This is a genomic window from Bacteroides luti, from assembly GCF_900128905.1.
Lineage (GTDB): Bacteria > Bacteroidota > Bacteroidia > Bacteroidales > Bacteroidaceae > Bacteroides > Bacteroides luti.
The window spans coordinates 115,344-173,014 of the sequence record NZ_FQTV01000005.1 but is presented as its reverse complement, the minus strand read 5'-3'; the positions used below and the strand labels follow the sequence as shown (position 1 = coordinate 173,014).

The following is a 57,671-nucleotide window of genomic DNA, read 5'->3' as shown; positions in this document are numbered from 1 at the left end:
AAATACCTTTTGCGGGAACTTATGATGTTCAGTTTGGTGTAGAGACTCGTGGTGGTGTGGTATATGGCCAAAAAACAACTTTTAAAGTTGATAATATGTATGCAGGCTTCATTAGTAATGAGTTATGGACTTTAATTTCAGGTGGTGCAGGAAAAGAAAAAACCTGGTATCTTGATTTGGATGCAAATGGTGTAAGCAGATTTTTTAAAGGCCCTCTTTACTTTTATGGAACTGATGATAGCTGGACTACTGTTACTGACGGACAAAAGGTAGAAGGAGATTCCTGGAACTGGAGTCCTGACTATAAAGGTAATACATGGTTAATGAATGCTGCTGATTTTGGTTCAATGACATTTAGCCTGAAAGGTAGTGCATCTATTACTGTTAACCATAAAACTATAGCTAACCGTGGAACTGAGACAGGTAATTATATGCTTAATACAGATAATCATACTTTAACTGTTCAGGATGCTGCTATTCTGCATGATAGTAACCGTGATGGAGTTGTAATTAATTGGGGAGATATTAAAATTATGTCTTTAACAGAGAACACAATGCAATTGGCTGTTCTTCGTGATCCAGCTCTTTCCGGTGAAGGTGCTTGCTTGTTAGTTTACAACTTTATTTCTAAAGATTACTTTGATAGTTGGGTACCAGGTGAAGTGGTCGAACCAGAACCTACATTACCTAGCGGATGGCAAACCGATATATCACAGACTGTCAACAAATCTGTTAAGTGGGTACTATCTTCCGATACTCCTTTCAACTGGGCCAATCTTGATGGTTCTTTGATGAATACCGGATGGACATCTGCAGATAAGTATGATAGCTGGACAGGATTTAATGCTGCAGCGGCTAGTAATTACGCAGACTTCTCATTAACTCTTAATTCAGATGATAAGACTGCTACTTATGTTGCTCCTGACGGAACATTAACATCTGGTACTTATACATTGGATGAAAAAGGAACTTATACTTTTAATGGTTTCAAACCTAGCTTCGTTATTTGTAATGGTTCGATAACCCTTTCTACTACAGATGCTAACCAATGGCGTATCACAAAGATAGAGAAAGACGCTGCCGGTAATGTTTCCGGAATGTGGGTAGGTAAACGTGACGCTGTTAAGCCGGAATATATGGTTTATCATTTAATTCCTCAGGCAGGAGGCGCAGAAGTCGATCCATTGAAAGCATGGAAAAAAGCTCTTGTTGGAAAGACTTTTAAGCCTGACACAAATCAGTTTGTAGACTGGATTAACTTTGATTTATCAGGCGGATGGACAAGTGCTTCAACCTTTGGTACTGATTTTACTTCGAATGGTTGGATATGGAATGAAAAGACCAGTATCATTGCTAAAAGCGCTAGCATTAAATTTGAACTTGCCGGTTCTGATATTAAAGCTATCTTAACTCAGGATGTATATGATGCTGACGGAAATCTTACTACTGCCGGATATTCGGTAACTGGTAAGGTGACAATTAATCCTGATGTACCATCAATGACATTTGAATTCCCACTTGTTAATTATACAGGAAGTGCCGGAGCCTGGTTAAATACATCTAATGCTAAAGGTGCTTATTATACAACACCTCTTGGAGCTAACGAATGGCTCTTTATATCTCATGGAGGTTCTTCTCTTAGTACTATTGATACCGGTGGATTCTGGTTGGGTGCTATATCAAATGCGACTGCAGCTGGTGATACAAAAAATGAAATTTTAGGATTCCATTATGTTTTAGCAAATTAATAACTAACACTAAAAGAGGTTACCTTGAAATGTTAGGTAACCTCTTTTTAAAATATTAATTTATGAAGTCTTTTTCACTTTATATATTTATTTCTGTCTGTTGTTTACTGATTGTTGCTTGCAGCAATAAGAAGACACAGAAAGAACAGAAAAAAGAGCAATTTGAGAATGCTTTTAATTCTGTTGAAGAGCTTCAGGAAAAAGCTTCTGAAGATACAGCATTTGCCAAATCGAAGGAATATGCTACTCAGATGGAGAGAGCCTGTATTGAAATGGCTAAAAAGACATCTGATATGAACACTAACGAAAAGTTATTGCTGGAATTTGAAGTTGCACTGAAAGCTTTGAAACAAAGCACTGACAGAATTAAGGAAAATCCTCAGCTGGCTAACGATGCTTCGTTTATGGAAAAGACTAAAGCTAAGGTTGATAAAGTTCGTGAATATCAGCAAAATTTAAAAAAGGCTCAGCTGAGCTCTGTAGAAGAAAAGAAGTTCTACGAATTGTGTCATCAATAATAATCATTGATTGTTTAATCAATAAAGAATAGTGGTTAAATCAACTAATTACACTTTTTAGATTAGCTAACTTTATAACTCAGAATATGGTTTATTTAAAAAAATATTTTTCTCTTTGGTTAATTCTTCTTTTAACAGCTCTGTATTCATGTTCTAGCAGTGATCCAGAGGTTCAACCGGAATTAATAGTGGCAAAAGAAGAGCTTACACTTGCCAAAGGAAGTGGTACAACTATGCTTGCTATTAAAACGAATGTAAATTGGACAGCTACAAGTTCACAGTCGTGGTGCACATTGTCTCCTTCTTCGGGTGAAGCCGGTACTAAACAAATTACAGTTGCTGCTACAGAGAATACAACTAACGATACTCGTGAAGCTGTAATTACTGTTACTGCAGGTTCTCTTTCAAAACAGATAAAAGTAACGCAGGAATTAACTAATTTATTAGTGGTAAAGAAAAGTACATATGATGTTAGTGCCGATGGTGGTCAGATAACAGTAGAATTGCAAACTACGGCAGCTCATACAGTAACAATTAATCAGGATTGGATATCTCAGACAACTACCCGTACTGTAACCAATAAAACAGAAGTATTTACTATTGCAAACAATGCTTCTCTTTTTTCAAGAGTAGGTACAATAACTTTCACAATGGCGGGTTTAATAGAAACTGTTACTATTAATCAGGCGGCAAAAAATCTTTTTATTGCTGCCGATAAAACAGGAATGGAAAGCGATGCTTTTGTACTTGCAAAAAAAATATATTTGGGATGGAATTTAGGAAATACGCTTGAATGCACAAGTTCTACTACAACAGGATCTGTTATCAGTGGCGAAACAGATTGGGGTAATGCTAAAGCTTCTAAGGCTATGATAAATGCAGTGAAAGCTGCTGGTTTTAATGCCGTGAGAATACCTTGTGCATGGAACAGATATCTTGAAAATTCAACGAATTATAAAATTAAAGACTTTTGGTTGGCAAGGGTAAAAGAGGTTGTTGATTATTGTGTTTCCAATGATATGTACGCTATTATAAATATTCATTCGGATGGTGGCTGGCTGGATAATAATCCTACTCTCGCAAAACAAGAAGAGGTTACTAAGAAAGAAAAAGCAATATGGGAACAAATTGCTGTATATTTCAGAAATTATGATGAACATCTTCTTTTTGCCGGAACAAATGAAGTGAATATGGGCTCTAATGGTGGAACACCGACTCAGGATAATTACAATGTTCAGATGTCGTATAACCAGACTTTTGTAGATGCAGTACGTTCTACTGGTGGAAGGAACGCTTATCGTAACCTTCTTATTCAGGCATTTAGTACAGATATTAATCAGGCAGTCTCTAATTTAAAAGTTTCTACAGATAAAGTTCAAAATAGATTAATGGTTGAAGTTCATTATTATGATCCGTCACAATTTTGTATATTGGAGAGTGATGCAACCTGGGGCAAGTATTTTGTTTTTTGGGGAGCGGATTATCATCAATATGCAACAGGTGCATTGGCAGGAAGAGCTGCAACCTGGGGTGAAGAAGATCATGTAATATCTCAGTTTGCTAAAATGAAAACGAATTTTATAGATAAGGGTTATCCGGTTATTCTGGGTGAGTATTCTCCTACACGGCGTTTATCGCTTACGGGTGATGCGTTGACTCATCATTTAGATTCTCGTGCTTATTACATTAAATACGTAACAGAGCAGGCTAAAAACTATGGTATTGTTCCGTTTTACTGGGATAATGGCGGAACAGGCGATAAGGGATGCGGTATATTTAACCGTTCAACAACAGTTGCCGAAGATACAAAGGCACTTAATGGCCTTGTACAAGGAGCTGCTGCCGGGAAATATCCATTTTAGTTTTTAAATAAGATTTTATGTTTAATAAATAGAGGAAAGTGTTCCTTAATAGATTAGTTATTATTAGTTGATTAGTAGTGTGAAAGCTGACTTAGTTTTTTTCTGGACAGAACGAAACTAGGCAGCTTTCCCTTTTTATTTTGCGTTTCTCACTATTTCGAGCATCACTTTTTCTTCGTTTTCCCAGCAATATTCTTTAGAAAGTTCTTTTAACCGGACTTTATCTTCTGGCTTATTCTCCCATTCTTTTAGCATTTCAAAAATTACTTTTGCCAGATATTCCGATTCGTAATGAGAGATTAGTTTACCCGTTTGGTGTGTTTTAACAATGCGGGCAATTTCGGGAAAATTAGATGCAAGAACAGGTACGCCATATTTCATATAATCGAATATGCGATTGGGAAGGGAATAGTAATAACTTAACCCCATATTCTCTAAAAGAACAAAACCTAAGTCGGCTTTCTCGGTGTATTGACTAAGTTCTTCAAAAGGAAGCCGTCCGGTGAAAATAACTCTTTCTTCCAATTGTTTTTCCTTGGTCAGTGTTTTCATTTCCTGTAGGAAGTCTCCGTCACCGCAGATGCAAAGTATGCAATTATCAAGATAGGACATGGCATTAATAAGCCAGTCCACTCCACGACCTACGTTTATAGCACCCTGATAGAGCAGTAGTTTTTTTCCTTCGAGCGGAGGCAAAAGACTTATTCTTTTTCTTTCAGCACTATTTATAGATGATGGAGCAGTATCTTTATTGGGAATGTTACGAACAATCCCCATTGTGATTCCGTATTTCTGCTTATAATGCTCTGCAATAGATTGGCATACGGTATAGGAATTCTTTAGGTGAGGGAAGAAGATATCTTCAATCTTTTCCCAGACTCTTTTTACTCCTGGGCGGTTTGCCAGCTCAGGAACTTCAGGAAACAGCTCGTGTGCATCGAAAACCAACGGAACTCTGCATAGCTTAGCGGCAATAAAATTGGCGGGTAGGGCATCGGTATCGTTGCACAGCAGAATATTTTTGCGCTTAAAGAGTAATACAAACAGCAAACGCAGGTTATATTCCAGATAGAAGATGAATTTTTTCCTGAAAAACAGGTTGAAGCGGTAGGTCTGATAGGGGCGATCTAATGGTTTAAGCTCTTTTTTTATACAACCAATCAACAGTACATCATATCCGTTTCGTTGCAACGAAGCCGAAACCTTACCAACTCTCTGATCGGTAACCAGGTCGTTCGACACAGATATAAGGACTCTTTTGGCAATGTTCCTAGGCATGTTATTAGATTCTTGTACAAAAGATTGTTTTCTTTTGTACAGAACAATTCATTCTTCTGTACAAAAGAATGAATTGTTCTGTACAAGGATTTATTCATTATTCGCCAGGTTTTCAGAAAACAATTCCATTTGTTATGAAACCATGGCGAAGTTTATGCCAGCTTACTTTTTTGCGTGCGGATAGTCAATTGTATAATGCAATCCGCGGCTTTCTTTGCGTTCTATTGCCTGACGCATGATGAGATAACCAGTATTTACCATGTTTCTAAGCTCACATATTTCTTTAGATGCTTTTGAACGTTTAAACAGACTTTCTGTTTCTTCGTAAATAATATCCAGGCGGTCCCATGCACGTTTCAAACGGAGATCTGAACGAACAATTCCCACATAAGTACTCATAATCTGCCCCACTTCTTTGGCGCTTTGAGTAATAAGTACCATTTCTTCGGGAGAGCGGGTTCCTTCATCGTTCCATTCTGGAATATTTTCGTTATAAGTATATTGATCGATGGTGCTTAAACTGTGTTTTGCTGCTGCGTCGGCATAAACCACAGCTTCAATAAGTGAGTTCGATGCAAGGCGGTTACCACCATGCAAGCCTGTGCAGGAACATTCTCCAACGGCATAAAGTCTTTCTATTGAAGAGCAGGCATCAAGATCCACCTTTATACCACCGCAAAGATAGTGGGCTGCCGGAGCAACAGGTATATAATCTTTAGTAATGTCAATGCCCAGACTGAGACATTTCTCGTATATATTTGGGAAGTGCTTTTTAGTTTCTTCGGGATCTTTGTGAGTTACATCCAGATAAACATGCTCGTCGCCACGGTTTTTCATTTCGTTGTCTATAGCTCTTGCCACGATATCACGTGGAGCAAGCGAAAGACGTTCGTCATACTTCTGCATGAATTCTTTTCCGTCCATGGTTCTAAGTACACCTCCGTAACCTCTCATTGCCTCAGTAATAAGGAATGACGGGCGGTCTCCCGGATGATAAAGCGCTGTTGGGTGAAATTGTACGAATTCCATATCCTTAACCGTTCCTTTTGCACGGTAAACCATAGCAATTCCGTCTCCGGTTGCTACCAATGGATTAGTAGTAGTCTGGTAAACAGCTCCTACACCTCCGGTTGCCATCAAAGTAACTTTTGCCAGATAAGTATCAACCTTTCCGGTTTTCGGATCTAAAATATAAGCTCCGTAGCATTTAATATCAGGAGTCTGGCGGGTAACCGTAACTCCCAGGTGATGCTGCGTAAGAATTTCAATGGCGAAATGATTTTCAAAGATTGTGATGTTAGGATGTTGCTTTACAGCCTGGATAAGACTATCCTGAATTTCGGCTCCTGTATTGTCTTTGTGATGCAGAATACGGAATTCAGAGTGACCGCCTTCTTTGTGCAAGTCAAAATCTCCCTTTTCAGTTTTATCGAAATCTACTCCCCAGCTGATAAGTTCATTGATTTGAGCGGGAGCTTCTCTAACTACTTTTTCAACTGCCGCCCGGTCACTAATCCAATCGCCGGCAATCATCGTATCTTCAATATGTTTCTCGAAATTGTCTACTAGTGTGTTTGTAACGGAAGCAACTCCTCCCTGAGCGAAATAGGTGTTTGCTTCTTCTAAAGTGGTCTTGCAAATAAGTGCGACCTTTCCTTTATGTGCCACTTTCAGGGCAAAACTCATACCGGCAATACCTGAACCGATTACTAAGAAATCAAACTTCTTAATCATAATTGTATATGTTTAGAGAACACAAAGCTACGAAATAACTTTTTTAATTGTACTTTTCCCGCTCAATAATTAATAAAATTAGTAAATTGCGGCTCGGATAATTGACAATATATATAATGAGTATAGTTATGAATAAAGTATTTACAGCAAGGGTTATTTGGTATCATTATATCTATTTTGTACTTTTATCAGGATTAGCTATTTCCTTTTTTATGGATAATTTTCTTAGTTTAGGAGTACTGTTTATTTCGTGGCTCATCTATATGCTTGAAAAAACATTTCATACACAATATACAATAACTCCAGAACGAACTCTTATTATTTCTCAAGGCAAATTCTTTAAAAACAGAACTATAGCAATTGATGAAATTGAATCTATTGACGAATTTTATAAATTAAAGCTTGCTGGTATTTCCGTTACAGAATTTATATTGATAAAACACAAAAAAGAATACTATTCTCTGCTTCCTGCAAAGGAAAAGAAGGCGGAGTTATTTCAGTTACTGACAAATAAAGAATAAATTAACCATTACCGATCAACTACTATGAAATACGATGTTGCTATTATTGGAGGAGGTCCGGCAGGATATACAGCTGCCGAACTTGCCGGAAAGGAAGGATTGAACGTAGTCCTTTTTGAGAAACAAAACTTAGGTGGCGTATGCCTTAACGAAGGTTGTATTCCTACCAAGACATTACTGTATTCGGCTAAAGTTTACGATTATGCGCGTCATGCATCAAAGTATGGCGTAACTGTTCCTGAATCTTCTTTCGACTTGAGTAAGATTATCGCCCGGAAGTCTAAGGTGGTGCGTAAACTGGTGCTTGGAGTAAAATCAAAACTCACAACCAATAATGTTACAATTATAACCGGTGAAGCAAAAGTAATTAATAAAAGCACGGTTCAATGCAATGACGAGACTTACGAATGCAGTAATCTGATTCTTTGTACAGGTTCCGAAACATTTATTCCTCCTATTCCGGGAGTGGATCAGATAAACTTCTGGACTCACCGGGATGCCCTCGATAATAAAGAACTTCCCGCTTCTTTAGCTATCGTGGGTGGTGGTGTAATAGGAATGGAATTTGCATCTTTCTTCAATAGTCTGGGAGTAGAAGTTACTGTTATTGAGATGCTCGATGAGATTCTGGGTGGAATGGATAAAGAACTTTCTGCTTTACTTCGGGCTGATTATGCAAAGAAAGGGATTAAGTTCCTTATTAGTACAAAAGTGCTGGCATTTGAGAATGCAGGGAATGGGACAACTGTTATCTTTGAGAATCAGGAAGGCAAAGGAAGTATTACAGCCGAAAAGATTTTAATGAGTGTGGGTCGCCGACCTGTTACTGAAGGCTTCGGTTTGGATAATCTTCCCCTCGAAAGAACTGAACGCAGATGCATTAAAGTTGACGAATACATGCAATCTTCTGTAGAAAGTGTTTATGTTTGCGGTGATTTAACAGGATTTTCTCTTCTTGCTCACACAGCCGTTCGGGAAGCAGAAGTTGCTGTTCATCATATTCTTGGGAAACAAGATAAAATGAGTTATCGTGCAATTCCCGGTGTGGTTTATACCAATCCGGAAATAGCAGGAGTGGGACAAACAGAAGAGAGTCTGCAATCGGCAGGTATTGCATATAAATCTATTAAACTCCCAATGGCATTCTCCGGCAGATTTGTTGCCGAAAATGAAGGAGTAAACGGAATGTGCAAAATGCTGATTGGTGAAGACGGCACTGTTCTTGGTGTTCATGTTTATGGTAATCCTGCATCTGAGATTATAACTCTTGCAGTGATGGCTGTTGAATTGGGATTAAAAACGGAGGAATGGAAACGTTTTGTTTTTCCACATCCTACTGTTGGCGAAATATTTAAGGAGGCTTTATAATGAAACGTACTTTTTCCATATTGTTTTTTGTGTTCTTTTGTCAAGTACTAGTCTTTGCACAGCCCGAGCTGAAGGCAAAACTCGATAAACTTTTGGAAGAAGATTTTTTAAAAACGTCTGAAGTCGGTATTTCTGTTTACGATCTTACAGATGGCAAGTCCCTTTATACTTATCAGGAAAATAAACTTTATCGTCCGGCTTCCATTCAAAAACTGATTACGGCAATAACCGGACTTTCAGTTCTTGGTCCGGACCATTTCTTTTCTACAACGTTTTACCATACCGGTAAAATAAGAGATGGAGTTTTATATGGCGACCTTTATTTGGTAGGCGGACTTGATTCAGAGTTTATTGATCCCAGTATGAACGGGCTGCTGAGAATGCTAAGTCAGTCGGGGATAAAAGCAGTATCCGGTAAGTTTATTGCAGATGTTTCAATGACCGACTCTCTATACTGGGGTGCAGGCTGGTCGTGGGATGATGCACCCTATTCTTTTCAGCCCGAAATATCTCCTTTAATGCTTCAGAAAGGATATGTTGAGATCTTAGCTAAACCTGGGAAAAAGGGGGAACCTGCAGAGTTAGTCTGTACTCCGGCTTCCTCATATTATACAATTAAAAATCAAACGTTAAGTGACAATCCAGAAAAAGAAGAGCTTAATGCTTCTCGGAATTGGATGGAAAAGGAGAATAATATTCTGGTTACGGGAAATGTACAGTCCGCCAAACGTTTACGAATAACTGTATCTAACTCTGCCAATTTTTTTATGCATACCTTCATGGAAAGAGCAAAGGAGAAAGGAATTCAACTTCCCAACTATGTATATGGCGAACTTCCTAAGGATTCATCAGCGGTATTCTTTGCCCGACTTTCTCATCCCTTTAGTCTGGTACTTCAGCGTGCCATGAAGAATAGTGATAACCTTTCTGCCGAAGCAATACTATACAACACTGCATTGAAAGAATCAGCAAAAAAGCATCTGAGTCGCGAAGATGGAGTGAAAGTAATTCAAAGAGTTATTTCAGAACTAGGGCTCAACCCCAAGGATTATAATCTGGTTGATGGTTGTGGAGTTTCTTTATATAATTATGTTTCTCCTGAATTGCTGGTTGCCTATCTTAGATATGCCTATTCACAGAAACCGATTTTTGATGAATTGTACCCTGCTCTACCAATTGCCGGAGTAGATGGAACACTCGGCGGACGAATGAAAGAAGGCAAAGCATATAAAAATGTGCATGCTAAAACCGGATCGGTAACTGGTGTAAGTTCATTGGCCGGTTATGCAACAGCATCCAACGGTCATATAATTGCTTTCTCTGTTATTAATCAGAATGTTATGTCAAGCGCTAAAGCAAGAGCATTTCAGGATAAAGTCTGTGAATTGCTTTGTGAGTAGAAACAATCTCCTGAAATGAAAGAAGCGTTTTTATTTTGTTGAAAACCTAAGGGATAAAATGGGGTTGTCCAAACAGTAGGATAACGCTTTTCTATAAGTATGAAAAACTCTAAAATAGAGAGAATAATTGTAGTATTTCCAAGCTTTTTATATGTAATTTATTATCGATTTGGGTTTTAATATTTTACATAATTAATTCATTGTCATAAATGGTTATATATGAAGTAAATACATTTAATAGATTAACTGTATAAATAGCTTTTTTCACTTTGCGAGGGCATTTTATTGGTTTTATTTGTAAGGTTATATAAATATGCCCAAAATTTGGTTCTTTTTTTTCCTCCTATATAGTGCTTAAAATCAATCATGAAACACTTTTTAACTCGTTCTTTCTGTTTTTCAGAGAAACTATAAAGGAAGTTTTCTGACAATCCGTTTTATTTTTTAAGCTAATTGCTTGATTATAAGCCGCGGGCTTTTTTATTTCACCCCCTATAAATACAGAAAAAAGAAGAATAATTCCGCGCAAATAAAAAGGGTACCCTTTTGGGGTACCCTCATAAATATAAATCGTTTAAATACTATTCGTAATCAGCCCAGTTTACAGCTTTCATATCTCCCTTTTTTGCCAGTGCAACATGGAATGCAAGAGCCGCATCAATACGGTGAGGAGTATGTCCCTTATGTCCTTCTCCGGCAAATTTAAGATAATCCCAAAGAAGTTGTTTGTAATCAGGATGAACGCAGTTTTCAATGATTGCCTCTGCTTTTTGAATAGGACTCTTACCTCTCAGGTCGGCTACTCCTAACTCAGTGATAATAATGTTAACAGAGTGTTCGCTGTGATCACAATGAGATACCATTGGAACAATAGCACTGATGTTTCCTCCTTTGGCAACAGATGGACAAGTAAAGATAGACATATAAGCATTGCGGGTAAAGTCTCCCGAACCACCAATACCATTCATCATCTTCGTTCCGCCAATATGAGTAGAGTTAACGTTTCCATAAATATCTACTTCAATTGCAGTATTTATACTGATAACTCCCAGACGGCGTATAATTTCCGGATTATTGGAAATCTCAGCAGGACGCATAACTATCTTATCCTTGAAGAAATCGATATTATTATAAATGGTTTGCAAGCATTCATCTGTTAATGTTAATGAGCAGCAACTTCCGAATTTAATTCTTCCTTGCAACATTAAGTCGATAACAGAATCCTGAATAACTTCAGTATACATCTCGAATGCAGGTACATCCATATCTTTTCCCAATGCTCCTAAAACTGCATTAGCTACATTACCTACACCCGATTGAAGTGGAAGGAAAGTAGAAGGAATACGTCCGGCTTTCAATTCTTTTGCCAGAAAAGCTGCTACGTTATTTCCAATTTGAGTAGTTATTTCATCGGCAGGATCAAAACCACGTGCTTCATCAGGAACATTTGTTTCAACAATACCAACTATTTTTGCAGGATCTACTTGTACATAAGGAAGACCGATGCGGGTTGATGGAGTATATACAGCCAGTTCTTTTCTGTAAGGAGGATCCAAAGGTTCATACATATCGTGCATACCTATCAGTCCTTTGCTATGATGGCTGTTTAGTTCAATAAGAATTTTATCGGCTAAGCGGCAATATGTAGGAACATTTCCACCGGCTGTAGTCACATATATTTTCCCATCTTCAGTTACTTCGCAAGCTTCAATAATAGCTACATTTACTTTTCCCATGAATCCGTAACGAACCTGTTGCGCCATTTCAGAAAGATGAAGATCCTGATAATCTATCTCTCCAATATTGATGGCGTTTCTCATAGATTTGTTTGTTTGATATGGAGCACGGAACTTAATTGCTTTGGCTCTTGTTAGTGCACCATCAAGAGAATCTCCTGAAGATGCTCCTGTAAGTACTCCAATACTGAAAGGATTTCCTTTTTCATGCTCAGCTATCGCTCTTTCTGCAATAGCAGCTGGTATAGCTTTAGGTGCACCTGCAGGTGTAAATCCACTGAATCCAACGTTATCTCCATCTTTAACGAAGCTGGCAGCTTCTTCTGCGGTAATAAACTTTAATGACATAATCTTCAATAGTATAATTTCAAGTTAAATTAAATTTTTTAGTACTTTCTTTGAATTATTTCTGAATAGATAATAGCCCGACGCACATCTTCTATTGTATTAAGCTGGATGTCGGGAGCATTTTCTAGTATTTCATTCTTTAGAGAAATATCTTTTTTATCTTTATGGTCTGCAGTTGCAGTTTGTTTGTTTGCAGTTGAAAGATCCACATTTTTCGGAGATGGATGAATAGATACATTTACAGGCTCCTGCTTTAATGGACTAACCTTAGTCTCATCAACTTCGAACCATTTTTCCCAATTATCTAAAATAGTATTTCCTTTTTTATTCTCCGGTTCTGAAGGAACTACTGTTGGTTTCTTATTATTTTTATCATTATCTGCCTTCTCCTGTGTACGGATTTTGGTTACTATTGCTGCAATAACTGCAACAACAACAATTATGTATTGAAGAAAATCATCCATGATTATATTTAAATTTAGTTTTCAAAGATATGAATTTAAATTGATAGTATTACAGAAATCGGACTAAAAAACAGTCTTTTTAAGAGTTCCGTTTCTTTGTGTTTATTGCAATATTAACTAATTAATACTTTGGTAGTTAATTGTTCTGTTAACTAATTTCCCCGACTAATATCTAGAATATGTAGATGAGGATTTTATATAATTCTTTTTAAGAATTCCTTATAAATGTAAGTTTATGCATTTTTTTTAAGTGCCGCACTACGTAATTGCTTTAGAAGACGTATCTTTGCGTCCAAATTTTAAATTGTAAGATTATGAATGAAGTAACAGGAGCAGACTTTAAATCTGCAACTGATTTTGAGAACAAAAAATTGTTTATCGAAACTTATGGCTGCCAGATGAATGTGGCAGATAGCGAAGTAATTGCGTCAGTAATGAAGATGGCAGGTTACAATGCGTGTGAAACCCTGGAAGAAGCAGATGCTGTTTTTATGAATACTTGTTCGATTCGTGATAACGCTGAACAAAAGATTCTGAATCGTCTGGAATTCTTTTATTCTTTAAAGAAGAAAAAGAAACATCTTATTGTTGGTGTATTAGGCTGTATGGCTGAAAGAGTAAAAGATGATTTGATAGAAAATCATCATGTTGATCTTGTTGTTGGTCCAGATGCCTATTTAACTTTACCCGAACTTATCGCTTCTGTTGAAACAGGTGAAAAAGCCATGAATGTAGAACTTTCTACTACTGAAACTTACCGCGATGTAATTCCTTCACGTATTTGTGGTAATCATATTTCAGGATTTGTTTCGATTATGCGTGGTTGCAATAATTTCTGCACTTATTGTATTGTTCCTTATACCCGTGGACGTGAGCGTAGCAGGGATGTAGAAAGTATTCTTAATGAGGTGCGCGATTTAGCAGCAAAAGGTTATAAAGAAGTTACATTACTGGGACAGAATGTAAATTCGTACTGCTTTGAAAAAGATGGTGAAACCATTACTTTCCCTACACTTCTTCGTACTGTAGCTGAAGCTGTTCCAACTATGCGTGTACGTTTCACTACTTCTCATCCAAAGGATATGAGTGATGAAACCTTGGAAGTAATTGCTCAGGTACCAAATGTATGTAAACACATTCATTTACCGGTACAAAGTGGAAGCTCAAGAATTTTGAAGCTCATGAACCGGAAGTATAATCGTGAGTGGTATCTGGAAAGAGTTGCTGCAATAAAGAGAATTATCCCTGATTGTGGATTGTCTACCGATATATTCTCTGGTTTCCATTCTGAAACAGAAGAAGATCATCAGGAGTCTCTTTCGTTAATGAGAGAATGTGCTTATGATTCTGCTTTCATGTTTAAATATTCAGAACGACCAGGAACTTACGCTTCTAAAAATTTAGAAGACAATGTGCCTGAAGAAGTAAAGGTGGCCCGATTGAATGAGATTATAGAATTACAGAATCAACTATCGGCTGAAAGTAATAAGCGTTGTATTGGCAAAACTTATGAAGTCTTGGTAGAAGGTGTTTCTAAACGTTCTCGTGAACAGCTTGTTGGTAGAACAGAACAGAACCGTGTGGTTGTATTTGACAGAGGAAATCATAGAATTGGTGATTTTGTTAAGGTCACAATCAATGAAGCAAGCTCTGCTACCCTTAAAGGTGTTCTGGCTGAATAATTCATATTTACTAGAATAATAGCATAATATAAACCGGCAATCAATTGCTTATAAAAAAGCATTGATTGCCGGTTCTTTTTGTTTACCCTAAAAATACTTTATGGATATTTGTTCTGCTCTTACTTTCTTACAGAAGAAAATTAAGAAATAGGGTAATGTTGTTCAATTATTAATAAACGTGAGATTTCAAAGCTAATTCATTGTATTATTGGCAATAATTCCTAACTTTGCGCAGTTATAAATAGTAGGGATTACTTATGAGTCCAATGAATTTTACTCACATTCTGACACAAGCTGTTGATGAGCTTTCGGAAAGCGAATCATATAAGGGATTGATGCATCAGCATAAAGATGGAGAGCCACTTCCTTCTGCCAAGATTCTTCAAGATATTATAGAGCTTTCGCGTGCGATTCTTTTTCCAGGTTATTTTGGAAACTCAACGGTGAATAGCCGCACTATCAATTATCATATCGGAGTAAATATTGAAAAGCTTTTTGGTTTGCTTACCAAGCAAATAATGGCAGGTTTATGTTTTGGTGCTTCAGAAGAATGTACAGAGGATACTGAATCTAAACAGGCAAAAGCTGCAGATTTAGCTGCTAAGCTTATTGGACTATTCCCTCAGTTACGCCGTACTTTGGCAACTGATGTTGAAGCTGCTTATAATGGAGACCCAGCGGCGCAAAGCTTTGGAGAAGTAATTTGCTGCTATCCTGCTATTAAAGCCATTACAAATTACAGAATCGCTCATGAATTGTTGAAACTTGAAGTTCCTTTAATTCCTCGTATCATTACAGAAATGGCTCATTCTGAAACAGGAATTGATATACATCCCGGAGCGCAGATTGGATCTTATTTTACTATAGACCACGGAACGGGTGTTGTAATTGGTGCAACCAGTATCATTGGCAATAATGTAAAGCTCTATCAGGGTGTAACTCTTGGTGCTAAAAGCTTCCCACTCGATAATGATGGTAATCCTATCAAAGGAATTCCACGTCATCCAATTCTTGAAGATGATGTTATTGTATACTCTAACGCTACTATTCTGGGACGTATAATTGTTGGAAAAGGGGCTACTGTTGGAGGTAATATATGGGTAACTGAAGATGTTCCGCCGGGAGCAAGACTGGTACAAACAAAAGCAAAAAAATAAATTTTAAAAATAATATATGCAATTTGAACTTATAGCAAAAACTTTCCAAGGGCTGGAAGAAGTCTTAGCTGAAGAATTAACTAATTTAGGAGCAAATGATGTACAGATTGGCAGACGTATGGTCTCCTTCTCTGGTGATAAAGAAATGATGTATCGTGCAAATTTTTGTTTGCGTACAGCGATTCGTATTTTAAAACCTATCAAACACTTTAACGCTAAGGATGCTGATGAGGTATACAATCAGATTAAAAAAATTAATTGGGAAGAGTACCTTGATGCAGATAAAACTTTTGCTGTAGATGCAGTTGTTTTTAGCGAAGAGTTTCGTCATTCAAAGTTTGTAGCGTACAAAGTAAAAGATGCTATTGTAGACTATTTCAAAGATTTAAATGGCAAACGCCCTTCCGTACGTATTAACAAGCCTGATGTTCTTTTGAATATTCATATTGCACAAAATAAATGTACCCTTTCATTAGACTCTTCTGGTGAATCTCTTCATCGTAGAGGTTATCGTCAGGAAGCTGTTGAAGCTCCATTAAACGAAGTGCTTGCAGCGGGAATGATTTTGATGACAGGCTGGCATGGACAATGTGATTTAATTGACCCAATGTGTGGATCAGGAACTATTCCTATTGAAGCTGCACTTATTGCCCGTAATATTGCACCGGGTGTTTTCCGCAAAGAATTTGCATTCGAAAGATGGAAAGACTTTGATCAGGAAATGTTTGATAATATCTATAATGATGATTCTCAGGAGCGTGAGTTCGATCATAAAATATTTGGTTACGATAATAACCCTCAGGCACATGAGATTGCAATCAATAATGTAAAGGCTGCAGGTTTGTCTAAGGAAATTATTTTGAAATTACAGCCTTTCCAACAATTTGAAAAGCCAAAGGAAAAATCGGTTATAGTTATGAATCCTCCTTATGGTGAACGTATCTCTACTCGTGATTTATTGGGATTGTATCAAATGATTGGCGAACGCCTGAAACATGCCTTTACTGATCAGGACGCATGGATTTTAAGTTATCGTGAAGAATGTTTTGATCAGATTGGATTGAAGCCATCTCGCAAAATTCCACTTTTCAATGGATCTTTGGAATGTGAATTCCGCAAATACCAGATCTTTGGAGGAAAATATAAAGATTTCAAGAAAGAAAAAGCATATTAAAGATGAAAAAATTAATGATGGCCTTGGGTGCAACATTGTTTTTATCTGCTGGAACTATGGCTCAGAATTTGAAAGAATTCACTATAGATGATTTAATTCCGGGAGGTGCTACTTATGCTCAGCATCTTCCTGAGAATATTTATGGTTTGCAATGGTGGGGTGATATTTGTATAAAGCCGGATATAGATAAACTTGTTTCTATTGATCCTGCCAACAAAATGAAAGAAACCACGATCGTAACCCTGGAACAGGTTAATAAGTTGTTAGGAGATCAGAAGCTAGGAAAGATCAGTCATTTTTATTCAGTTTCTTTTCCCTTTCCTGAAAAGAAAATCATGAAAATTGATTTGCCCCAGAAGAGTGTTTTTTATGATTTTGGGATGCAGAAAATAACTAATGTTATTAATGTAAAAGAGAAAGCTGCGAATAACGATTATTGCAAAGAAAATAATGCAGTAGCTTATACCATTGATAATAACCTCTATATTGCTGATTCAAAAGGACAGAATATCCAGATTACTCATGAACCAAAAGGCGTTGTTTGTGGACAAAGCGTTCACCGTAATGAGTTTGGAATTTCAAAAGGTACTTTCTGGTCACCAAAAGGAAATTTATTAGCTTTCTACAGAATGGATGAACGGATGGTTGCCGATTATCCTTTTGTAGATATAGATACACGTATTGCTACAGTGAAACCTGGAAAATATCCAATGGCGGGAATGACTAGTCAAGAAGTGACTATTGGAATATATAATGTAGCTACAGGAAAGACTATATATCTCAATGCTGGCAATCCTAAAGATCGTTATTTTACCAATATAGCTTGGAGTCCGGATGAAAAGACTCTTTATTATATTGAATTAAATCGTGATCAGAATCACTCTCAACTTTTCTCTTATAATGTAGAAAGTGGAAATAAGGAGAAGATGTTGATTGAAGAGAGTAGCCCGAAATATGTAGAACCACAGCATCCTATATTATTTCTAAAAGGGGATAATACTAAGTTTATTTATCAAAGTCAGAGAGATGGCTTTAATCATTTATACTTATATAATATAGATGGTAAACTTATAAAGCAGTTGACAAAAGGCAATTGGTTAGTGAAGGATATTCTTGGATTTGATGCAAAAGGAGACAATATTTATATTTCATCAACCGAAGCAAGTCCATTGGAAGCTCAAACATATAAAGTTAATCTGAAAACAGGTAAACGTACGAGAATTACTCCGGCTGCCGGAACTCATACAACACTGCTTTCGGCTTCAGGAAAATATGTAATCGATAGATATGTATCCACCACTACTCCTCGTTGTATTGATCTTATTGATGTAACTAAAGGAAAGGTGAATAATTTGCTTACAGCAAGTAATCCTTATGATGGATACAAAACTCCAACTATTGAGATGGGAACAATCAAGGCTGATGATGGGGTAACCGATCTTTATTATCGCTTGATAAAACCTGTTGATTTTGATCCTTCAAAGAAATATCCAACCGTTATTTATGTATATGGTGGTCCTCATGCTCAGGTCGTAAACAACACTTGGCTTGGTGGAGCGCGTGGCTGGGAAATCTATATGGCAAGCAAAGGCTATGTGATGTTCAGCATAGATAATCACGGAAGCGAAAATCGTGGTCTGGAATTTGAACAGGCAACTTTCCGTCACTTGGGTGTAGTTGAAGCTAAAGATCAGATGAAAGGTGTTGAATTCCTGAAGACTCTTCCATTTGTTGATGCAAATAGAATTGGAGTTCACGGATGGAGCTTTGGTGGATTTATGACAACGAATCTAATGTTACGTTATCCGGATACATTCAAGGTTGGCGTAGCAGGTGGACCTGTTATTGACTGGAGTTATTATGAAGTTATGTATGGTGAACGTTATATGGATACACCTGAAACAAATCCGGAAGGTTACAAAGATTCTAATATGAAACTCAAGGCAGGTAACCTGAAAGGACATCTGTTGGTAATTCATGGAGGAGTAGATCCTACTTGTGTTCCTCAGCATACTTATTCTTTTATGAAAGCTTGCATTGAAGCTGGTACTTATCCGGATTTATTTATCTATCCGGGACATGAACATGGTGTTGTAGGTAAAGACCGTGTACATTTAAATAATAAAATGACTCAGTATTTTGATGAGTTTCTTAAATAAATAATACAATACAACTATGAAATTATTATTATTAGGTTCGGGTGGAAGAGAACATGCATTAGCATGGAAAATAGCGCAGAGCCCAAAGATAGAAAAATTGTATATTGCTCCGGGAAATGCAGGAACGGGCAGTGTAGGAGAAAATGTTAATATTAAGGCGGATGATTTTTCTTCTATCAAAGCTTTTGTTCTTGACAATAATATAAATATGGTCGTAGTTGGCCCTGAAGATCCTCTTGTAAAGGGAATCTATGATTATTTTCAGAAAGATTCTGAATTAAATAAGATACCGGTAATAGGACCTTCACAAAAAGGTGCAACATTGGAAGGTAGCAAAGAATTTGCTAAAGCATTTATGATGCGTCATAATATTCCAACTGCTGGCTATAAGAGTATAACATCTGCTAATTTGCAGGAAGGTCTTGATTTCCTTGAAACATTGGAAGCTCCTTATGTATTGAAGGCTGATGGACTTTGCGCTGGAAAAGGTGTACTTATTTTGCCTACTTTGGAAGAAGCAAAAAAGGAACTGCAAGAGATGCTTAGTGGAATGTTTGGCGATGCCAGTGCAACTGTTGTTATTGAAGAATTCCTTAGCGGTATTGAATGTTCTGTTTTTGTCCTTTCAGACGGTAAAAACTATAAAGTACTTCCGGTAGCTAAAGATTATAAACGTATTGGCGAAGGTGATAAAGGATTAAATACCGGTGGTATGGGTTCTGTTACTCCAGTTCCATTTGCTGATGCTGCCTGGATGAAGAAAGTAGACGAGCGAATTATTCGTCCAACAGTAGAGGGCTTAGCTCAGGAAGGAATCGATTATAAAGGTTTTATATTCTTAGGACTGATAAATGTGAAAGGTGAACCAATGGTCATTGAATATAATGTTCGTATGGGAGATCCTGAAACAGAATCTGTGATGCTTCGTGTGAAGAGTGACCTTGTAGAACTTTTTGAAGGAGTAGCTGCTGGCAATCTTGATGAAAAAGTATTGGAAGAAGATCCTCGTACTGCTGTTAGTGTAATGTTGGTTTCTGGTGGTTATCCTGAGCATTATGATAAAGGATTCCCGATTAGTGGACTAGACCAGGTTAAAGATAGCATTGTATTCCATGCTGGAACTACTATGAAAGATGGTCAGGTTGTTACCAATGGTGGTCGTGTTTTGGCAATCAGCTCTTATGGCAATAATAAAGATGAAGCCTTGGCACAATCATTCTCTGCTGCTAAACTAATCGATTTTGAAAAGAAGTATTTCCGTTCAGATATTGGATTTGATTTATAAATATAGATGATAAGAAAAAGTATACAACATAGAATAACGACAGGTAAAATTACTTTGCCTGTCGTTATGTTATTGTCTGTTATGATCTGGCTTGGGGTTTATTTTATTAAACCTGTAGCAGTGTTTTCTCATTCTTCGTCACCGGTCTGGCAGATGCTGGAGCCTTTTTTTCTGGGCAAGTCTATAAGTTTATTAATAAACTTCGTTTTTTATGCTTTTATTAGTTATCTATTAATTGAGCTTAATAATACTTTTGGTATTATACGCCTTAGAGCTTCAATCCAGACCTCTTTTTACTTGATAGTTATTGCTGCCTGTCCCGAGTTGTATCCGTTGCATGTTGGAACGGCATCAACGCTTTTCATGGTAATATCTATCTATTTTCTTTTTAAGTCCTATCAGCAGGCAAATCCTTCAGGTAATGTTTTTTACTCCTGGATGTTTTTAGGATTAAGTGGTTTAATTCTTCCTCAGTTATTATATCTGGCTCCTTTTTATCTTATTGCTGCTTACAACTTTCAATCATTAAATCCTAGAAGTTTCTTTGCCGGATTATTAGGTATTATGTTTCCTTTTTGGTTTTTGGCAGGATATGCGTTTACATTTAATCATTTGGAGATGATTTATCATCCTTTCCAAACACTTATTACTTTTGAACCTGTTAATCTTTTAGTTTTAAAGGGTTGGCAGATGGCGACTATAAGTTATATTATTTTGCTATTTATTGTCGGTGTGGCTAATAGTTTAATAAACGGGTGGCAAGATAAAATACGTACAAGAGCATATTTAAATTTTTTCTCCCTAATAGGAACTTGTTTGCTTGTACTATTAATACTTCAGCCACAACATTTCGTGACAGTATTTCCTTTATTATTGGTTTGTTTCAGTTTCCTTGCTGGCCACTTTTTTGCTTTGACAAAGAGTCGCAGCTCAAACATATTCTTTATTGTTTCTTTAATAGGATTAGCAACTCTTCTTATATATAATTTATGGATGCTATAATAGCTACAGTTCAGCAGTTTCTTATAGATATGGGATATCCGGGACTGTTTGTCTCTGCTATGCTTGCGGGAAGTATTATACCTTTTAGCTCTGAAATAGTGCTTGTCGTACTTATAAAATTGGGTTTCGATCCTTTATATTCTGTAGTCTGGGCTTCATTGGGAAATACAGCCGGTGGAATGTCTTGCTACTATATTGGATATTTAGGCAAAATAGAATGGGCCGAAAAATATTTCAAAGTAAAGCATGAGAAGATTTTAAAGATGCAAAAGTTTCTTCAGGGAAAAGGTGCCATGATGGCATTTTTTGCTTTCTTGCCAACTATAGGAGAAGTTATTTCTATGGCGCTGGGCTTTATGCGCAGTAATATTCTTCTTACTACTACTTCTATGTTTGTAGGTAAATTAGTTCGTTATATATTTGTAGTATATTGTATGTTATATGCAGTTGACGGTTTTCTGTCAATGATACATAATTTATAATTGATTATTTTCTTGTTTTGTGGCTCTTAATATTTCTCTTTTCCCCGGAGGGCCAGGCAATCTTTCCACTTTAAATCCAGAAGTTTGAAGCATTCTTCTTACTACTCCTTTTGCGCAATATGTCATTAGTATACCGTTATTGCTCATAGAAGCATATATAGCATCAAATAAATCTTGACTCCACATTTCAGGTTGCTTTTCTGGTGCAAATGCATCAAAATAGACAACATCATAAGAGATGGACTGATTGTCTATACTTCCTAATTTCCACTTTGAAGATTCATTGGCTTGAGATATCTGAGTAAAATCGATGTTGACTTTCAATAAAGAGAAATCAGCTGAGATTTTGCACAGCTTATTCCATTCAGCGCGGTGTAAGTCAAAATAAAGATTTGAAAACTCCGGATATATGATACTGGGATAATTCAGTTGCTCTATTACTTCCTGAGATAATGGATATAGTTCAAGACTTGTATAGACAGTTTGTTTTTGCAGTTTCTGTGTTTCAACCAATGTAAGAAAAGCATTCAATCCTGTTCCAAAACCAATTTCCAGTACGTTTACAGGAGAGGCAGAACTTTCTTTGAAACCATAGTTTATATAGATATGTTCTGCTTCAGTTTTTGCTCCGTTTACAGAGTGATAATGCTCATTCATCGACGGAACAAAAAGTGTATGGCTCCCATCTGCCGTAAGTTCTATCTCGGATAAAAGTGATTTTTGTTTTGTTTCCATTATTTATTTGGACCCCTTGTTTTGCCAACAAAGGTAAGGAATTTCATCTTACTATCAATATTTATAATTACTTTTGCAAAGTACGGATTAAAACGAAATTATGAATAAAATACTTATTGCACTATCTTTATTAATCAGTATTAGCTTTATCGGATGTACAAATAAAAAAGAGTCTGGTAAAAGAATATTAACTGTTACTATTGAGCCACAGCGTTATTTTACAGAGCAAATAGCTGGAGATAAATATTCTGTTATAAGCATGGTGCCTAAAGGAACCAGCCCCGAGAGTTACGACCCAACTCCTGCCCAATTGGTTTCTCTTGGTAAAAGTGAAGCCTATCTTCGCATCGGTTATATAGGTTTTGAGCTGGTTTGGTTTAGTCGTTTGATGGAGAATGCACCTCAGATGCGTCCTTTTGATACATCAACAGGCATAAAACTAGTATTTGGGACCCATCACCATGATAGTGAAGATGGTCATCATCACTCTTCTAATGAGGCTGATCCTCATATCTGGAATTCAACAATTAATGCACAAATTATAGCAGATAATACTTGTAAAGCTCTATGTTCTTTGGATAAAGAAAACAAATCTTATTATATCCAGAGATGTAATAAGCTAAAACAAGAGATAAAAGCTGTTGATGATACACTTCGAACAATATTAAAAGGAGCTGATAAATCGTTTATGATTTACCATCCTGCTCTGTCTTACTTTGCACGCGATTATGGATTGCATCAGATTTCTATTGAAGCCGGAGGAAAAGAGCCTTCACCTTCACAGTTGAAAGAACTGATGCAGACATGCAAAAAAGAGGGAGTACGGGTTATCTTTGTGCAGGAAGAGTTCGATAAGAGTAATGCAGAATTAATAGCCAAAGAAACCGGAACAAAGATTGTGCGCATTAATCCTCTTTCTTATGATTGGAAAGGAGAAATGATTAGAATAGCCCAAGCATTGAAACGATGAACAAGATTATTGAAATAGAACACCTGTTTGCTAGTTATGATAATAAAACAGTGTTGCGTGATGTAAACCTGAATGTTTATGAGCGTGATTTCTTAGGCATCATAGGACCAAACGGCGGAGGGAAAACCACATTAATTAAACTTATTCTGGGCTTGCTGAAGCCGGAAAGTGGAGAAATCCGTTTTCTACGTGACGGGAAACCGGTAGATAACTTGTCGATGGGATATTTACCTCAGTATAGTGCTATAGATAAGAAATTCCCGATATCTGTATATGATGTAATTCTTTCGGGTTTAAGCCGGAAAAAGTCTCTGATTAAGAAATTCTCGGATGAGCACCATGCACAGGTTGAGGAAATTATTACTCACATGGGATTGCAAGGGCTTGAGAAAAAAACTATCGGTCAGTTGTCCGGCGGACAGCTTCAACGTGTTTTGCTGGCACGAGCTATTGTTTCTAATCCCGAGATTGTAATTCTTGACGAGCCAAATACTTATATTGATAAGCGTTTTGAGAGCCGTCTTTATGAAACTCTCTCCGAAATAAATAAAGAGCGGGCAATCATCTTGGTTTCTCATGATATTGGTACAGTTATCAGTAACGTAAAAACAATAGCATGTGTGAATGAAACACTCGATTATCATCCCGATTCAGAGGTCTCTGCAGAATGGTTGGAAGAGAAGTTTGAATGTCCTATTGAGTTGTTGGGACATGGTGAACTTCCTCACCGCATCATAAAGAATCACCATCACGAAGAACAGAAGTAAAAATTTTAATGTTTATAATCATTAAAAAGATGAAAATAGTTAAACTTTGAACTTCCTAAAAGACTGAAAACAAGCGTTACTTGCATATTTTTAATTAAAGTTTTCTATCTTTGCCGCGCGTATGTAACAATATAAACATATTTTTAATGAAACAGTACAAGTTAGTGAACAACCTGACGGGTTGGTTTGCATTTGCTATTGCAGCCGTTGTCTATTGCCTGACAATAGAACCCACAGCCAGTTTCTGGGATTGTGGAGAGTTTATTACTTCAAGTTATAAACTGGAAGTAGGGCATCCTCCCGGTGCACCTTTCTTTATGCTGACAGCTAATTTCTTTACTCAATTCGTTAGCGATCCGGCAATGGTAGCCAGGATGGTTAATACGATGTCGGCTTTGATGAGTGCTGCTTGTATTATGTTTCTTTTCTGGACAATTACCCACTTAACAAGAAAGCTTGTTTTAAAAGATGGTGAAGAACCAAAGCTTAGCCAGCTTATTACCATTATGGGCAGTGGTCTTGTGGGAGCTTTAGTATATACGTTTTCAGATACTTTCTGGTTCAGTGCTGTAGAAGGTGAAGTTTATGCTTATTCTTCTTTGTTCACTGCTGTTGTATTCTGGTTAATATTGAAATGGGAAGATGTGGCCGATGAGCCTCATTCTGATCGCTGGCTTGTTCTGATTGCATATCTTACCGGATTGTCTATCGGTGTGCACTTGCTTAACTTGCTCTGTATACCGGCAATTGCACTTGTTTACTACTTCAAGAAACATCCTAATGCTAATGCAAAAGGTTCTTTGCTTGCATTAGTAGGTTCAATGGCCTTGATCGGTATTGTGCTTTATGGTATTGTTCCAGGTTTTGTAAAAGTAGGAGGATGGTTTGAACTCTTGTTTGTAAACGATTTCGGATTACCATTTAACACAGGACTTATTATTTATATTATTATTCTTTTAGCTGCTATTTTCTGGGGGATATATGAATCTTATGTAGAAAAGAGTGATAAAAAGATGAAGTTGTCATTCCTGCTGACTGTTGCGCTTTTAGGAATTCCTTTCTATGGTCACGGCACAAGTAGTGTTGTGATTGGTGCAATTGTGTTAGCTGTTTTGGCAATTTACTTGTTTGCTGAGTTTATCAATAAGAAATATCAGATTAGTGCACGTACATTGAATACTTCTTTGCTTTGCATTATGATGATTATGGTTGGATATTCATCTTATGCATTGATCGTTATTCGTTCAACTGCCAATACACCGATGGATCAGAACTCTCCTGAAGATATCTTCACTTTGGGAAGTTACTTGGGACGTGAACAATATGGTACCCGACCTCTTTTCTATGGCCCAGCTTATTCATCCAAAGTAAAATTGGAAGAGAAAGATGGCTATTGTTCTCCGGTCGTTGAAGAAGGTGCTCCAATCTATATCAGAAAAGAAAAAGCTTCTCCAAACGAAAAAGACCAATATGTTACAGCAGGTAACCAGCAAGACTATGTTTATGCTCAGAACATGTTGTTCCCTCGTATGTATAGTTCTGCACACGAAGCTCAATATAAGAACTGGATGAATATTGAAGGATATGATGTTCCTTATGATCAGTGCGGCGAAATGGTTACTGTTAACATGCCTACACAGCTGGAGAACATAAAATTCTTCTTCTCATACCAGATGAACTTTATGTATTGGCGTTACTTTATGTGGAACTTTGCCGGAAGACAGAATGATATTCAAGGTTCAGGGGAAATTGAACATGGTAACTGGATAACCGGTATTCCTTTTATTGATAATGCTTTGGTTGGAGATCAGTCTTTGTTGCCTGATGATCTTGCTAACAACAGAGGACATAATGTTTACTACTGTCTTCCATTGTTGCTGGGTATAATCGGAATTATATTCCAGGCTTATCGCGGACAAAAAGGCATTCAGGGATTCTGGGCTGTATTCTTCTTGTTCTTTATGACTGGTATAGCCATTGTTGTATATCTGAATCAAACTCCAAGTCAGCCTCGTGAGCGAGATTATGCTTATGCCGGCTCATTCTATGCGTATGCAATATGGATTGGTATGGGTGTTGCCGGATTAGTAAGGTTGTTAAATAAGAAACTGGGCGAAACTCCATCTGCTGTTATTGCATCAATAGCTTGTTTGATTGTGCCAATTCAGATGGCTGGCCAGACATGGGATGACCATGACCGCTCTGATCGTTATGCTTGTCGTGACATTGGTCAGAACTATTTGAACTCTTGTCAGACTAAAGGTAACCCGATAATCTTTACCAATGGTGATAACGATACTTTCCCATTGTGGTATAATCAGGAAACAGAAGGATTCCGTACCGATGTTCGTGTTTGTAACTTAAGCTATTTGCAGACAGACTGGTATATTGACCAAATGAAACGTCCGGCTTATAACTCTCCATCAGTTCCTATTACATGGAACCGTTTGGAATACGTTACCGGTGTGAACGAATATATCCAGGTTCGTCCGGAAGTGAAAGAAACAATTCTTGCTCTTTATAAGAGTAACCCGGCTGAAGCTAAAAAGAATTTTGGTGAAAACCCATTCGAATTAAAGAACATTCTTAAACATTGGGTACGTTCAGATAAGGAAGAATTTAAGATTATCCCTACAGATAGTATAGTTATCAAGCTTGATAAGGAGGCTATTAAACGTTCGGGCATGATGATTCCTGATTCATTGAATGGAGTTATTCCAGATTATATGACTCTTTCATTAAAGGGTAAACGTGGAATCAGTAAGTCGGAATTGATGATGCTTGAGATGATTGCTGAATGTAACTGGGAACGCCCTGTTTATATGGCAATATCTGTTGGATCAGAAAATCACCTTTGTTTCTCAGATAATTTCTGTCAGGAAGGTCTTGCTTACCGTATTACTCCGTTTAATACAGCTAAACTTGGTGCTCGCATGGATAGCGAGAAGATGTATAATAACATCATGAACAAGTTTAAATGGGGCGGAATGGATAATCCTAAAGTTTATCTTGACGAAAATGTACTGAGAATGTGTTACTCGCACCGTAGATTGTTCTCTCAGCTTGCTCTTCAACTTGTTAATCAAGGCAAGAAAGATAAAGCTTTGAAATTGCTAGATTATGGAAGTAAGGTTATTCCTACTGCTTCTGTTCCTCACGATTTCCAAAGTGGATCAATGGAAATGGCTAAAGCCTACTTTGCACTTGGACAGAAACAGAAAGCAGAGAAGATTCTTACCGATTTGTTCACCAAGTCCAGCCAATATGTAAGATGGTACTTGAGTATGAATAACTCACAACTTGCGGCAAGTAATCAGGAATGCGTTTATAATTTATATATTCTGGACGAAACAAATAAATTGCTTAAAGCATATAAATCGTCTTTATTGCCAGATTACTCAAAGAAATTTGAAGCACTTTATGCTTCTTATTCAATGAGAACTGGTGCAAAATAGTGGAATAAAAAAAGATGTTTATTGAACAACCCCCAAAGTTAATAAGGGCTCTTTATCCGGGGGCTATTTGGAGAATGGATCCGAAAGAGAAAGCTGTTTATCTCACTTTCGATGATGGACCCATTCCCGAAATAACTCCCTGGGTATTAGATTTATTAGATAAGTACGGAATTAAAGCTACCTTCTTTCTGGTAGGAGATAATGTGCGCAAGCACCCTGAAGAGTTTAAAATGCTTCTTGAACGTGGTCATCGTGTAGGGAATCATACATTTAATCATATCAGGGGATTTGGATTTCTCACGAAGAATTATCTGGCCAATACTGATAAGGCAAATGAGATGATTAAGTCAGATCTTTTTCGCCCGCCACACGGCCACATGAGAGCTGCTCAGTATTATGTTCTCAGGAAGAAGTATAAAATAATAATGTGGGATTTGGTAACTCGTGATTATAGTAATAAACTAAATGGCGAGCAGGTTTTCGAAAAGGTGAAGCATTATGTGCGTAATGGTTCCATTATAACCTTTCACGATTCGCTGAAGTCCGAAGAAAACATGAAGTATGCTTTACCTCGTTCTATAGAATGGTTACTTGAGCAAGGCTATCAGTTTAAGTTATTATAATGGATAAAGAAGTACTTTCTCAACAAATAAAAGCCGAAGCATTACGCCTCGGCTTTTCTGCTTGTGGTATTGCTCGTGCAGATGCCGTAGGAGAGAGTATGGCTTATTTGGAACAATGGCTTGCAGATGGTAATCAGGCAGGAATGGTGTACATGAACAATCACTTTGATAAACGATGTGATCCACGCTTGCTGGTAGAAGGAACTAAAAGCATTGTCTCTGTTGCGCTAAATTATTACCCTTCGCGCAAACTGAGAGAAGAACAACTGCAGTTTGCTTATTATGCCTATGGAAAAGATTATCATGAGGTAATGAAAGCCAAGCTTACAGAACTGTTTACCTTCATTAATGAATACTTGACACCGGTCAACGGGAGAGTTTTCTGTGATACAGCACCCGTTCTTGATCGTTACTGGGCGCAAAAAGCCGGTCTTGGATGGATTGGAAAGAACACTCAGCTGATTATTCCTAGTGCGGGTTCCTATTTCTTTTTGGGTGAAATCTTTCTGGATATTGAGCTTGATTATGATTCCCCAATACAGAGCAAATGCGGTAATTGCACCCGCTGTCTGGATGCATGTCCTGTGAAGGCTTTAGAAAAGCCATTTCTCCTTAACTCCAATCGTTGCATATCTTACCTGACTATTGAACATAAAGGCGAAATAGAGCCTGGAATAGCCCCGAAAATGGGTAATCATCTGTATGGTTGTGACGATTGCCAGAAATGCTGTCCTTGGAATCGATTTGCTTCTCCTCATCAGATTGCAGATTTTGAACCTTCTGACGCGCTTCTTTCTATGGAAGAAGAAGACTGGAAGGCTTTGACTGTAGAGCAATATCGTGTTTTATTCAAAGGTTCTGCCGTAAAACGTGCAAAGTATGACGGCCTTATGCGGAATCTAAAGGCTATCTTGCCGGATGAATGATTGTTCTGCTTTTCGGGTTTCACCTAAATTCCCCGATTATATCTGATCGTTTCTCAATTGTATTCTTTCCAAATCAGTTTCTCACTACTCTAATTTATTAAACAATAACGGGATCTTTGTTGATTACCGGTGTAATCTTTTAAGCGACCTGCACAACTCGCGAAAGTGAGCTGCGCAACTCGCTTTAACAGCCTGCGCAACTCGCAGAATCGACCTGCGCAGGTCGCTAAATAGTATTCAGGGAATATTTGAAATAATCCAGCCGGAAAATAAAAAAACTGCCCTGAGTATTCAGAACAGTTTTCCTGTATTATAAATCAGTATGCTTTATTTAACTGTTACAGTTAGCGGAGTGCGTACTTTTTGTGCAAATTCATCTACGTACTTAAACCAGTCGGCCGATGAGTTGAAACCCCATTTGCTCCATCCTGCACCGAAGTAGTACATGAATTCAGAGCCCGGTTCATAATCGCTTATTGCAGTTACATGTCCTTCTGCTCCATCTTTAATTTTAGAAGCTTCTGCTCCTTTAAAAGGCATAAACTTAGCTTCCTTTACATTAGCAGGGAAAACAGCACCTACATAAATTTGTCCGTTAACCGGGTCTTTAGGGTCTGCGTAAGCAATATAACCTTTTTGAGCAGACATTTTATAATCATTGCTTCCGGTGTGAACTACAATACCGCTAGCCAAAGGCATAACTGCATTGACTTTACTGAAAGTAAGATTTACCTTGTTTAGTTGTGAGCCTGCATCAAGAGAGATAATACGTGTTTCGATAACTGAATTTCCTTTGATGTTAAGTGGATTATAAACCAACTTTACAGTAAAACGTAGCGGTCCGTTATCCAGAACTTCCTGTGTTTTGTAGCAATAAGGATACACCATTTCACCATCTACAAGGAAAGCAGAAGTTCCCGCTCCAAGTGTAGGACCAACTTTATAATAATCCAGTCCGTTTCCGTGATCAAAGTGATAAGAAGTTCTCTCTCTTAATGCCTTTGAAGCTGCAGGGTCTGTTATTGCCAACCTTTTTATTTCGGCATTAGTGCTATCGTCAAGTTCCATAGCATATCTGTTTTCAACAACAAGGTCGTTTGTCCTTTTTACCCAAATGTCATATCCAAAAGCTTTTTCGCCGGTTGCCTGAAGAGCCGGACCGTAAGTACGGAATGCGATACGATCGTTTTCCCACGCTACATCATCTACACGTTCAGGAAATTGTTTTCCGAAAGTAAGCGTGTTGAATGTTTCAGGAACTCCGGTCTTTATGGTATATACTTCAGAAGATTTAGCCTTAACGGTTGAAGGGAAAATCAGCTTAGCGTCATAAGTAATCTGATAAGGAACTTGCTGATCGTTCTTATCCAGAACTATAACCTGAGCTGTATCTGCAAGATGTAACTTAGTGCTGATTTCGGCCATTGAAACCTCTACCATTTCTTTATTTCTATCAAGCGAAGAAACATTAGTTACCTTTACATTAATATTCTTGCTGCTTGAGCAAGAAGCAGCCGCAAATGCTGCAAATAATAAAAAGATTGTCTTTTTCATTATGTTTGCTTATACTATAAAACGAACGTGCCGATGAATCTCTTTTCAGAGGTACACCGGCACATTGGTATTATATTGTTAATTATTGAGGTTGTTTACCAATATAAGCCAGAATACCACCATCTACATAAAGAACATGTCCGTTTACGAAGTCAGAAGCATCAGAAGCCAAGAATACAGCTGGACCTTCCAAATCTTCAGGAGTTCCCCAACGAGCAGCTGGAGTTTTAGCAATAATGAAAGAATCGAAAGGATGACGAGAACCGTCAGCTTGCTTTTCTCTCAATGGAGCAGTTTGTGGAGTTGCGATATAACCTGGGCCGATACCATTACATTGAATATTGAATTCACCATATTCAGAAGCAATGTTACGAGTTAACATCTTCAAACCACCCTTAGCAGCTGCATAAGCAGATACTGTTTCGCGGCCAAGTTCACTCATCATAGAGCAGATGTTGATAATTTTACCGTGACCTTTTTTGATCATTGAAGGAATAACTGCCTTTGATACGATGAATGGGCCATTCAAGTCAATATCAATAACCTGACGGAAATCCTTAGCACTCATTTCAATCATTGGAATACGTTTGATGATACCTGCGTTGTTAACAAGGATATCAATAACACCAACTTCTTTTTCAATCTGAGCTACCATAGCGTTTACTCCGTCTTCGTCAGTAACATCACACACATAACCGTGAGCTTTGATACCTTCTGCAGCGTAAGCGGCAATACCTTTATCAACCAATTCTTGTTTGATATCGTTGAATACAACTGTTGCTCCTGCTTTTGCGTAAGCTGTAGCAATAGCGAAACCAATTCCGTAAGAAGCACCTGTTACAAGTGCAACTTTACCTTCTAATGAAAAATTTGCCATTGATTTATATGATTTTATGTTTTTTGAGTAATTATTTCAAATCTGTGATTGCTGAGAAATCCTGATCACCATAATCTAGATTCTCACCTCCCATACCCCAGATAAATGTGTAGTTGTGTGTTGCGGCGGCAGAGTGAATTGACCATTCTGGAGAAAGAACAGCTTGATCGCCCTTCATCCAGATGTGACGAGTTTCGTCTACTTCACCCATAAAGTGGCATACAGCCTGATCTTCTGGAACTTCAAAATAGAAGTAAGCTTCCATACGACGAGAGTGAACGTGTGCTGGCATTGTGTTCCATACGCTTCCCGGAGCAAGCTCAGTCATACCCATCTGAATCTGGCAAGTAGGCAATACCTGGTTTACAATCATCTTATTGATATTACGGTGATTTGATCCTTCAAGAGATCCCATTTCTGCAACTACCGCATCTCCCTTAGTAACTTTCTTATCAGGATAGTTTCTATGAGCTGTTAATGAGTTGAAGTAGAATTTAGCAGGATTCTTTTCGTCTTTACTTTCGAAAGTAACTTCACGGTCGCCCGATCCTAAGTAAAGAGCTTCTTTGAAATCTAATTCAAACTGAGCATCTCCAACTTTTACAATACCAGGACCTCCTACATTGAACATACCAATTTCGCGGTTACGAAGGAATATTGGTTGTTTCAATGGATCGATAGCTTCTAGTTTTAAAACTTCACCAACAGGCATTGCACCACCAACAACCATGCGGTCGTACATTGAATATACCATATTTACTTCGTTTGCAGTAAATACTTTTTCGATCAGAAAATCTCTGCGAATTCTTTTTGTGTCATAGCTCTTAGCATCTTCAGGATGCGCAGCATAACGAATCTCATAATTTGTCTTCATCTTTTATATGGATTTTAGTAGTTTGTATAATTGGCTACATTGCAAAGTTACTAAAATGATTATTCTTAATGTGGTAAAATTGATCCAATTATATGTCATTTTTGTTCCATTTCATGTAAATATTGCTTTTGACTGATAATTAGATACGTTTGAATAGATTATTCTACCTAGTGGAGGGGAATAAAAAAAGTCTCAATTATCATTTGATAATTAAGACTCTTTTCTGTTGTCTCACAAAGATTCGAACTTTGACTGACAGAACCAAAAACTGTAGTGCTACCATTACACCATGAGACAAACTTTATAGCTTTCCTTAAAAAGCGATGCAAAGATAGCTGAATTGGCTGTATCTTCCAAACTTTTTAAGATATTTTTTATTTTGCGATAATCAGGTAATAGTTCTTTTTTCCTTTCTGAACTAGTAAGTACTTGCTGTCCAATAGATTCTCTGTATTGATCACTTCGTCAAAGGCTGCAAGCTTTTCTTTGTTCAATGATACTCCACCGCCTTGAACCAGTTTGCGCATTTCGCCTTTTGATGGAAATACTGCAGCGTTCTCAGTAAATAAGTCTACGGCTTTTATTCCTTGAGAAAGCAGTTCTTTAGATACTTCAAATTGAGGAACACCTTCAAATACTGCAAGAAGAGTATCTTCATCCAGTTTCTTTAAAGCGTCAGATGTTGCATTACCAAACAATATGTTTGAAGCATCAACAGCTGCATTGTAATCTTCTTCGGAGTGAACCATGATAGTTACCTCTTTAGCTAAACGCTTTTGAAGTGTACGCAAATGAGGAGCTGCAGAGTGCTCTGCAATTAATGAATCAATTTCTTCTTTTTCCAAAGATGTGAATATTCTGATGTATTTAGCCGCGTCGTCATCACTTACATTCAACCAGAATTGATAGAATTTGTAAGGAGAAGTATATTTCGCATCCAACCAAACGTTACCTGATTCGGTTTTTCCAAACTTACCGCCATCCGCTTTTGTGATTAAAGGACAAGTTAAAGCGTAAGCTTCTCCTCCTACCTTTCGGCGAATTAATTCTGTTCCGGTAGTAATATTACCCCATTGATCAGACCCACCCATTTGTAGTTTGCATCCTTTGGCTTCGTAAAGGTGAAGGAAGTCATATCCTTGCAATAGCTGATAAGTGAATTCTGTGAAAGACATTCCGGCGCTTGATTCGCTGCTAAGTCTCTTCTTTACAGAATCTTTAGACATCATATAGTTTACTGTGATGTGCTTTCCAATTTCTCTTGCAAAATCAAGGAAAGAAAAGTCTTTCATCCAGTCGTAATTGTTCACTAGTTCGGCAGCATTAGATGCAGCTGAATCGAAATCAAGGAATTTAGCCAATTGTTTTTTGATGCATTCCTGATTATGGCGCAAAGTTTCTTCGTTAAGTAGATTTCTTTCTGCAGATTTTCCGGAAGGGTCACCGATCATACCTGTAGCACCACCTACCAAAGCTAATGGTTTGTGTCCGCAACGTTGGAAGTGACGCAGCATCATTATACCACACAAGTGGCCAATGTGTAATGAATCAGCAGTTGGATCAATACCTAAATAAGCAGTAACTTGTTCCTTTGCTAATAACTCTTCTGTGCCGGGCATCATATCGTGCACCATTCCACGCCATTTTAATTCTTCTACAAAATTCATCGAATGATTCTTTTATTTATTATTTATGATTACAAAAGTACGACTCTTTATTTGAACAAGCAAAACTTATTGATTAAAAAAGAGCCTTGAGATGTTTTGCTGAACTTTGGTAATTAATTGTTCAACAGGAAGTGAGAGGCTTTTGGCTGCAGCTTCAAAGATTTCAGTAATTGTCTTGTTGCTTTCGTCTGTTTCTAAAAGGAGATGGTCTAAAGGAATGCTGGTCATTGCGCTTTCCTGATATTTTTCTCCAAACGAAAGATAGATGTCGTGAGCAATTAATTGTTCTGCAAGTTCTTTTTTGCCTCTGAATCCGTGAAATATCCAGGGAGATTTGGGGTTGTATTTCTTTTTTAGCTGTATAATCTCATTTGATGTCTTCACCGAATGGATAATAAGTGGCTTCCCAAGTTCCTCCGATAGTTTGATTTGCCACCCGAACACCTCTTCCTGAAAAGATAATTCTACAGGAATCATTTTGTCTAGTCCGGCTTCACCAATAGCAATAATTTGGGGATGAGAGCTGATCTCTTTAAGATATTCAAATTCGCTTTTAACGCCGGCATTGATATTCCAGGGATGAATACCTACAGAGTAATATCCTCCTTCGAGCGGTGAAAAAGCAGAAGGCAAGCAACTGAATATATGCTGTGAAGGATTGCTTTTACTGGAATGAGTATGTATATCTAAAATATCCATAGATAAGATTACGGAACCGGGTCGAAGCCGGAGCCACCCCATGGATGGCAGCGCAAAATTCTTCTGATAGCCAGATATAGTCCTTTAAAAGGCCCATGTTTCTTTATAGCTTCTATGGCATATTGCGAACATGTAGGCATAAATCGGCAAGAGGCAGGAGTCATTGGAGAAATGCATGCCCTGTAGAAGTAGATAGGCAGTAAAAGAATATACGAAAGTATTTTTTTCATTGTATCTTCTCTATAATCTTATTCAGAATCTTTTTTATTGTTTCCTCAATTGCTTCTGTTGGTTGTATTTCATTGCTCAAGTAGATAAAAGCGATGGCTAATCCATTCTCTTTCTCCTTTAAAACATTCAATAGCTCGTGTTTGTTTTTTCTGTAGCCTTCTCTTATCTGCCGTTTTACTTTGTTTCTTTTTACAGCGCGCTTGAATCTTTTCTTTGGAACGCTTATAAGTATGGAAGCTAAAGCGTACTCTTTCTTTTCCACAGGCATATATACAACTCGTAAGGGATATGCAGAGAATGATTTATTATTCCCCGAAAACAATTCATCAATTGTGTTTTTGCTGTTTAATCGTTCAGCTTTATTTAGTCCGTTACTTTGTATATCCATGTTCTATAAAAAACGCCGAGAGTTTTGATTCGCAAAGTTACAACTTTGTGAATACAAAACTCTCGGAATTGAATTATTAATTAATAATTGAATTTACTTCTTTTCTCCCTTGTTCGTTTCCTTGATGAAATTATCAAGAGCTGCAGTCATTGAAGGGGCATTTACTGTTGGTGCCTCTAAGTCAAGACGTAATCCAGCATCACGAACAGCTTTTGCTGTAGTAGGGCCAAAGCATCCAATCTTAATATCTTTTTGATCAAAATCAGGGAAGTTCTTCATCAGAGAAGATATTCCTGATGGGCTAAAGAATACCAGCATATCGTAATCAAATTCTTCACCTTCCTGGAAGTCATTGCTTACAGTGCGATACATTACGGCTTCCGTGTGATTGATCTTGTTTTTATCAAGAAGGTTTTTTAGTTCATCGTTATGCACATCAGACATCGGAACAAGAAACTTCTCTGTATTATGCTTTACGATTGAGGGAACCAGATCGTCAATTTTTCCTGTTGCACCGAAAAATATTTTTCTCTTGCGGTACTGCACATATTTCTGTATGTAAAGAGCTACAGCTTCTGTTATACAGAAATACTTCATTGTTTCAGGAATCGTTATACGAAGCTCAGAACAAAGACTAAAAAAGTGGTCTATTGCATGACGTGATGTAAAAATCACGGCAGTGTGGTCTAATATAGACACTTTTTGTTGCCTAAACTCTTTTGAAGATACACTTTCGACCTTAATAAAAGGGCGGAAATCAATCTTAACACCGTATTTCTCAGCAATGTCGTAATATGGCGACTTCTCTGAGGCTGGTTTAGGCTGCGATACGAGTACTTTCTTTATTTTCAAAATCCTAAAGTTTTAATTCCAATATGATATTTGTTTGTAATAGTCCCTGAACCAAAAGGATGCAGGGCAAAATTTCAAGCGCACAAAAGTACACAATTAAATACAAAAGACCATACAAATTGCTGAAAAAAAGCTTTAACCATTTGCAGAACATGAGTATTTTAGCAATTATTATCAGAATAAAACCTATTATTAGAATTGTTGATGCTGATAATTCAGAATATACCATCAATAAAATTAATGGAAAAGTGCAAATACCAAGGTAATTTATAATGGTTGAATAAGACTCTAACCAGGATGATGTTATATTTTTATCAAAGAAAATCCATCCCAGGAACTTATAAATAATCCATTTTAAGGCATAATATGTTACACATACTGCCGTATATGTACCTAATAATATATAAATGGAACTTCTTTCGAATTGAGAAGGATTATAATCATGAAAATAATTAAAGATAAAGATGCCTAATAAAATGCAGGTTTGTATCCGGAGCATTATTCTGTGGCGAAGCTCGGAAGCTGTTCCTCTTCCAAAAGGGTCTGATTGATCTTTTCTGCTGAAAAGACTCTTTGCTTGTTCGATAAGGCTCTTTTTACCAAATGCAAATACATATGCTGTTATGATAAAACAAAGTAACAAAAGCCCTGTAATAACATCATCTGTTCGCAGGCGATATGGTATTGCTATGCCACTAAATCCTGATGGTTGATGCCCTAATGATGTCCATTTTATTGAGTCTCCCGGAATAAAATGGTTCTTATAAAACAGAGGCATTGATGCTACAGAATCTTCCTTTGCTTTACTAATTGTATCGCTTTTCTCAGTAAGCGATTTCTTAATTGAATCGTTTTGAATAATAGGGAATAAAATCTGACTGTTGGCCGGAGGCTGAGTGTTTGTTGAAGTCTGACTTCCATCAACTGATTTGTTCTGAACCTGATTATTTGCCGCAGTAGCAGTTGAAGCTTGTGACTTATTGGGAACCTGAGATGATAATTTGGTTTGAGCATTAGCTGTATTTCCTGTATTTACCTTGCTCTGAGGTTTAGTCACAGCTGTATTCAGAGGCTTTGCAGAAGTCTGTGTTTGTGTCTGGACTTTAGCGGGGGCCTGAGTCTGAGTTACAACCTGAGGTTTTTGGATGCTATCGTTTAACTCAATTATCATATTGCTGCAAACTTGCGTATTTCTTTATCCCATTTCGGGGTGGTGAAAAGTAAATTTACAGCTTCTTCAGGAGTACTGGCAACGCTCCATATTGCGGCATGCTGCGGACGCATAAAGTTTTGCTCAACGGCTTCGTTAAGTTGTGCCAATAGCGGGTCAAAGAAATTGTTCACGTTTAGAATAACAATCGGATTAAAGTATAACCCCAATTGCTTCCAGGTGATAATTTCCAAAAGTTCTTCCAATGTACCACATCCTCCCGGCAGGGCTATTATACCATCAGAAAGATCTGCCATTAACTTTTTGCGTTCGTGCATTGAATCCACTTCCACTAGTTTTGTCAGTCCTTTGTGATGCCAGTTCTGTTCCACCATAAAGCGTGGGATAACACCAATAACCTGTCCGCCTGCCTGAAGTGAACCATCGGCAACCGCTCTCATTAATCCAATACTTCCTGCACCATTTATCAGACGAATATCTTTTTGAGCCAGGAGTTGACCTAGTTTGGTTGCTGCATTGAAATATGTCTGATCAATTTTAGTACTCGAAGCACTATATACACATACTGAATTAATGTTATTCATCCTTGTAGTCAGTTTTACAATTCGCCGCAAAATTAATCATTTCTTTTTGTATTATGGCTCTTATAACAGGGAATTATGTTATTTAAGGAATCGTTTAGATTTTACAAATAGTGTATGTCTGATAATTGTGTTCATTGGATTATTTCGTGAATGGACATTGATGTTGCGGAAAAACTATCCCTGTTTTTTGTTATTATAGGGGGTGAAACCAATTTTTCCGCAGCTTATAATCAATTAGTTAACTCAAAAAGTAAAACGTATTGTCAGAAAATAACCTTATGTTTTGTATCCTTTTGCAGTATATGCGAGTTAAAAAGTGTTTAATGATTGAATTATAACTGTTTAAAGTGTAATAAATTCTGATTTCTAATTAAAAATGGCTTGTGCTGATGCCTGTTTTTCATTTTTTATGTAGCTGTTTAGTAGATGTTTTTTGTCTCTTATTAAGCCAAAGTAAAATAGGTCTCGATTACATGCTGAATGATTAAAATTTATTCAGGTTATCTTGCCTGATTTATCAGGTTTAATTTTTATTTATTGGCGGAAGATTTTTGAAGGATAACTTTCGTTCCGCCCGAGCCTGCTTTATAATTTTAGCAAACTAATTAGCTTTAGCCAGGAGTGATATTACAGGTTGTCACATTAAAGCAGTTATTTCTTAAAGTTGATTTGAAAACTTCCTCAGGAAGTGGAGATATTATTATAATTAATCAATTTGATTACAAAGAGAATGGTTTATTTTCAAAATGAGAACTAATTTGTTATATTTGCGATCATAATAATTCTTATTGAATTAAAATATAATCATTAATCCAGAATAAATATGGATAAGCTATCTTTGTGTAAATTCGGAGAAGGGGAGTGCTATGGTGTAAAAGAGCTTAATCTTTTGCTAAAACTTAGTAATATGCTTAGCAATAAAGAGGTTAATTTGGATGATGTGATTAAGCTCCTTTGTGAGCATTTGCATGCCGAAAGAATTATCCTGACTGTATTAAACAGAGAAAGCTCCAATATTTTTATTGAAGGCTCATACGGTATTACAGAAGACGATAAAAAGAATGCAATTTACCAGGTAGGAGAAGGCATTATTGGTAAAGTGATTAAAAGTGGAGAAACAATTCTGGTTCCAAGAATTGAAGATTCAAAGGATTTCCTGAATCTTACACATGCCCCAACATCAATAAACAGTATTGAGGTATCGTTTATTTGTACACCTATTCGTTATAAGGCCGAAATCATAGGAACTCTTAGTTTTCATAAGGCCTATCTGAGGAATATTTCATTTAATGAAGATGCTCGTTTATTGAAGATTGTTGCTTCCATGATTGGCAGAACTATTCGTCGCAGGCAGGAATATGCTGAAGAGATGGAACAACTGCTGAATGAAAACAGGCAGTTGAAAGGTGAACTGCGAAATCGTATAATGCCTGATTATATTAAAGGTAATTCTGGAAAAATGAATGAAGTTTTTAATCTGATTGATAGTGTGGCAGCAACTGAAGCAACGGTATTGATAAGAGGAGAAAGCGGAGTAGGAAAAGAGCTTATTGCAGATGCCATTCATTATAATAGTCCCCGGAAAAATAAAGCATTTATTAAAGTAAATTGTGCTGCTCTACCTGAAAGTCTGATTGAAAGTGAACTTTTTGGGCACGAAAAAGGAGCTTTTACCGGTGCAAGTGCTCAAAGGATTGGACGTTTTGAAGCCGCTGATGGAGGAACCATTTTTTTAGATGAGTTTGGAGAAATACCGGCGGCAATTCAGGTAAAACTATTACGTGTATTGCAGGAAAGAGAAATAGAACGTTTGGGAAGTACAAAACCTATTAAAGTAGATGTACGAATTATATGTGCAACAAACCGTAATCTTGAAGATCTTATTGCAAAAGGGGAATTTAGGGAAGATCTTTATTACAGAATAAATGTTTTTCCTATTTATGTTCCAGCTTTAAGAGAAAGAATTAATGATATACCTGTCCTCGCAGATTTTTTTATTGATAAATTTAATAAGCGTCTAGGAAAAAATATCAAGCGAATTACTGCCATGGCAATTGATACGTTAATGGTTTATCATTGGCCTGGAAATATACGTGAACTTGAAAACTGTATTGAAAGAGCCTGTATCCTTAGTAATGATAATGTGATCAGAACAACTAATTTACCACCAACTTTGCAAACGGCTGTAACAAGTGAGACTGAACAAAATGGCACTTTGGAAATAATTCTGGGTAAACTGGAAAAGCAGATTATTATGGATACGCTGATTACCTGTAAGGGAAACATGGCAAAAGCTGCCGACCAATTAGGCATTACTGAGCGTATGATGGGTATTCGAATAAAGAAATACGAAATTGATCCTAAACGTTTTAAAACTAAAATGATTAATGAAAATGATAGAATTTGAATTCTGTGATTATGAGAATCCCATGCATCTTGATGCATTGGTTGATTTGCTTAATCACTACATGACTGATCCGATGGGTGACTCTGTACCACTCAACAAGAGGAGTCAATTGCGCTTAGTTGACGGGTTGGCTAATCATCCTTCTTCTTTTGTCTTATTCATTATTTATGATCAAAAGATTGCAGGATTGGCTACTTGTTTCGTTAATTTCTCAACGTTTAAAGTAAAGCCATATATTAATCTGCACGATTTAATTATATATGATAAATATAGAGGCAAAGGGTTGGGACGATTACTGCTGGAAGAGCTTATTCATATTTCTGAATTGAGGAAATATTGTAAAATCTCACTTGAAGTGAGGGAAGATAACAAGGTAGCTCAAAACCTTTATAGAAGTATGGGATTCAAAGAATGTATCCCTAACATGTATTTTTGGACAAAAACAATTGATGAATGAAAATAGCAATTCCTGTAATAGATGATAGTAAACATAAGTACGATATAGCCAACGGCTTTAATTCAACAGGATCACTTTGTCTTTATAATAAAGATTCAGATCAATATTCATGGATAAGAATAGCCGATCTTGCCAGTAATATGGGCGAACTTTTGCCTGCTTTAATTTCTAAAGATGTAGATAATGTGATTACCAAACACATACACCCTATGGCATTGCAGGTATTTATTCTTAAAGGAGTAAAAGTTTATTTATCAGAAGGTTTTAATTTAAAAGAAAATATTGATTTGTTCAATCAAAGTAAGTTGCATTTGTGTGATGCTATTTCTTCTTATGCTGATATTCAAATATGTGGTGGTCAATGTTCAGTCTGTTCTACTGAATGCAATGAAAAGTAATATTTAAAAAGAAAGTGTTATGTCTATAAAGAATGCAATGACTTTTATATCTAAAGTTGACAGCGATAAATTGTTGAGAACTGAATGTTACAAGTGCAAAACAAAACAAGAGTTATTGGCTTTTCTCCAAACTCAGTTAATGCTTTTCACTGAAGAAGAGTTTGAAGAAGCTATAAATATAATGCTTTTTAAATGCCAATCTTACGAAGATGCTGATAAAATTAAGCAGGTAGAGGCGTGGTTTACTTTGTTCCATTGACTTCTGACAATCGTTTTTCTACCAACGCTTTAATCTCTGTCATACCCTTGACCATCTCTGTTAGTTCTTCTATTTCGGGAGTCCGGTAGCCAAAGCCTTCCAGAGAACAGATTCCCTCGAATTTACCCACTAAAATTGATGTCATTTTCATTGACTCAGTTAATTCATTCTCAAACTCTTCTGCTTCTTTATAGAGTGCAACAGGCATGTGATGAGTAGCACTCCAATTATATCGGGCTAATAAACTCACAAAGTATTTTTCAAATGCCATGACAGCAATATTATAAAGAAGATCCTTTGTGAAATGTGTTTTCTTATTTAAACTATTTTCAAGAGTCTTTAAATAACTATTCGCATATTCAAGAGAGCTGTTGGCTAATAACAACATATCATCATCTGGAACGATAGATTCCTGTATATTCTCTTTCTCCATAATATTTCTCCTTTTTTCTTATATCCCAATAAATCCGATATAAATCTTTCTCATCTAAACACTTTTTCTTCCTAACAGCTTCTTCTTTTATTTTAAATAATAGCATGTCGCAAATAGTGTCATCATCAGGCAAATTTGCTTTCTGAAGGTAATATCTTATTGTTGATTTTCCGCTGTGCTTCCCTATAATGAAATCCTGCTCTGATTTTCCAATTTCAGAAGCTTCAATTAATTGATAGGTTCTTCTATCTTTTTGCAGACATTGAGTATGTATGCCAGATTCATGTGATAAAACAAGGCTTCCGGTAATAGGTTTGCTTTCGGGTAATATTCTGTTTGAAATCTCAGAAACGTAATTCGAAATCTCAGAATAAAGAGTAGTATTTAATTCGCAATCAATGTCTTCACTTATTTTTAAAGCCATTGAAACTTCTTCAAGAGCAGCATTACCAGCGCGTTCACCAAGTCCGTTAACTGTTACACTCAGGCATTCGGCTCCAGCTAAGTATGCTGCAACAGTATTAGCAGTTGCCATCCCTAAATCATTATGTGCATGTATTTCTAACGGTAAATCTCTGTATGTTGCACGAATGGATTTAATAAGTTTAAAGCACGAAATTGGACTTAATGTACCAACAGTGTCGGCTATCCTAACCCGAGAAGCTCCTAAAAATATACTAAGCCCAATAAATTCTTTCAGGAAAGATAAATTGGCTCTTGTGGCATCCTGAGCACCAATAGTTACATATTCAAATTGAGAAGATGCAAAATCAAACATTTCCTGTAAATTCTGCAAAACCCACTCTTCATCTTTTCCCATTGCTTTTTGAAGAATTTTAGAAACAGGAAATGATAAATGTACTCCATTAGTTCCACTTTTTGCAGCTAAAAGAATATCTTTCTTATTTGCTCTGCACCATGCAAGAGTTTTGAATTTAAATCCTTGTTTACAGATTATATTTATCTCCTGAGCCTCTTTTATTCCCAAAGCTGGAGTTCCTATTTCAAGTTCGGGAATACCAACTTCATCTAATAGTGAACAGACCTTTATCTTTTCATCTAAAGAGAAGATAACACCAGGAGCCTGTTCACCGTCACGTAAAGTTGTATCAATATAATATGGTTTCTTAATTTTCTTCATTATTTAGTCAGATATCAGATATTTGGCACATGGCTCATTATTTTCAAGAGCGTCAAGTATTTCGTCTATTACATCTTCACTATCAACCCCTCCATACCAATAATTGTTGGGATGAATAACCATTACTGGTCCTTGGGAGCATACATTCAGACAAGCTGTTGTAGATACTGCTACATCTAATCCTCTGTCTGATGCTTCTTCGCTTAGATATTGTAGCAGTCCGGCTGCACCTTTTTTGTTGCATGCACCTTGTGCTTCTCCTGCTACCCGATAAGAATTACACACTAAAATGTGATAAGCTGGCTTTTTCATTTCTTTCTTGATTTATTGTTATTGAATAAAATTATGCACATCCCTGGGCGTTACCTTTGCATCCACTGCCACATTTAAAGGCATCCGGTTTAGCTATGCTTCTGATCGGTTTATTATTATATACTCCATCAAGCCCATCGTCTATTAATCCCGTCATCTCTATTACATGTACATTACAGGAATTGAGTATTGTTTTAGGATTTTCTCCAACTCCCGATACAAGTATTGCTCTGCAATCATTTAGTGAACGAGCCATGTCTACCCATCTTTGGTCTCCTGCACCGGGTATTGGTGTTTTTCTTTCTTCAACCAATTGGAAACCTTTCGGAGACTGTTTGAAGATATACAGAGAAGTAGCCTCTCCTAAATGTAAGTTAACCAGTAACCCTTCGTGAGTTGCCACTGCTACGTAAGGGCGAGTTGCCAGATCGAAAGCCGGACGTGAAGCATATTCTTTCAATAATGCATGAGTCCCTTCAAGATCTTGCCCAAGTAAACCGGCGGCGTCGGCTCTGCAACGTGCACAGTGGCTCATTAATTTCAGATGCTCCGATGCCAAAGTCCGGGTCTTGAAGATCATCTTTGAATCGGGTTTAGGCGTATCTGCAAATCCTGTTTCAGCAGTGGGAATTAGTGGAATGCAGTTAATTACATCTGCTCCCAGCTCAGCGCATTTACGAGCCACTTCCGGAATATGATCTTCATTAATACCTGGGATAATAATACTGTTTATCTTGACTGTAATTCCTTTTGCTTTTAATAATGGAATACAAGTTAATTGTCTTTCAAGTAAAATTCTTGCTCCTTCAAGACCTCTGTATACATGCTTGTTATAGCGTATCCATTTATAAATCTTAGCACTGATAGTAGGGTCAATAGCATTTATGGTTATTGTAACATGGCTAACACCAAGTTCTGCTATCTCATCAATGTAAGGTTCTAAATCAAGACCATTTGTTGATAGGCAGAAAATCTTATCAGGAAAAATACTCTTAACGCTCCGCATTGTTTCCAATGTTTCTTCCGGATTGGCAAAAGGATCTCCAGGGCCAGCAATACCTACAACAGATAAGTTGTCGAGCTTTGCATCCAGTGCCTTTAGATAATCGGCAGCCTGAAAAGGAGCAAGCACAGATGATGTAACTCCGGGACGAGTTTCGTTTACACAATCATATTTCCTGTTGCAGTAGTTGCACTGAATGTTGCATTTGGGTGCTACAGGTAAGTGTACTCTTGCGTGAGAATGTTTTGCACTTTCGTCAAAGCAGGGATGAACATGTTTTTTTTCTGTTGTTTCCATAACTAAATATATTTATACCCTACAGGAGAGTTTTCTTGTTTATATTCTATTAATGCATTTACAATGCGGTCAAATAATTCCTGAGTCCCCCTATATCCAATGTGATGCAGGCGAGCTGCTCCAAAGCGGTCGTGAATGGGAAATCCTAATCTGACTAATGGAATTTTACGTTCCCGGGCAATGTAATACCCTTTACTATTTCCAATTAATATATCTGGATTTAATTCTTCAGCCTGTTCGCGCATTGTTTCAAAATCAGAACCACTTAGTACACTTATTGGAATTTCTGCCTGATCAAATAATTTTTCTACTTCTGATCTCAGCAAGCCACTGTTTCCTCCTGATCCAATAAGAGCAGGTTCTATACCTATTTCTTTTAGGAAACCGGCAAGACTTAAGACCAAATCTTCCTCACCAAAAATCATGGCACGTTTGCCGAATACATATTTGTGGGCATCTACATAAGCATCAATCAAACGCCCCCGTTCTTTCCGGTGTTTCTCAGGAACGCTCTTCTGGCTGATTTCAGACAATATATTGAAGAAGCTGTCGGAAGATTTAATTCCAATAGGCATTCCTATCTGATAGTTCTTTACTCCAAATTCATTTTCTAACCATTCTCCAGCAGTCTGGACTCTGCCTGCATTACTCCTGACGGCTCCCTTGTTAAATACATTACCTAATTCAATTGTTGCGCAAGCTCCTCCGGTACGCATTATATCACTCAGGGGAGTTCCTCCCTGGGGGATCAACTGATAATCTTTCCAATGCTCATTGTCAAGAGTCTCGGAATAGTCTGGGAAAAGAATGTATTTAATACCAAAATCATCAAGAACCTCTTTCAGGTAACGGATGTCTGCAGGAGAAACAAATCCAGGGAATATGTTTATATAATCTCCTTTGAGTTTGTTTGTGGCTAAAGATTTTATAGCTGCCAGCAAAGTATTATGAAACCCATCAATATGACTGCCGCAATAACTTGCTGTAGATACATTGATAAATGTAGGCAATTCCTTGTCTTTATTTGCCTCTTTATAATCTCTGATCAATCCGGGTAAGTCTTCACCTATTGTCTCACTTAGACAAGTAGAGGCAATTCCAATAACTTTAGGATTGTATTGCCTTATAATATTATTGATTCCTGTGATAAAGTTCCGGCTTCCCCCATAAACAGTAGCAGCTTCACTAAAGTTTGATGAAGCAATATCTACCGGTTCTTTATAATGGCTAATCATATACCGGCGAATATATGTTGCACACCCTTGTGAGCCGTGGATAAGCGGAACACATCCTTCTATTCCTTTTAATGCTACAGATGCACCTAGTGGGGCACATAGTTTGCATGCATTACGGTTTGATATATATTGCTTCTCCATATTATACTTGTTTATTTAGTAAATTGCCATACCGGACTCATTGCTGTCGCATAAATCTCACGTGCAAAATTCATCATTCCTTCATAACCGGCTAGAGCCTCTTTTCTTTCGTGATTATGATCACAGAATCCTAATCCTATCTTATGTGCGATGGGGCGCTCCTTTACTCCTCCAATAAAAATATCCGCATGCTTTTCTTTTACGAAATGAGATAGCTCAACAGGATTAGAGTCATCAACTATAATTGTGCCCTCATCGCAAAGTTTTTTAATGAGTTCATAATCTTCAGTGGTTCCGGTTTGTGATCCAACAATAACAGTCTGAACACCTATCAGGCGAAGAGCTTTTATTAATGAAATAGCTTTGAAAGCACCACCCACATAGATTGCCGCCTTTTTTCCTTGCAGTCTTTCCTTGTACCATTTAAGTTGCGGCATAAGTCGGGTAAATTCTGTGCGGACTAGCTCTTTGGCTTTAGCCATCATTTCTTCACTTTTGAAGAAAGAAGCAACATCGTAAAGCGCATCACTCATATCCTCAATGCCGAAATAGGAAACCCTCATGCTTGGAATACCATATTCTTTTTTCATCATTTGAGCCAGATAGTTCATGGATCCGGAACATTGAACAACATTTAAGGAAGCATTGTGGGCATTACAGATATCTTCAACTCTTCCATCTCCGGTGATTGTGGCGTTAACATGAATACCCATCTTTTTGTAATACTCCAATAAAATCCAGAGTTCACCGGCAAGATTAAAGTCACCGAGTATATTTATGCTATACTTAGGTGTTGGTTTATTTATAGTGCCTACAAGTTGAAAGAGTGCTTCGCAAGCAACCTTATACCCGTCTTTTTTTGATCCTTGAAAGCCAGGTGCCTGAACAGGGATAACGGGAATACCTTTACGGAGAGCCATCTCTTTGCAGGCTGATTCCACATCATCACCAATAACTCCTACAATACAGGTAGTATAAATAAAAGCAGCTTTTGGATGATGAAGATCAATCAATTCTTCCATAGCCGCATTCAATTTATCGATACCTCCAAAGATGACGTCTCTCTCTTGTAAATCGGTGGAGAAACTAAGTCTGTGTAACTCTGGTCCTGAAGAAAGAGAACCTCTTATATCCCATGTATATGCGGCGCATCCAATAGGACCATGGATAAGATGCAATGCATCTGCAATAGGATAGAGCACAACTCTGGAACCACAAAAAACGCATGCCCTTTGACTAACCGAACCAGCCAGGCTCTCTTTGTTGCACTCTATCGTTGCTGCATTAATTCCTGCGAATGCCACTTGCTTTTCTCTTTCTTTTAAAATATAGTCCATATCGATCTTACATTTAATTATTATAATACCAAAACCATGCCAAAGAGTTGAGTTTGCTAATCAGGATTACTCTATGCATTCAAATTCAGATATTTACAGATAAGCATTATAAAAGAGAGGGAATATCGGTATTACCCGGAAGTAGGAAGACGGGAATAATCTTACATTTATGTAGGATTATTTTCTTTCTTATTCTTTAGTAAAAAAGCTCCGGCATTCTGAGAATTATGACTTTTTCTCAAAGATGCAGAAGCATTTTAAACTAACAACTCTCAATAGATTACATTTGGAACTCAACCTTCTCTTCAGGACAAGTTCGATCCTGATGATCCATAAAAGCATTTAAAATCTGAATAACCAGGTTTGTTGCACCAACATATCCGGTTTTAGGGAAGTAGTTGTGTCCGGAGCGATCGGCAATTGGGAAACCAAAACGAATAAACGGTGTATCTTCATCTCTGGCAATGTATTTACCATAGGTGTTGCCTATAAGCAAATCAACCCCTTCTTGTTTAATCCACTGATGAAGACGGAACATATCAGCACGTTCACCGCTCATGAACTTCGCTTCAGGAATATCTTTTAATATCTCGGACATACGTTCATCGAAAGGTTTTCCTGGTGTTCCACTAACGATATAAACCGGTTTCATGTCTAGGCTTACCAAAAACTCAGTAAGAGGAATCAATGTATCCGGATCTCCCCATAATGCTACGCGTTTGCCATAAAGATATTTGGCATTGTCGGCAATAAGGTCGATTAATTGTCCGCGTTCTTCTGTGATACTATCAGGAATAGGAAGATTAGCATGACGGCTAAGAGACATAAGGAAGCGGTCTGTTGCTTTTAAACCAATAGGAATGTCTACCACTTCAAACTTAACTTTGCATTTGTTTTCAAGTTTAATGCAAGCATCTTCCGTGCAATATTGTCCAAGGCCGATTGTAAATTTGCTATCACCCGTAGCTCTCAGTTCCGGAATTGTTGTTCCTCCGTCGGGATACATGTGGTATTTACCGTTGAGAGGAGTATCAAGTACGCCGGTCATGTCCGGGAACATAATTGTTCTTGCTTCCATTACCTGAGCAAGTCTTTTTATTTCCCGCATGTCTGATGGTTCCATCCATCCTGCAACCAGGTTTACCACATTCTTTTTCTTAGGTGTAGCAGTAGAGAAGAACTTTACCATTGCTGCAACCTGATTAGAATATCCGGTGATATGCGTTCCAACGTATGATGGTGTATTGCAATAAATCACAAATTTCCCTTCGGGTATTAGTCCATCGTCATTAGCTTTAGAGACAATCTGAGTAAGGTCATCGCCAATTGTTTCGGAAAGACAAGTTGTGTGAACCGCAATAACTTCTGGTTTATAAACCGTGAACATAGTCTCTATTGCCTGAACCAAGTTGGCCGAACCACCGAATACTGAAGAACCTTCCGAGAAAGAACTGGTTGCAGCTACAACCGGCTCTTTAAAATGGCGGGTTAATGTACTTCTATGATAAGAACAACAGCCTTGCGAGCCATGACTGTGGGGCAAGCATCCATGAATACCTAACGCAGCATACATTGCTCCAATAGGTTGACAGGTTTTGGCGGGGTTAATAGTCAAGGCCTTTCTGTCTATTTCTTTATCTGTAGTGTGCTTTAATAACATAATTCTTTTTGTTTTTACAGGTTAATAAACATATTCTGCTTCGACGATATCCTCTTTTTCCCAGGGAGCTTTCATTTCTTTCCAAATGCTGCAACAAGCTATTTGCTCAATATCCTTGTAGAAGTTGATAGCTCCTTCAAAAGCTGCGTACGGACCACCGTAATCGTAGTTATGCAACTGTTTCAATGGTATACCCATTTTTTGCACGCAGAACTTTTCTTTGATACCGGCGCAGAAGATATCCGGATGATACATCTCGATAAGTTTCCCCATCTCGTAATGACTTAAGTCATCTATAACGAGAGTTCCTTTCTTCATTTCTGCCATCATACCTTCGTAACCGTTGAATTCCAGTCCTTCTTTTTCCAAAGCTTTTAATTCCTCTTCGGTTTTACGTGGTTTAAAGCGGGTGGCATCTTCTTTAACCGTAATTTGTTCAATGTTACGACTATCTGCATCAATCTGAATGGAAGGAATTACACTGCGACCTTCGTAGTCGTCGCGGTGGCCGAATTCATATCCGGCAGAGATTGTTGTCATCCCCAATTCATTGAATAGTTCCTGATAATGATGAGCACGAGAACCTCCCACGAAGAGCATAGCCAGTTTGCCTTTGGTTTTTTCCAATGCTTTTTCCTGAGCCTCTTTTACTGGGATCATCTCTTCAGCAATCACTTTCTCTATACGGTCAATTAATTCCTGATCACCAAAATATTTACCAACCTTACGAAGTGTTTTTGCTGTAGCTTCTGCACCAATAAAGTTTGCTTTCATCCATGGAATACCAAAAGATGTTTCAAGCATCTCTGCTACATAGTTTATTGATCGGTGGCACATAACCAGACTTAAATCGGCAGTATGTGCAGTTTCAAATTGTTTCTTTGTGGAGTTACCGGACATTGTTGCTACAAGCTCAATACCACACTTATCCATTAATGTTTCAATAGCAAAGGCATCGCCACCAATGTTGTATTCACCTAAAACGTTTATTCTGAATTTGTATTTGCCATCTACAGAATCGTCATTACCAATAAGGTTTTTGTATAAACCATTGTTTGCAATGTGGTGACCGGCCGACTGTGATACTCCACGATATCCTTCGCATGAGAATCCGAAGATATTTACTTTACCTTCCAGTTCTTCAGTCATGTGACGAGCCACGCGGTGCACATCGTCTCCAATCAATCCAACCGGACAGGTAGAGAAAATTGCAATAGCTTTCGGGTGAAATAGTTCGTATGCTTCACGAATGGCCTGCTTTAGCTTTTCTTCCCCTCCAAACACAATATTGGAATCCTGCATATCCGTAGAGAAAGCATAAGGAATAAAGTTCTCAGGAGCCTGTTCGTCAGGGCGAGTCTGGTTACGGCGGGTGAGCCATGAGTAAAATCCACAACCGATTGGTCCGTGAGTGATATTTACAATATCTCTTGTTGGGCCCAGAACCACACCTTTACACCCGGCATAAGTACATCCTCTCTGAGTAATAATTCCGGGAATTGTACGTACGTTGGCCTGAATCTGAGGAATTTCATCAGGATCATTGTACACAATTGCTTTTCCTCTTTTCTTTGCAACCTTTTTAGGATAGGCCGCTAGTACCTCTTCTTTAAATTCAGCGAGGTTAATATCCTTTTCTGTATCTTTTGTCATAGCAGTAACCTCCTTTAATCTAATGTTTCGTCACCAGATTCACCCGTGCGAACACGAATAGAACCAACGGTATCAATTACGAATATTTTCCCATCGCCGCTTTTTCCTGTTTGATTTGCCTTGATAAGTGTTTCTACAGCCAGATCTTTCTTCTCGTCGGTAACCACAAGCGTAATCATTCTTTTGGATTTCAGACGAGGCATCTCCGAGATCAGTTCATGATGTTCAGGATCTACGTCGGCGGCCTTTTCCAAATCGCCGTGTCCTTTTCCGCGTCCCAGAACAGGCATGGCGGTGAAAGACGGCAACCCTGCTTCCGAAAGAGCGATTTTTGTGTCACTCATCTTGGCAATGCGAATCATTGCTAATATTAGTTTCATAATTCCTAGTCTCGTTTGATTTATACTTCTTTTCTACCGCTGGAGATGGTGTAGGTTTCTTCTACCGGAGTAACGAATATCTTTCCGTCGCCAAACTGTCCTTTTTCTCCTGAACGGGCAGCTTCCATGATTGTTTCAATAACAAAATCCTTATCTTTTTCAGGAATTACAATCATTAAAAGGTCTTTGGGCAATTCGTCATAAGTAACATTTCCTACTTTAAGACCGCGCTGTTTACCGCGACCGAACACTGATAGTTTTGTAACTGCGGGGAAACCTGCATCGAATAGTGCTTTCATTACTACGGATGATTTCTCTGGGCGAACAATTGCTCTTAATAAATACATATAAAGTCCTCCTTTATTTATTAGTTCATAATACCGAAACCTACCAAAAGATCTTCCAGTTCGGGCATAGAAAGTGGTGTTGGGATAACAAACATTTGGTTATCGTTTATTTTCTTTGCCAAAGAACGATATTCGTCGGCCTGAGTGTGTTCCGGTGCATGGTCGATAACTGTTTTACGGTTAATTTCTGCATGTTGAACCATGTTATCGCGAGGAACAAAGTGAATCATCTGAGTTCCGAGTTTCTTTGCGAACTCTTCAATCATGTTTGCTTCGTTATCTACCTTACGAGAGTTGCAGATAAGACCTCCCAAACGAACTGTTCCTACTTTTCCGAATTTGGCAATAGACTTGCAGATGTTGTTGGCTGCGTACATAGCCATCATCTCTCCTGAGCAAACAATATACACTTCCTGAGCTTTGCCATCGCGGATTGGCATGGCGAAACCACCGCAAACTACGTCGCCAAGTACATCATAGAATACATAATCAAGATGCTTGTCGTCATCGTATGCACCAAGCTGTTCAAGCAAGTTGATGGAAGTAATGATACCACGACCGGCACAACCTACTCCCGGTTCCGGACCACCTGATTCTACACAACTGGTTTCGTGAAATCCTGGTTTCATAACATCATCCAGATCAATATCTTCGCCTTCGTCACGAAGTGTATCGAGAACTGTTTTCTGTGCAAGACCGTGTAACAGCAAACGAGTGGAATCTGCTTTAGGATCACAACCTACAACCATTACTTTTTTTCCCATTTCAGCCAAACCGGCTACAGTGTTTTGCGTTGTGGTACTTTTACCAATGCCGCCTTTTCCATAAATAGCAATCTTTCTCATAATCTTATTACCTTAAGTTAATTCATAAACCTGTAAAACTATAAACAGAAAGCGTGCCAAAATAAAATGATACCCTTGAGATGAGTGAAGGTGTTGTAATGTAACTAATTGATTATTAGCTGTGTATAATGGGTGAAAATAATTAATAATAATTGAATTGCTATCGGGTACTGATTTCAGAAGAGGGAATTATTGTTACTTAAATGTAGGAAATAATACATAAATGTAGGATTATTGTCCCAGAAAAAGCTCACTGAGAGCAGAAATCTCACCAAGAAATTGGGCATAATTTTGAAAGTATCCGTCACTGAATATTTCTTTCGGGTTACCTTGTGATAATACTCTACCGTTCTTTATGGTCATAACCGATGAAGCCAGGGAGCAGACCTCGTTCACATCGTGGCTTACGAGTATAGTAATTGTGTTTAGTAACAGGTGTGCTTTTCGAATTTCATGTTGCAGAGCAATGCGCATTTCAAAATCAAGTGCCGATAATGGCTCATCCAGCAGCAAAAGATTTGGTTTGGCAGCCAACGCTCTGGCCAGTGCCACTCTTTGCCTTTGTCCACCGGAAAGTTGAGTAGGCTTTTGCTTCCTTAATGCAATGAGATCGAATAACTCCATAAGCTCTTCTATAGCATCAGTGTCTTTTTCTTTTTGTGCAAACCTGATATTACCTTCCACACTCATATTCGGAAAGAGAGCATAGTCCTGGAACATATATCCTACGTTACGGAGCTGAGGAGAGAGATTTATTTTCCGGTCGGAGTCGAACCAAACAGTATCATTATATACAATTCGGCCTTTAGAAGGAGTGGTAAGTCCGGCCAGGATTCTCAGCAGAGTTGTTTTTCCCGAACCCGAATGGCCGAAGAGACAAAGTAATTCTCTGTCTGCTATCTCGGAACAGATTTTTAGTGTCTTTTTCCCTTCCGAAGTAAGCATCGGACGTTCTATATCTATTTTCAGCATAATTCCTTTAAAGTGTTTTCTTGTTGCCGTTTATACTGTATATAATAGTTAATATAACCATTGAAACAATGAATAATACAAACGAATATTTGTTTGCTGTGTCGTAGTTAAGTGATTGCACTTCATCATAAATGGCAATGGAGGCTACTCTTGTTTCTCCGGGCATGTTTCCTCCTACCATTATTACTACTCCAAACTCCCCGATGCAGTGAGCAAAAGTCATTGCAACTGCTGTTATAATGGAAGGTTTTATGTTGGGAATAAGAACCCTTGTAAAGGTGGTGAAGAATGATTTTCCCAAAGTATACGATGCCTCCCTGTAACTTTGGGGAATACTTGCAAAGCCGTTCTGCAAAGGCTGAACCATAAACGGCAGACTAAAAAGTACGCTAGCCACTAATATTCCCTCAAAACTAAATGCCAGACGAAGGTTTAGTGTATGCTCCAGAAAATGACCTATGGTATTTTGCGGACTGTAAGCAACCAGCATGTAAAAACCAAGCACAGTGGGGGGCAAGACAAGCGGCATACTGATCAGTGCTTCTATTAATGGTTTAAAACGGAAACGCTTGTATGCCAGCCAGTAACCTAAGGGCAAGCCTTTGATAAGAAGTATTACAGTAGTAATTGTAGCCAGCTTACCTGTAAGAAGAAGGGTTTGTAGAAAATCATCGTTCATATTATGTATATTCAATTAAATAAGTTAGTCAAAGTTTGGGGTTAGCTAAGCATAAATAACCTGAAAGAATGTTTTATTAATGTACAGCAAATTTTTAAATAGTGTACATTTATTATAATTTAGGTGTACACTAAATTAAATACTAGTGTACACCAATCTGAAAACATATACCGAGACATCACTCTAATGTTCCTTTAACGAGGAACTGAGTATCCGTACTTTTCCCAATAAACTTTGGTTCTTGGTGATAGAACATAAGCCATGAATTTGCTTGTTTCGGTGTTTCTTACTGCAGTTTTGATAAGAATGCACGCCTGCTCTACCGGAGTATAAAGTTTCGGATCTACAATATAGTATTTTCCTTGTCCTTTCATCTCCGGAGCCAGTGCAAGCGAGAGGGCAACGAAACCAATTTCAGCATTGCCGGTAAAGGCAAACTGAGCAGCCTGTGAGATATTATCGCCAAGCACTATCTTTGATTTCAATGATTCATAAAGTCCCATCTTTTTAAGCAATTCGAATGAACGCTCACCATAAGGAGCAGTCTCCGGTTTGGCTATGGCTATTTTCTTTATAGCCGGGTCTTTCAATACCGAAAGTCCTTTAGTTACATCCAATGAAGTGCTGTATATGGCCAGTTTTCCGTAGGCATAAGTCTTCATGGCTCCCCAGGCAACCCCTTTTGCTTTCAGTTTCAATGGGAACTCATTGTCGGCAGCCATAAAGAAGTCAAAGGAAGCACCATTGAGAATCTGCTGAACCAATGTACCCGAACTGCCGAATGTGATGTTGATCTTAGCTTTAGGATGCTCTTTTTCATATTGTGCTTTTATATCCTCCAGCACATAACGGAGGTTTGCAGCAGCGGCAACATTTACTTTCTGAGCTTGTGCAAGGATACATACCAGTATCAGTGCCACGGTTATAATCGTTCTTTTCATGAGATTGAGTTTTATATTTTATTTATCGGTAAAAATAGATTTCAGATAAGAAGGAGAGACTGTGAGCATTACATATCCCCATTGTGGAAAGCGGGTTTTGGCATCGGCGGTCATGCCTTTTGCTATGCGAGTGTTGTCTTTTGCAAAGTAGGTGCTCCAGCCAACTTGTAGTTTACTCCATTCATTGAGTTTGTAGTTAAGGCAAAGATCTAACTCCGAACCAAGTGATTTGCCAATGTTTTGACTATTGCTTGTCATGTCTTTACTGGAACTGAATACGTGAAATGCACCTTCAATGCTGGTTGTTTTACTTACTTTAGCATTTATACTGCCGTAGTAATCAAGCAGACCTGCGCTAAGAGGTGTTGACCAATATTCCATGGAACCATTAAAACTGTGATTTGAGCCATAGAGCTTTCTGAAGTTTTTCTGTTTGCCATCAGTTTTGTTATCATCTCCCGACAGGTAATCTGTACCTAAACAGGTTGTAACTGCCGAAGATATTTTGTAGTTTAACTTCACTGCCGCCATGCTACCTCTCAAATCATCACCGGTTTGATTCTTTCCTGCCTGAAAGTAGGCTGTGGCAAGTGCGGAAAATGGTTTTGTTTCATTGCCATATTTCAGATTACCGCCAAAAGTGTATCCGTGATTCATATTAACCTTTGTACCGTACTTCGTAGCATCTGTGGTAGGCTGCATGCCTTCGTCTACAGCAATGGCGGAAAGAGTCAGATCTTTCGCAATTCCTTTAGACAACCAAAGTAAACCCATGTACCGGTATTTGGCCCCATTAGTATAAACAGTTTCCGAAGAAATGGCAGAAGTATTGTTATAAGCAAAACCCAAATGGGCCTGAAAGTCATTTACATTGTACTTGAACAGAGCCATATCGTGAGAATTACCCGTATTACTCCAGTTGGAAGCCGAGAACAAACGGCCATCATCATAAGTCAATGCCTGTCGTCCTACTTTAGCAGAGCCTCCCGGCATTAATAAAAACTCAGCCCATGCTTCAAACACTCCCAGTGTAGCAGTCTCTGAACTAGGAGCTGTTTTACCGTAAGTGCGGGAATCCTGAATAGTAAACTGGGTCTTCAGAACTGCAGAAGTAAAGGTTGCTCCCAAACGTGTACGCTGAATGGCAAAAATACCCGGATCATTACTGTCCGATAATGGAGCTCCGAAACCATCTCTATACTCTACCCTGGGTCTGAATTCCCCATCAATAGCTACTGTCTGTGCATTCATCTTACACGCACAGACAGTTGCAGCAATTGTTATCCAAAAACATTTTTTACCTAATACCTTCATAATACTAACTTTTAAAATAAATATCCGTTATCAAAAACAGAGAATAACGCTTTCTTAAAGGAAAGCGATATCCACCCTAAAGAATATCGCTCCCTAAAAAAAACAGCTTTCTAATTCGCTGTTCGTTTGCTCTAATAGCTTAATGATTTCAATTTCATGCATGGCGTAGCTTTCAATGACCTTCATTCCGTAAGGGCTTATACTGCAACCACCTCCGTCTTTTCCTCCCTTTTGCCTTATCACCACAGGAATGGGCGAGAGTCTATTCATCTTATCAATCAAATGCCAGGCGTGTTGGTAAGACATCTTCAGGCTCTTTGCTGCTGCATTGATAGATCCATCTGTCAAAATCTGCTTTAATAACCGGTACTGGCTTTGGCCAATAAAGACTTCGTTATCCCGATAAATGGTAAGAAGGGCATCCATTGAGAATGTTGAGCGATCCATGCGGCCTGGCGATTTAAATTCCAATCATCACTTCGGTAGATTTGAAGATAGCGTATGCTTCATCTCCTACCTTTATATTGAGCTCGCCAATACTATCTACTGTGATTACTGAGACAATTGTGTTTCCTCCGCCAATGTCGAGTTTAACCTTTGCGGTAACAATACCCGGAACAATCTCTATTACCTTACCTTTAATTGTGTTTCTTGCGCTTAATAACATAATCTTCTTTGTTTAAATGAGTATTAATCATCGTCTTTTTCATGAAGAAGAATACAAAGGCCGTGCCAGAAATTATAACTTTTTAATTATGAATGCTTTAACTATGAATGTAGCTTTTGAAGTTTTATTATTAGCTACATTTATGTGTTGTTTTTAGACTGTAGATTACTTTATAGTCGGATTTGAAAGGTGCTTTAGAAAAGAAAAAAGCCTGTACAATTCCTTTTTTAAGGAGCTGCACAGGCTTAGTATTTATTAATCTTTCGACTAGTATATGCCGAATTCTTCTTTTACTTTGTCGATATAATCGAGTTTTTCCCAGGTAAACAATTCTACTTCTACAGTCTTATCTTCCAGGTAACGAGAGTGGAAACTCTTGGTTACAACCTTTGGAGTACGTCCCATGTGTCCGTAAGCAGCAGTTTCCGAATAGATAGGATTACGAAGTTTCAGGCGGTCTTCGATTGCTTTTGGACGAAGATCGAATATCTTATCAATTTTC

53 protein-coding genes and 2 pseudogenes (2 of these 55 cut by a window edge) are annotated in these 57,671 nt (G+C 37.8%); 22 read left to right on the top strand and 33 right to left on the bottom strand.

What is annotated here, in order from left to right; translation table 11 throughout:
- The 3 genes from BUC21_RS06360 to BUC21_RS06350 all read left to right on the top strand — a co-directional run.
- On the top strand, positions 1-1,748 hold the 3' portion of the coding sequence (locus BUC21_RS06360; RefSeq protein WP_073400354.1) for a hypothetical protein. It extends 253 nt beyond the left edge of the window; only the last 1,748 of its 2,001 coding nucleotides appear in the window; its start codon lies beyond the left edge, outside the window; the stop codon is at positions 1,746-1,748.
- A 62-nt stretch (positions 1,749-1,810) separates the two neighbouring features.
- Positions 1,811-2,266, top strand: a complete 456-nt coding sequence (locus BUC21_RS06355; protein WP_073400352.1) for a hypothetical protein — start codon at positions 1,811-1,813, stop codon at positions 2,264-2,266.
- Positions 2,267-2,352: 86 nt separating this feature from the next.
- Entirely contained in the window at positions 2,353-4,128 is a 1,776-nt protein-coding gene (locus BUC21_RS06350) for a cellulase family glycosylhydrolase (RefSeq protein ID WP_073400350.1), read from the top strand.
- 135 nt (positions 4,129-4,263) lie between these two features.
- Here the strand turns inward: BUC21_RS06350 and BUC21_RS06345 are convergent, their stop codons facing one another.
- Both BUC21_RS06345 and nadB read right to left on the bottom strand, forming a co-directional pair.
- Entirely contained in the window at positions 4,264-5,406 is a 1,143-nt protein-coding gene (locus tag BUC21_RS06345; RefSeq protein WP_073400348.1) for a glycosyltransferase, read from the bottom strand.
- A gap of 162 nt (positions 5,407-5,568) precedes the next feature.
- Positions 5,569-7,140 (bottom strand): L-aspartate oxidase, encoded by a 1,572-nt coding sequence (gene nadB, locus BUC21_RS06340; protein ID WP_073400346.1) that lies wholly within the window; start codon positions 7,138-7,140, stop codon positions 5,569-5,571.
- Between the two features lie 128 nt (positions 7,141-7,268).
- Between nadB and BUC21_RS06335 the strand changes: the two genes are divergently transcribed.
- Genes BUC21_RS06335 through dacB form a run of 3 tightly spaced genes read left to right on the top strand, consistent with a single transcriptional unit; the run spans position 7,269 to position 10,429 of the window.
- A complete protein-coding gene (locus tag BUC21_RS06335; RefSeq protein ID WP_175550487.1) occupies positions 7,269-7,661 on the top strand; it encodes a PH domain-containing protein in 393 nt (130 codons plus the stop codon).
- A gap of 24 nt (positions 7,662-7,685) precedes the next feature.
- On the top strand, positions 7,686-9,029 hold the full coding sequence (gene lpdA, locus BUC21_RS06330) for a dihydrolipoyl dehydrogenase (protein WP_073400342.1): 1,344 nt from the start codon (positions 7,686-7,688) through the stop codon (positions 9,027-9,029).
- The gene (gene dacB, locus BUC21_RS06325) at positions 9,029-10,429 is read left to right on the top strand and encodes a D-alanyl-D-alanine carboxypeptidase/D-alanyl-D-alanine endopeptidase (RefSeq protein WP_073400340.1); all 1,401 of its coding nucleotides are present in this window, start codon (positions 9,029-9,031) and stop codon (positions 10,427-10,429) included. Before lpdA ends, dacB begins: the two co-directional genes overlap by 1 nt.
- Before the next feature lie 581 nt (positions 10,430-11,010).
- Here dacB and BUC21_RS06320 read toward each other — a convergent pair.
- Positions 11,011-12,513, bottom strand: coding sequence for a butyryl-CoA:acetate CoA transferase (locus BUC21_RS06320; protein WP_073400338.1), 1,503 nt, complete (start codon positions 12,511-12,513; stop codon positions 11,011-11,013).
- Between the two features lie 38 nt (positions 12,514-12,551).
- A complete protein-coding gene (locus BUC21_RS06315) occupies positions 12,552-12,977 on the bottom strand; it encodes a hypothetical protein (RefSeq protein ID WP_073400336.1) in 426 nt (141 codons plus the stop codon).
- 314 nt (positions 12,978-13,291) lie between these two features.
- Here BUC21_RS06315 and miaB point away from each other — a divergent pair, with 314 nt between their 5' ends.
- The 7 genes and pseudogenes from miaB (at position 13,292) to BUC21_RS06280 (ending at position 21,918) form a co-directional block, all read left to right on the top strand.
- Positions 13,292-14,659, top strand: a complete 1,368-nt coding sequence (miaB, locus tag BUC21_RS06310; RefSeq protein ID WP_073400334.1) for a tRNA (N6-isopentenyl adenosine(37)-C2)-methylthiotransferase MiaB — start codon at positions 13,292-13,294, stop codon at positions 14,657-14,659.
- 257 nt (positions 14,660-14,916) lie between these two features.
- On the top strand, positions 14,917-15,816 hold the full coding sequence (gene epsC / locus BUC21_RS06305) for a serine O-acetyltransferase EpsC (RefSeq protein WP_073400332.1): 900 nt from the start codon (positions 14,917-14,919) through the stop codon (positions 15,814-15,816).
- A 16-nt stretch (positions 15,817-15,832) separates the two neighbouring features.
- A pseudogene (locus BUC21_RS06300) lies at positions 15,833-16,981 on the top strand (THUMP domain-containing class I SAM-dependent RNA methyltransferase); the annotation flags it as partial.
- 11 nt (positions 16,982-16,992) lie between these two features.
- Positions 16,993-19,149 (top strand): S9 family peptidase, encoded by a 2,157-nt coding sequence (locus BUC21_RS06295; RefSeq protein WP_073400330.1) that lies wholly within the window; start codon positions 16,993-16,995, stop codon positions 19,147-19,149.
- Between the two features lie 16 nt (positions 19,150-19,165).
- Positions 19,166-20,434 (top strand): phosphoribosylamine--glycine ligase, encoded by a 1,269-nt coding sequence (gene purD, locus BUC21_RS06290; protein WP_073400328.1) that lies wholly within the window; start codon positions 19,166-19,168, stop codon positions 20,432-20,434.
- 6 nt (positions 20,435-20,440) lie between these two features.
- Complete coding sequence (locus tag BUC21_RS06285; RefSeq protein WP_073400326.1) at positions 20,441-21,436, top strand: hypothetical protein; 996 nt, start codon at positions 20,441-20,443, stop codon at positions 21,434-21,436.
- A complete protein-coding gene (locus BUC21_RS06280; protein WP_073400324.1) occupies positions 21,424-21,918 on the top strand; it encodes a YqaA family protein in 495 nt (164 codons plus the stop codon). Before BUC21_RS06285 ends, BUC21_RS06280 begins: the two co-directional genes overlap by 13 nt.
- On the opposite strand, the gene mnmD is transcribed toward BUC21_RS06280, so the two are convergent.
- Positions 21,913-22,653, bottom strand: a complete 741-nt coding sequence (gene mnmD, locus BUC21_RS06275) for a tRNA (5-methylaminomethyl-2-thiouridine)(34)-methyltransferase MnmC2 (protein ID WP_073400322.1) — start codon at positions 22,651-22,653, stop codon at positions 21,913-21,915. The genes BUC21_RS06280 and mnmD overlap by 6 nt on opposite strands.
- Before the next feature lie 100 nt (positions 22,654-22,753).
- Between mnmD and BUC21_RS06270 the strand changes: the two genes are divergently transcribed.
- The 5 genes from BUC21_RS06270 to queG all read left to right on the top strand — a co-directional run bounded on the left by BUC21_RS06270 (position 22,754) and on the right by queG (position 29,394).
- Positions 22,754-23,623, top strand: coding sequence for a metal ABC transporter solute-binding protein, Zn/Mn family (locus BUC21_RS06270; protein WP_073400319.1), 870 nt, complete (start codon positions 22,754-22,756; stop codon positions 23,621-23,623).
- Positions 23,620-24,390, top strand: a complete 771-nt coding sequence (locus BUC21_RS06265) for a metal ABC transporter ATP-binding protein (RefSeq protein ID WP_073400317.1) — start codon at positions 23,620-23,622, stop codon at positions 24,388-24,390. Before BUC21_RS06270 ends, BUC21_RS06265 begins: the two co-directional genes overlap by 4 nt.
- 146 nt (positions 24,391-24,536) lie before the next feature.
- Positions 24,537-27,845, top strand: a complete 3,309-nt coding sequence (locus BUC21_RS06260; protein ID WP_073400315.1) for a glycosyltransferase family 117 protein — start codon at positions 24,537-24,539, stop codon at positions 27,843-27,845.
- A 14-nt stretch (positions 27,846-27,859) separates the two neighbouring features.
- Positions 27,860-28,468 carry a polysaccharide deacetylase family protein gene (locus BUC21_RS06255; RefSeq protein WP_073400313.1) on the top strand — a complete coding sequence of 203 codons (609 nt, stop codon included), beginning with the start codon at positions 27,860-27,862 and terminating at the stop codon, positions 28,466-28,468.
- Complete coding sequence (queG, locus tag BUC21_RS06250; RefSeq protein WP_073400311.1) at positions 28,468-29,394, top strand: tRNA epoxyqueuosine(34) reductase QueG; 927 nt, start codon at positions 28,468-28,470, stop codon at positions 29,392-29,394. Before BUC21_RS06255 ends, queG begins: the two co-directional genes overlap by 1 nt.
- Before the next feature lie 327 nt (positions 29,395-29,721).
- On the opposite strand, the gene BUC21_RS06245 is transcribed toward queG, so the two are convergent.
- The 10 genes from BUC21_RS06245 to BUC21_RS06200 form a co-directional block, all read right to left on the bottom strand.
- On the bottom strand, positions 29,722-30,948 hold the full coding sequence (locus BUC21_RS06245; protein ID WP_073400309.1) for a DUF4861 domain-containing protein: 1,227 nt from the start codon (positions 30,946-30,948) through the stop codon (positions 29,722-29,724).
- Between the two features lie 82 nt (positions 30,949-31,030).
- Positions 31,031-31,825, bottom strand: a complete 795-nt coding sequence (locus BUC21_RS06240; RefSeq protein WP_073400307.1) for a gluconate 5-dehydrogenase — start codon at positions 31,823-31,825, stop codon at positions 31,031-31,033.
- A gap of 31 nt (positions 31,826-31,856) precedes the next feature.
- On the bottom strand, positions 31,857-32,699 hold the full coding sequence (gene kduI, locus BUC21_RS06235) for a 5-dehydro-4-deoxy-D-glucuronate isomerase (RefSeq protein ID WP_073400305.1): 843 nt from the start codon (positions 32,697-32,699) through the stop codon (positions 31,857-31,859).
- Between the two features lie 374 nt (positions 32,700-33,073).
- A complete protein-coding gene (tyrS, locus tag BUC21_RS06230) occupies positions 33,074-34,366 on the bottom strand; it encodes a tyrosine--tRNA ligase (protein ID WP_073400303.1) in 1,293 nt (430 codons plus the stop codon).
- Between the two features lie 66 nt (positions 34,367-34,432).
- Positions 34,433-35,065 carry a TatD family hydrolase gene (locus BUC21_RS06225; RefSeq protein WP_073400300.1) on the bottom strand — a complete coding sequence of 211 codons (633 nt, stop codon included), beginning with the start codon at positions 35,063-35,065 and terminating at the stop codon, positions 34,433-34,435.
- A gap of 8 nt (positions 35,066-35,073) precedes the next feature.
- On the bottom strand, positions 35,074-35,295 hold the full coding sequence (yidD, locus tag BUC21_RS06220) for a membrane protein insertion efficiency factor YidD (RefSeq protein WP_073400298.1): 222 nt from the start codon (positions 35,293-35,295) through the stop codon (positions 35,074-35,076).
- Positions 35,292-35,684: a ribonuclease P protein component gene (rnpA, locus tag BUC21_RS06215; protein WP_073400295.1), complete on the bottom strand. Its 393-nt coding sequence runs from the start codon at positions 35,682-35,684 to the stop codon at positions 35,292-35,294. Before rnpA ends, yidD begins: the two co-directional genes overlap by 4 nt.
- A gap of 93 nt (positions 35,685-35,777) precedes the next feature.
- Positions 35,778-36,536 (bottom strand): uroporphyrinogen-III synthase, encoded by a 759-nt coding sequence (locus BUC21_RS06210; protein WP_073400293.1) that lies wholly within the window; start codon positions 36,534-36,536, stop codon positions 35,778-35,780.
- A 4-nt stretch (positions 36,537-36,540) separates the two neighbouring features.
- Entirely contained in the window at positions 36,541-37,707 is a 1,167-nt protein-coding gene (locus BUC21_RS06205; RefSeq protein ID WP_245797071.1) for a DUF4271 domain-containing protein, read from the bottom strand.
- Complete coding sequence (locus tag BUC21_RS06200; RefSeq protein ID WP_073400292.1) at positions 37,704-38,291, bottom strand: LOG family protein; 588 nt, start codon at positions 38,289-38,291, stop codon at positions 37,704-37,706. Before BUC21_RS06200 ends, BUC21_RS06205 begins: the two co-directional genes overlap by 4 nt.
- A gap of 823 nt (positions 38,292-39,114) precedes the next feature.
- Between BUC21_RS06200 and BUC21_RS06195 the strand changes: the two genes are divergently transcribed.
- The 4 genes from BUC21_RS06195 to BUC21_RS06180 are packed head-to-tail and all read left to right on the top strand — an operon-like array spanning position 39,115 to position 41,812.
- Positions 39,115-40,698: a sigma 54-interacting transcriptional regulator gene (locus BUC21_RS06195; RefSeq protein ID WP_073400290.1), complete on the top strand. Its 1,584-nt coding sequence runs from the start codon at positions 39,115-39,117 to the stop codon at positions 40,696-40,698.
- Complete coding sequence (locus BUC21_RS06190; RefSeq protein ID WP_073400288.1) at positions 40,679-41,155, top strand: GNAT family N-acetyltransferase; 477 nt, start codon at positions 40,679-40,681, stop codon at positions 41,153-41,155. Before BUC21_RS06195 ends, BUC21_RS06190 begins: the two co-directional genes overlap by 20 nt.
- On the top strand, positions 41,152-41,553 hold the full coding sequence (locus BUC21_RS06185) for a NifB/NifX family molybdenum-iron cluster-binding protein (protein WP_073400286.1): 402 nt from the start codon (positions 41,152-41,154) through the stop codon (positions 41,551-41,553). The genes BUC21_RS06190 and BUC21_RS06185 overlap by 4 nt, the downstream gene beginning before the upstream one ends.
- Before the next feature lie 19 nt (positions 41,554-41,572).
- Positions 41,573-41,812: a Nif11 family protein gene (locus BUC21_RS06180; RefSeq protein ID WP_073400285.1), complete on the top strand. Its 240-nt coding sequence runs from the start codon at positions 41,573-41,575 to the stop codon at positions 41,810-41,812.
- Here BUC21_RS06180 and BUC21_RS06175 read toward each other — a convergent pair.
- From BUC21_RS06175 to metK, 18 genes and pseudogenes are all read right to left on the bottom strand, one after another.
- The gene (locus tag BUC21_RS06175; RefSeq protein WP_073400284.1) at positions 41,796-42,245 is read right to left on the bottom strand and encodes a hypothetical protein; all 450 of its coding nucleotides are present in this window, start codon (positions 42,243-42,245) and stop codon (positions 41,796-41,798) included. The genes BUC21_RS06180 and BUC21_RS06175 overlap by 17 nt on opposite strands.
- Complete coding sequence (locus BUC21_RS06170) at positions 42,205-43,386, bottom strand: homocitrate synthase/isopropylmalate synthase family protein (protein WP_073400283.1); 1,182 nt, start codon at positions 43,384-43,386, stop codon at positions 42,205-42,207. The genes BUC21_RS06175 and BUC21_RS06170 overlap by 41 nt, the downstream gene beginning before the upstream one ends.
- A gap of 3 nt (positions 43,387-43,389) precedes the next feature.
- Positions 43,390-43,698 carry a (2Fe-2S) ferredoxin domain-containing protein gene (locus tag BUC21_RS06165; RefSeq protein WP_073400282.1) on the bottom strand — a complete coding sequence of 103 codons (309 nt, stop codon included), beginning with the start codon at positions 43,696-43,698 and terminating at the stop codon, positions 43,390-43,392.
- A 31-nt stretch (positions 43,699-43,729) separates the two neighbouring features.
- Entirely contained in the window at positions 43,730-44,998 is a 1,269-nt protein-coding gene (gene nifB / locus BUC21_RS06160) for a nitrogenase cofactor biosynthesis protein NifB (protein ID WP_073400281.1), read from the bottom strand.
- Positions 44,999-45,000: 2 nt separating this feature from the next.
- Complete coding sequence (locus BUC21_RS06155) at positions 45,001-46,374, bottom strand: nitrogenase component 1 (protein WP_073400280.1); 1,374 nt, start codon at positions 46,372-46,374, stop codon at positions 45,001-45,003.
- Between the two features lie 11 nt (positions 46,375-46,385).
- Positions 46,386-47,711 (bottom strand): nitrogenase iron-molybdenum cofactor biosynthesis protein NifE, encoded by a 1,326-nt coding sequence (gene nifE / locus BUC21_RS06150; protein ID WP_073400279.1) that lies wholly within the window; start codon positions 47,709-47,711, stop codon positions 46,386-46,388.
- Between the two features lie 280 nt (positions 47,712-47,991).
- On the bottom strand, positions 47,992-49,371 hold the full coding sequence (locus BUC21_RS06145) for a nitrogenase component 1 (RefSeq protein ID WP_073400278.1): 1,380 nt from the start codon (positions 49,369-49,371) through the stop codon (positions 47,992-47,994).
- A 21-nt stretch (positions 49,372-49,392) separates the two neighbouring features.
- A complete protein-coding gene (locus BUC21_RS06140; protein WP_073400277.1) occupies positions 49,393-51,024 on the bottom strand; it encodes a nitrogenase component I subunit alpha in 1,632 nt (543 codons plus the stop codon).
- A 14-nt stretch (positions 51,025-51,038) separates the two neighbouring features.
- Positions 51,039-51,404, bottom strand: a complete 366-nt coding sequence (locus BUC21_RS06135; protein WP_073400275.1) for a P-II family nitrogen regulator — start codon at positions 51,402-51,404, stop codon at positions 51,039-51,041.
- 20 nt (positions 51,405-51,424) lie between these two features.
- Positions 51,425-51,751, bottom strand: coding sequence for a P-II family nitrogen regulator (locus tag BUC21_RS06130; protein ID WP_073400273.1), 327 nt, complete (start codon positions 51,749-51,751; stop codon positions 51,425-51,427).
- Between the two features lie 20 nt (positions 51,752-51,771).
- A complete protein-coding gene (gene nifH / locus BUC21_RS06125) occupies positions 51,772-52,596 on the bottom strand; it encodes a nitrogenase iron protein (RefSeq protein ID WP_073400271.1) in 825 nt (274 codons plus the stop codon).
- 479 nt (positions 52,597-53,075) lie between these two features.
- Positions 53,076-53,541: pseudogene (locus BUC21_RS16605) on the bottom strand (ATP-binding cassette domain-containing protein); the annotation flags it as partial.
- A 34-nt stretch (positions 53,542-53,575) separates the two neighbouring features.
- Complete coding sequence (gene modB, locus BUC21_RS06115) at positions 53,576-54,247, bottom strand: molybdate ABC transporter permease subunit (RefSeq protein WP_073400268.1); 672 nt, start codon at positions 54,245-54,247, stop codon at positions 53,576-53,578.
- A gap of 194 nt (positions 54,248-54,441) precedes the next feature.
- Positions 54,442-55,188, bottom strand: a complete 747-nt coding sequence (gene modA, locus BUC21_RS06110; RefSeq protein ID WP_073400266.1) for a molybdate ABC transporter substrate-binding protein — start codon at positions 55,186-55,188, stop codon at positions 54,442-54,444.
- An 18-nt stretch (positions 55,189-55,206) separates the two neighbouring features.
- Complete coding sequence (locus BUC21_RS06105; protein ID WP_073400264.1) at positions 55,207-56,502, bottom strand: alginate export family protein; 1,296 nt, start codon at positions 56,500-56,502, stop codon at positions 55,207-55,209.
- Positions 56,503-56,595: 93 nt separating this feature from the next.
- Positions 56,596-56,949, bottom strand: a complete 354-nt coding sequence (locus BUC21_RS06100; protein WP_083547619.1) for a winged helix-turn-helix domain-containing protein — start codon at positions 56,947-56,949, stop codon at positions 56,596-56,598.
- 13 nt (positions 56,950-56,962) lie between these two features.
- Positions 56,963-57,169 carry a TOBE domain-containing protein gene (locus BUC21_RS06095; protein WP_073400261.1) on the bottom strand — a complete coding sequence of 69 codons (207 nt, stop codon included), beginning with the start codon at positions 57,167-57,169 and terminating at the stop codon, positions 56,963-56,965.
- A gap of 267 nt (positions 57,170-57,436) precedes the next feature.
- Positions 57,437-57,671, bottom strand: partial view of a methionine adenosyltransferase gene (gene metK / locus BUC21_RS06090; protein ID WP_073400259.1) — the end only. 1,061 nt of this gene lie beyond the right edge of the window; only the last 235 of its 1,296 coding nucleotides appear in the window; its start codon lies off the right edge, out of view; the stop codon is at positions 57,437-57,439.

Coding starts and splice junctions, on each gene's coding strand:
- BUC21_RS06355 (WP_073400352.1), top strand. CDS start 1,811: ATGAAGTCTTTTTCACTTTATATATTTATTTCTGTCTGTTGTTTACTG.
- BUC21_RS06350 (WP_073400350.1), top strand. CDS start 2,353: ATGGTTTATTTAAAAAAATATTTTTCTCTTTGGTTAATTCTTCTTTTA.
- BUC21_RS06345 (WP_073400348.1), bottom strand. CDS start 5,406: ATGCCTAGGAACATTGCCAAAAGAGTCCTTATATCTGTGTCGAACGAC.
- nadB (WP_073400346.1), bottom strand. CDS start 7,140: ATGATTAAGAAGTTTGATTTCTTAGTAATCGGTTCAGGTATTGCCGGT.
- BUC21_RS06335 (WP_175550487.1), top strand. CDS start 7,269: ATGAATAAAGTATTTACAGCAAGGGTTATTTGGTATCATTATATCTAT.
- lpdA (WP_073400342.1), top strand. CDS start 7,686: ATGAAATACGATGTTGCTATTATTGGAGGAGGTCCGGCAGGATATACA.
- dacB (WP_073400340.1), top strand. CDS start 9,029: ATGAAACGTACTTTTTCCATATTGTTTTTTGTGTTCTTTTGTCAAGTA.
- BUC21_RS06320 (WP_073400338.1), bottom strand. CDS start 12,513: ATGTCATTAAAGTTTATTACCGCAGAAGAAGCTGCCAGCTTCGTTAAA.
- BUC21_RS06315 (WP_073400336.1), bottom strand. CDS start 12,977: ATGGATGATTTTCTTCAATACATAATTGTTGTTGTTGCAGTTATTGCA.
- miaB (WP_073400334.1), top strand. CDS start 13,292: ATGAATGAAGTAACAGGAGCAGACTTTAAATCTGCAACTGATTTTGAG.
- epsC (WP_073400332.1), top strand. CDS start 14,917: ATGAGTCCAATGAATTTTACTCACATTCTGACACAAGCTGTTGATGAG.
- BUC21_RS06295 (WP_073400330.1), top strand. CDS start 16,993: ATGAAAAAATTAATGATGGCCTTGGGTGCAACATTGTTTTTATCTGCT.
- purD (WP_073400328.1), top strand. CDS start 19,166: ATGAAATTATTATTATTAGGTTCGGGTGGAAGAGAACATGCATTAGCA.
- BUC21_RS06285 (WP_073400326.1), top strand. CDS start 20,441: ATGATAAGAAAAAGTATACAACATAGAATAACGACAGGTAAAATTACT.
- BUC21_RS06280 (WP_073400324.1), top strand. CDS start 21,424: ATGGATGCTATAATAGCTACAGTTCAGCAGTTTCTTATAGATATGGGA.
- mnmD (WP_073400322.1), bottom strand. CDS start 22,653: ATGGAAACAAAACAAAAATCACTTTTATCCGAGATAGAACTTACGGCA.
- BUC21_RS06270 (WP_073400319.1), top strand. CDS start 22,754: ATGAATAAAATACTTATTGCACTATCTTTATTAATCAGTATTAGCTTT.
- BUC21_RS06265 (WP_073400317.1), top strand. CDS start 23,620: ATGAACAAGATTATTGAAATAGAACACCTGTTTGCTAGTTATGATAAT.
- BUC21_RS06260 (WP_073400315.1), top strand. CDS start 24,537: ATGAAACAGTACAAGTTAGTGAACAACCTGACGGGTTGGTTTGCATTT.
- BUC21_RS06255 (WP_073400313.1), top strand. CDS start 27,860: ATGTTTATTGAACAACCCCCAAAGTTAATAAGGGCTCTTTATCCGGGG.
- queG (WP_073400311.1), top strand. CDS start 28,468: ATGGATAAAGAAGTACTTTCTCAACAAATAAAAGCCGAAGCATTACGC.
- BUC21_RS06245 (WP_073400309.1), bottom strand. CDS start 30,948: ATGAAAAAGACAATCTTTTTATTATTTGCAGCATTTGCGGCTGCTTCT.
- BUC21_RS06240 (WP_073400307.1), bottom strand. CDS start 31,825: ATGGCAAATTTTTCATTAGAAGGTAAAGTTGCACTTGTAACAGGTGCT.
- kduI (WP_073400305.1), bottom strand. CDS start 32,699: ATGAAGACAAATTATGAGATTCGTTATGCTGCGCATCCTGAAGATGCT.
- tyrS (WP_073400303.1), bottom strand. CDS start 34,366: ATGAATTTTGTAGAAGAATTAAAATGGCGTGGAATGGTGCACGATATG.
- BUC21_RS06225 (WP_073400300.1), bottom strand. CDS start 35,065: ATGGATATTTTAGATATACATACTCATTCCAGTAAAAGCAATCCTTCA.
- yidD (WP_073400298.1), bottom strand. CDS start 35,295: ATGAAAAAAATACTTTCGTATATTCTTTTACTGCCTATCTACTTCTAC.
- rnpA (WP_073400295.1), bottom strand. CDS start 35,684: ATGGATATACAAAGTAACGGACTAAATAAAGCTGAACGATTAAACAGC.
- BUC21_RS06205 (WP_245797071.1), bottom strand. CDS start 37,707: ATGATAATTGAGTTAAACGATAGCATCCAAAAACCTCAGGTTGTAACT.
- BUC21_RS06200 (WP_073400292.1), bottom strand. CDS start 38,291: ATGAATAACATTAATTCAGTATGTGTATATAGTGCTTCGAGTACTAAA.
- BUC21_RS06195 (WP_073400290.1), top strand. CDS start 39,115: ATGGATAAGCTATCTTTGTGTAAATTCGGAGAAGGGGAGTGCTATGGT.
- BUC21_RS06190 (WP_073400288.1), top strand. CDS start 40,679: ATGAAAATGATAGAATTTGAATTCTGTGATTATGAGAATCCCATGCAT.
- BUC21_RS06185 (WP_073400286.1), top strand. CDS start 41,152: ATGAAAATAGCAATTCCTGTAATAGATGATAGTAAACATAAGTACGAT.
- BUC21_RS06180 (WP_073400285.1), top strand. CDS start 41,573: ATGTCTATAAAGAATGCAATGACTTTTATATCTAAAGTTGACAGCGAT.
- BUC21_RS06175 (WP_073400284.1), bottom strand. CDS start 42,245: ATGGAGAAAGAGAATATACAGGAATCTATCGTTCCAGATGATGATATG.
- BUC21_RS06170 (WP_073400283.1), bottom strand. CDS start 43,386: ATGAAGAAAATTAAGAAACCATATTATATTGATACAACTTTACGTGAC.
- BUC21_RS06165 (WP_073400282.1), bottom strand. CDS start 43,698: ATGAAAAAGCCAGCTTATCACATTTTAGTGTGTAATTCTTATCGGGTA.
- nifB (WP_073400281.1), bottom strand. CDS start 44,998: ATGGAAACAACAGAAAAAAAACATGTTCATCCCTGCTTTGACGAAAGT.
- BUC21_RS06155 (WP_073400280.1), bottom strand. CDS start 46,374: ATGGAGAAGCAATATATATCAAACCGTAATGCATGCAAACTATGTGCC.
- nifE (WP_073400279.1), bottom strand. CDS start 47,711: ATGGACTATATTTTAAAAGAAAGAGAAAAGCAAGTGGCATTCGCAGGA.
- BUC21_RS06145 (WP_073400278.1), bottom strand. CDS start 49,371: ATGTTATTAAAGCACACTACAGATAAAGAAATAGACAGAAAGGCCTTG.
- BUC21_RS06140 (WP_073400277.1), bottom strand. CDS start 51,024: ATGACAAAAGATACAGAAAAGGATATTAACCTCGCTGAATTTAAAGAA.
- BUC21_RS06135 (WP_073400275.1), bottom strand. CDS start 51,404: ATGAAACTAATATTAGCAATGATTCGCATTGCCAAGATGAGTGACACA.
- BUC21_RS06130 (WP_073400273.1), bottom strand. CDS start 51,751: ATGTATTTATTAAGAGCAATTGTTCGCCCAGAGAAATCATCCGTAGTA.
- nifH (WP_073400271.1), bottom strand. CDS start 52,596: ATGAGAAAGATTGCTATTTATGGAAAAGGCGGCATTGGTAAAAGTACC.
- modB (WP_073400268.1), bottom strand. CDS start 54,247: ATGAACGATGATTTTCTACAAACCCTTCTTCTTACAGGTAAGCTGGCT.
- modA (WP_073400266.1), bottom strand. CDS start 55,188: ATGAAAAGAACGATTATAACCGTGGCACTGATACTGGTATGTATCCTT.
- BUC21_RS06105 (WP_073400264.1), bottom strand. CDS start 56,502: ATGAAGGTATTAGGTAAAAAATGTTTTTGGATAACAATTGCTGCAACT.
- BUC21_RS06100 (WP_083547619.1), bottom strand. CDS start 56,949: ATGGATCGCTCAACATTCTCAATGGATGCCCTTCTTACCATTTATCGG.
- BUC21_RS06095 (WP_073400261.1), bottom strand. CDS start 57,169: ATGTTATTAAGCGCAAGAAACACAATTAAAGGTAAGGTAATAGAGATT.